Consider the following 57,671-nt stretch of genomic DNA (forward strand, 5'->3'; position numbering starts at 1 on the left):
TGAACTACCAGCCCGAACCAACGACGCAAACCGCGCCACAACAACAGAATCCGGAACCCATTTCGACTCCACACAATCACCTAACCCATGTCAGGTGTTTCCACGACCGCTAGAAATCAAGTTTCAGCATAAAACGAAAGAGACCCCTACCAGCGTTTCCACTGGTAGGGGCCCGGAAGTTGGTAGCGGGGGCAGGATTCGAACCTACGACCTCTGGGTTATGAGCCCAGCGAGCTACCGAGCTGCTCCACCCCGCGTCGAGATGACTTCCATCATCTGCGCTTGAACAGTACGTTAACACTAAGTGTATTCGCTCTGTCCTGGCGACTCATGTAACTATACATAGGGAAAGGCACCTACCCAAATCCGCTGGGCAGGTGCCTTAATCGCTGCTTTTAAAGAGTGAAAGAACTACTTTTCCGTCTTCTGATAAGACTCAACTGCCTTATCGAGTTCATCCAGGGCGCGGCCGTATTCCTCGAAGGAACCATCGCGAGCATCCTCTAGGCCCTTCAAAGCCTTGTTGATGTCATCGATGGCGCCTGCCTGGTCGGAAGAGGAAGGAGCGGAGGCTGGGGCCGACTGCTTATCTTCCTTGGCATCCTTCTTATTCTTGTCGTCCTTGGTGTCGGTCTTTTCGCCAGAATCGCCGTCGACTTCCTCAATATTCTGAGCAGCCTTGGCATCGATTCCAACTTGTTCAAGGGCATCACCGATAGTGGGGGCGTAGCCTACGCGGCCCTTATAGGACACGAGTACGCGCAGCAGCTTCGGGAAGGCAGAGGCCTGGTCCTTGCGCTGCGAGTAAATCGGCTCAAGGTACAGGATTTCGCCATCACCTACTGGCAGGGCCAGCAGGTTACCGTTGTGCAAGTCGTTAGTGCCTTCCCACAGGGTGCGGTCTCGGGCGACCTGGTCAGAAGACATCATCGCATCCTGCGCCTGCTTCGGGCCCTGAGTCTGCGTATTGGTCGGCAGCACCCGCACGGTGATATCGCCATAAGTTTCCGGATCGGAGGAGACAGCCATGTGTGCGGACAGGAACTCGCGGTTCAAGCCGCGATAAGAGGTCGTCAGCTGGAAGCTGGGCTTGCCGGTCTCTGGATCTGCGGCCATCACGTAGTAAGGCGGCTGGTTGAGCTGGCGAGATTCCTCCGCAGTGGGGTCATTCGGCACGGACCAGAAGGCATCGTTGTTGAAGAATACATTCGGGTCATCCACGTGGTAGCGCGCCAGCAGGTCACGCTGCACCTTGAACATATCTTCCGGATAGCGGAAGTGCTGGCGTAGCTCGTCAGAGATTTCTGCCTCTGGCTTGACGACGTCCGGGAAGACTCCCTCCCAAGCCTTGAGCACTGGGTCATTCTTATCGAACTCGTAGAGATCCACGCTGCCGTCATAGGCATCGACGGTGGCCTTTACCGAGTTACGGATATAGCCCACTTTGTCATTGACAAGGCGTTGGGTCGTGCCATCAGGATTGAGGGTGTCCTGGGTGGCGTCGGAAAGCGAAGCGCGCTGGGAATAAGGCAAGGACTCCAAAGTGGTATAGCCATCGACGATCCACTTCAGGCGGCCATCCACTACGGCCGGGTAGGTAGCAGAATCGGTGGTCAGCCACGGAGCAACCTTTTCCACGCGCTCGCGCGGGTCGCGGTCGTAGAGGAGCTTTGACTCGCTGCCGACGCGGTCAGAAAGCAAGAAGTTCAGCTCGCGGTACTTGGCGGCGTACATAGTGCGGTCGAAGATATTGCCAATGCCGACGCCACCCTTGCCGTCATAGGTATAGGTGGAGCTATCGGTGTCATATTCCACCGGGTTATCGCCAGTCTTGCCGGTAATGGCGTAATCCATGCCATCGGCAGCGCCAGCAATAACCGGGCCATAGTAGATGCGCGGCTGGTCTACCTTGATGCCCAGAGACTTCTCGGCGTCTTGGGTTTCGCCTTCGCCCTCCGACTCACCGGCCTGGGTCTGCAGATCAGAAACGGTAAAGATGGGGAAGCCTCCGCGGGCAGAGCCCGCATCGCGGGCTACCTCATCGACCTTATTGGCCTGCGCTGCCACAAAGCCATTGCCGTGGGTGTAGACGGTATGACGGTTAATCCAGTCGGACTGATTCTCCCGCAACTCATTTGGATCCAGCTCGCGCGCAGCAACGACGAAGTCACGCTTCTTACCATCGATCTCATAGCGGTCCATCGATAGCGTCTCTGGGAAGCCGTAGAAATTCTTCAGCTGCTGCATCTGGGTGAAGGTAGGAGAAAGAATCTCCGGATCCAGCAGGCGGAGGTTATTGATGGTGGCGTTATCAGAAGCCACCTTGTCATCAGAGACCTCGTCCCCACCCCAGTTGTCTTCATAGGTGACGTGGTCATCGGTAAGCCCATAGGCATAGCGCGTGGCCTCAATATTGCGGGCGATGGATTCTTCTTCCTTTGCCTGACGGTTTGGCTGCACGGAAAAACGTTCCATCAGCAGCGGCCATGCCTGGCCGATAACCAGCGAGGACAGCAACATCAACACCACGGCCAGACCCGGGATGCGCAGGTCCTTAATGACGATGGCCATAAACAACGCCACCGCCACAAAGACGCCAATGATCATCAAGATGATTTTCGCCGGCAGGTAGGCATGAATATCGGTATAGGAACCACCGGTAAAGAGATCGTGCTGGGCATATAGGAGCTCGTAGCGCTCCAACCAGTAGCCGATGACCTGAACAACCATCCACAGGCCGGCAGTAATCGCCAGCTGCAGGCGAGCCGAGTGGGAAATGGAGCCGCGAACTCCTGCGGCCTTATTGCCAATGCGGATGCCACCCAGCACATAGTGACCGAAAAGCGCGATGAGGAACGCCAAAATCAACAGGATAGATAGGGTGCTGACCACCATCTTCAAAACCGGCAACGTGAAGGCATAGAAGCCTAGGTCGTGGTGGAACTGGGCGTCCTGTTGGCCGAATTCCTGGCCGTTTAAAAATAGCAGGACCGTGCGCCAATTAGCCTGGCCGATGAAACCGGCAATGATGCCCACGATGGCGGGGATGACCTTGAAGAAGACGCCCATAGACTTTTCAATGGACTTGCGGTACTGATACACCGGCGAGTTCAAGTCCCCAAGGTCGAGCGAATCCGGACGCCCGCGCCAGGCAAAGAAGCCCGCGGCCCACACCACGGCAGCGGCGATGAAGCCGAAGATGATAAAGAGCACTATCCGCGCAATAATCGCGGTGGTGAAGACGTTCCGGTATTCAATCGCACCAAACCACCTCCAATCCGTGTACAGGCCCACAAACATGGGGCCGATGAACAAAAGGAGGGCAATGATGGCCGCAATGATTGTCGCGACCCGCGGGGGCCGCTTCAACGGGGCGGCTGGTGTGGATGACCCTAAGGACAACGCCAGCTCCAATCAAATAGTGCGAATTTAAAACCTGTAGACTTCTTCCAGCTTAAGGAAGCAATACACAGATAACGAATAAGGATGTTTATGAGTTCCCCCGAATTATCACAGCCAGCTTTAAACCGCGCGATGACCGAAGCCGTGGAATTCGTCCATGCAGAGGGCTGGGACGCCCGCCCCACTATCTTCGCGCTCGTTCCTACCCACTTGGTAGCAGACCAGCTTGCCGCCCTCGATGAGGAAGATGCGGCGCCGCTTACCCTTATCGTGCAGGATAATGTGCCTGAAAACATTGAGCCCGGTTCTGAGCAGTTGGCCGACTATGTCTCCCGCTTGGCTTGGCCGCGGGAGGTGGCCGGCGTCATCCTGGCCCAAGAGATTAGGTTCCGCGATACCTCCAGCGAGGACCCCTCCCCTCGCCCGGCGCGCCTGTTTTCCGGTGCGCTGCGTGAGGAAGGGATTGAAACCACATTGCTGCAGCTGCGCCCCACCGAAGAGGAGTTGGAAGCAGCCGGGCCATTCGCGGAGGATGACATCCAGCTGCGCGGCGGCCCCCAGGTAGCACCCGGGATTATCGCGGCCCTGCGCTATGGGCTGAGCCAGGACCCGGATGAACTAGATTAGACTGGAAAGACAATTCTCGCTTGCGACTAAGGAGCAGTTTCCTACCGTGCGACGCTTTACTCTCACTCGCCTGACCGCTACCCGCGCTACCGCAGCAGCACTCCTGCTGGGGGTAGGCGTGAGCGCTGCCGGCTGTTCCTCGGATGATGCCGCGCCTGCCGACGTCCCCGTAGATACCACCACTGCCAGCGCCGAGTCCGCTCCCACTGCGGCGGATGCCACTGAGGAAACCAGCACCGCATCCAGCTCCAAGTCCGCCGCTGAATCCAGCGTCGAGTCGAGTGCGGCGGCGAGCTCGGAGGCGGCGTCGGAAAGCACAGAGCCTGGGAGCGAAAAAATGGAAAAGTCTGTGTCCAAGGCCTATGACATCTTCGCGCCCGTGGCACCGCAAGAGCTTTTCGCGCACTTCGATCGCTGCGATTCCACGGGCGGGGATGACTCGTATAACTGCTCTGGGCCGAAGGTAGGTCAGTTCCAGTTCTTCCGCTCACACTCCAAGGCAAAGCAGACCACGCAGGTGCTTACTGAGCTGCGCAGCTCGCAGGTCATTGAGGATAGCGGCGACCGCGTTGTGGGCTGGTCCACGCTGGGCACCACGGCGGTTATTACCGTGGTGGACAATAAAGAAGGCATGGTCATGCAGCAGATGATCTCCTCAGACCAGGAAGATCCGGAAGAGAAGATCAAGGAACTGGGCCTAGCTAAGTAGGCCGCTTATTGGCAGGTTTTAATTTCCTTGCCGTCCGCGAAGTCTTTCATCGTGGATACCGCTTCATCCAGGTTGGACACTTCCGCGATGGGCATGTCCCCGTGGTCGCTCGCCGCGGCTTCGGAGCAATTATCTTGTGGCGCCAGGAAGAGTTCCGCGCCGGCTGCGTGGGCGGCGGCGATTTTATGTTGGATGCCGCCGATGGGGCCCACCTTGCCATCTTCTTGAATGGTGCCGGTACCGGCCACAAATTTGCCGCCCGTGAGGTCTTCTTCGCTGAGCTTATCGATGACCGCCAGGGTAAACATCATGCCAGCGGATGGACCACCGATATCCTGCAGGTTGTATGTGACCTCTATATCGTCTTTAGGGACCGAGAGCATGGCGATGCCCAGCATCGCCTGCCCCTTCTGGTGGGGGTTTTCCCCTAGCTCTATTTCTTCTTCGTGCTTTTTGCCGCCACGCTCCACGGTCATCGTGACCTTATCGCCGGGGCTCTTTTCCTTGATGATGTCTTGAACCTCACCCGGCTCCGAGACTTCCTTGCCCGCCACGGCGGTAATGACATCATCTTTTTTCAGTTTGCCCTGCGCAGCACCCTTATCCAGCACCTCTGCGATGGAGATCTTTACCGGCAAATGCAGGTAGTCCATGGCTGCCAGAGTCGCTGCGGACTCGGACTGAGTAAAGGCCTGCTTATTGGACTCTTCTACTTCTTTATCGCTCATGTTCTGTGGGATGACGGTATCGATGGGCACGATGGTGTCATCGGTCATCATCCAGCGTCCCAGCGCCTGGGCCAAGGTCATATTGGTACGCACGGAGACCGTAGTCATGTTGAGGTGACCATCCGTGTCATAGGTTTTCGGGGCTTGAACGTCAACGACCTGGGTGCCGTCTACCTCCCCCAATGTGTCTACCGTGGGGCCTGGGCCTTCGGCAGCATAGGGGACGGTCAAAGACACATCGGTGCCGGGAATATGGTCAAGCGATACCAACGCACCGGTTAAGACGACGGGGATAGCACCCCAGGCGATGGTGCGGACGCGACGGCTAGCAGGAGAATTCACGAATCACTACCCTACAACCTTTGCCGTCGTGTTCGCTGTCAGCGTAGCAGGGATCATGGAAACTAGCCGGATGGTGTCGGTAGATTAGGACGCATGAGCAACGGATTCGGTTTTTCTTTCCCCAATAATGATGACGACGATAATGACGGACGTCGTGACCAGAACCCGTTCGGCGCATTCGGCGGCGCTAATGGTGGCGGCCTCGGTGACATGCTGAACCAGTTCGGTCAGATGCTGTCCGGCATGGGCTCTTCTATGAACTCGCCGGAAAATTCCGGCCCTGTTAACTACGACATGGCCAAGCGCATCGCCCTGCAGCAAATCTCCCAGTCAAAGGGTGTGAGCGCGGACGATACCAAGGCAGTGGAGGAATCCGTCCGCCTAGCGGAGCTGTGGCTCGATGACGCCACCTACCTGCCCACCGCCTCCGGCACGGCCAAGGCGTGGGATTCCAAGCAGTGGTTGGAAGAAACCATGCCGGCCTGGCAGCGCATGGTCACTCCGGTGGCGGAGCATATGAATGATGCCCAGATGGAATCGATGCCGGAAGAAGCCCGCGAGATGATGGGCCCGATGACCAAGATGATGAGTCAGATGTCTGGCATGAACTTTGGCATGCAGCTCGGTCACGCCTTGGGTGATTTGGCTGCGCAGGCGTTGACCGGCTCTGATTTCGGTCTTCCCATCTCCCCGGCCAATACTGTGGCACTGTTGCCACAGACCATTCAGAAGGTCGCCCGGGAGCTCAATATTCCTGGCCAAGAGGTGCTGGTCTATATTGCAGCGCGCGAGGCCGCACGGCAGCGCCTGTTCAAGCACGTGCCGTGGTTGGTAGAGCGTATCGTCTCCTCTGTGGAGGAATATGCCATCGGTCTGGTCATTGACACCTCCCACTTGGAGGAAGTCACCCGCGAGCTCAACCTAGAGTCCGGCGATCCCCAGGCAATCCAGGATGCGATGAGCAAGCTGCAAGGCATGGACCTTTCCCCACGCATCACGTCCAAGAACACTGCGGCAGCCTCTCGCCTAGAAACCCTACTGGCATTGGTGGAAGGCTGGGCCGAGCACGTCGTCACAGAGGCACTGGGCGAGCGCATCCCATCCACCTCGAAGCTAACCCAGGCATGGGCGCACCGCCGTAGCACTGGTGGTTCTGCCGAAAACGCCTTCAGCAAGGTCGTTGGTATCGAGCTCAACGCCCCCAAGGTTTCTGAGGCCGCTGAGTTGTGGCGCCGCGCTACCGTTGCCGTGGGTGCGGAAAAACGCGATAAGGCGTGGGACCACCCGGACTTCCTGCCAACTGCAGAGCACCTAGATAACCCTGCCGCCTTTATCGACTCCCTATTGGATGACGGCCCTGATGAGGGCTTTGAGGAAGAGTTTGCCAAGCTGGAGGAAATGCTCAAAAACGGTGAGGATTCCTCTGCTACTCAGGGCGATGAGACCGGGGAAGCCGATGGTCAAGACGAGCAGAAAGAAAAGGGCAACGAGGACGACGAAAACTAGCAGCCCCAGCGCTGGTAGGCCTCAAGATAGCCCTTCGCCCGCTCAGCGTGGGGCGCCCTGTCCGCCCACTGCCAAAAATCCCGCCCGTGGCGCGGGATGAAGGTGTGGGTGAGCTCGTGAATGATTACCGAATCCAGCACATAGTCCGGCACGTGTTGTAGCCGGTCGCTCAGCCGAATATCCGCGGTGGAGGTAGTACAGCTACCCCACCGCGTATTTTGATTGCTTACCCAACGAATAGAGCCGATGGTAGCGCGGCTGTCTAAGAAAGCCGCGTTAAGCCGCCGAGCACGCTCTTCTAATTGCGCGTCCGAGCGACGGCTACTGCCCTGTTTCTTTTCTACCCGCGCCAACATATCCGCCACTGCCTCGCGTTCATCGCGAGCGGACATCCAGGCGGGGATGCGTACCTCGAGTACCCCGGAGACCATGCGAGCCTGCACGGTTTTCTTCCGCTTGGCGGAACGAATGACTTTGACCTCTGGGGTTTGTGGTGCGGGGGGCTGCGTGCTCGACATGACAGGTGATTGTACCTGTGGTGCAATGGAATCCACATGCATCGGGGAAAGGGGTATAGGCGTGGGGGCTTGTGTCACCCAGGTAGTTTTGGCGCCGGGCAGCGCAGTGTTTTGCCGCGAGGAAACGGTGGTTCAATTTGGCATGGATGCCACCCGCGTTGGAGTGGCAGAAACGGGCAGCGCGCTTTCCGTCGCGGCGGCCTTCAATACCGCTCGCGAGCCAGTGAGGCCAGAAGATTTGTCTGGGAGACTATGCGCCGCAGGTCTAGATGAGGCCGCAGCGCTTAGCCTTATCGAGGACGCACTAGACTATGGCATCCTTTGGCCTTATAAAGAGGCCGTAGAGAAATCGGACACTCTTGTCTTAATGGGAGAATCCGCACTGGCGCAAGGCTTACGCGCACGCCTGGAGGCAGATGGATTCCAAGTTCGCATCCCGTTAGAGGACGACAATATCTTTTCCTATATCCACGACCTCGACGGCATGTATCCGGTCCTGGCCGTAGACCAGCTGCACTGCCCGCTGGATTGCGCCAATGCACTGGCGGGGACGGACACCACGTGGCTTCCGGTGTCTTTATTGGACAATCGTGGCATCATTGGGCCGGTACGCGTGCAGGGCCGAGGCCCATGCCCACTGTGTGCGCACCTGTCCCGCGTGGATACGGACCCGCGCTGGAATATCATCAGCACCCAATTACCCCGCGTGCGCCGCACGCCAGAAGCTGTGGTGCTCGATGCGGTCGCGGCGCATACGCAGGTGATCATTCGCCGGCTTATGGGGCGGCCACTGCCGCCGGGAGCGCCGACCGCGAAGCCGCGCCCTGGACAGCAGTGGGAAGTCGATGTCTACGGTCACCACCAGCAGCGCACCATCATTGCGCATCCGCGATGCCCAGTATGTTTTGGCGGAAAAACCAACTTGGCTAGCTGCGCACCGAACGAATGACCTCTAGTACTTGGGCGCCATAGCGCTCCAGCTTGCTGGGGCCTACACCAGAGATGGACAGCATTTCTGCCTCATCGGCAGGAAGCTCCTCCGACATGGACTGCAGGGTGGCATCGGAAAAAATAACATAGGCCGGCACCTTTTCCTCGCGCGCAACCTGGGAACGCCACGAGCGCAAGGCAGAAAAGACCTCTTCATCTCCGCCTCCCTCGCAGTCTTCGTGGCGGCCGATAACTTTTTCGGCCGGTGTTCCCAGCAGACCTGAACATACGCGGCAGCGTTTCGGGCGGCGCGAGCGAGTCCCCTTGCCAGAGGCGTCTTCGGCCGCCGGTACGATTCCATCGAGGAAGCGGGTACGCTCGCGCGAGGCTCGCGAACCAGTGGTCTTCGCCAACGCCCACGACAGTGCGAGGTGCTCGCGGGCGCGGGTAATGCCGACATAGAACAAACGACGTTCTTCCTCAATCTGCTCATCGCCCGCCTTGATAGCGTGGTTGATAGGCATGAGCTTTTCTGTCAGCCCCACGAGGAACACCGCATCCCATTCCAAGCCCTTGGCAGCGTGCACGGTAGCTAGCGTGACGCCTTCCATGGCTGGGGCCTGTTTATCGGTGGAGCGCCGGCGCAGTTCTCCCAACACCCCGTTGAGATCTATGCCAGGAGCCGATTCCACAATCTTCTCGATGAGCCCTACCAATGCGTTGAGGGATTGCCAGCGCTCGCGGGCCTGCGCGCCCTGCGGCTCGGTGGCGCTTAGCCCCAACTCGACAAAGGCTGCGCGAGCAATTGCCACCGGATCATCCGGCAAGTCCTCACGACGGGTCGCGGCGATGAGAACGCGAATGGCCTCAAGGATCTCCGGGCGGCGGAAGAAGCCCTCGCCGCCACGGACTTGGTAGACCACTCCGGCGTCAGCAAGCGCCTGCTCAAACTGCTCCGACTGAGCGTTAATGCGGTAGAGGATGGCAATCTCAGAGGCCGGCACGCCCTGATCCAGCAGTGTGAGAACCTGGCCAGCAACCTCCTGGGCCTCAGTCTCTTCAGACTCATAGGCCTTAAAGGTGGGCTCCGGACCAGGCTCGCGCATGCCCTGCAGCTCCAAGCGTGTGCCAGCCGCACGCCCTGTGGCCTTGCCAATGACCCGATTGGCCAAGTCCGTTACCTGCGGCGTCGAGCGGTAGTCACGCTGCAACTTGACCACGGTGCCATCCGGGTACGTGCGGGAGAAATTGAGCAGGTAGTCCGGGGAGGCGCCGTTGAAGGAATAGATGGTCTGATTTGCATCACCCACCACGGTGAGATCGTCACGCTCGCCCAACCAGGCATTGAGCACCCGCTGCTGCAGCGGGGTTACGTCCTGATACTCGTCTACCACAAAGGTGCGATACTGCTCCCGGAAGGTTTCTGCAATCGCCGGCACATTTTCAATGGCACCCGCGATGTGCATGAGCAGGTCATCGAAATCCAGGTGCATCATGTCCGGTGTGGCCTTGGACTGTTCGTAGCGGCGAAAGGCCTCTGCCACCTTGGCGGGATCAGCCGGAGCGCTGCGGTCCGTAGTGGCGATCACAGACTCATAATCCTCGGCGCTCACCAGCGCGGACTTAGCCCACTCGATCTCCGCTAGGACGTCACGGATCATATCCTTGGAATTATCCAACCCCACCGAACGCACCGCGCGAGCGACCAGCGGGAATTTATTATCCAGCAGCTGCCACGGAAGGTCCCCCGCTACCTGGGGCCAGAAATACTTCAGCTGGCGACGCGCCGCGGCGTGGAAGGTCTGCGCTTGTACGCCGGCCACACCCATTGTGCGCAGACGATCGCGCATCTCTCCGGCTGCCCGCGCCGTGAAGGTCACCGCGAGCACGCGTTGCGGGCTCACAAACCCTTGGTCTACCAGGTTGGCGATGCGATAGGTAATAGTGCGGGTCTTGCCCGTACCCGCGCCAGCCAAGATGCACACGGGCCCGCGCGGTGCCGTGGCCGCGCGCAGCTGATCTTCATCCAGCAGGGACAAATCCGGCTTAGTCACCGTGATACCACTCCATAATCATCGTGTGTGCAATTGAACCCGGACGAGGAAGCGAAAGCTCAGGCAGCTCGGAGCGCTCCACCCACCGGATCTCTTCCAGTTCCCCATCAGTATGGCAGGTGGGGTGGACATCAGCCGTTTGTGCACAAAAGCCCAGCATAAGCGAGCCGCTCGGTGGCCACGCCTGCGATCCCCAATAACGAATATGGTCCACCCTACGCCCGGTTTCTTCGAGCGCTTCGCGTGCAAAGGCTGCCTCCGCAGTCTCGCCGGGTTCAACGTAACCAGCGATCAAAGAGAAGAAGCTATTGCGGCGGCGATTACGCGCCAGCAAAATCCGGTCTGTACCGCTGAGGCGAATGAGCCCAATGACGGCGGGATCCAAGCGCGGGAAGACCAGCCGTTTCTCGTCGTGCGGATCGCGCCCAACGATTCCCGGCGCCGGGTAGTCCAGCTGGCGTCCGGTCCGGGGATCAAAGCGCTGTTCGCGTCGGTTGCGGATAAGCGCGATGGCTTGCAGGATAACCGGCTGGTCTGCAAAGAAGGTTGCACTTTCTAAACGGCCTAACTTCCCGGCGCTATCCTCCGAGACCAAGCATGCCTGCAAGGTGCCTAGGTCCACCACGACCTGCTTGCCGACGCCCCCGGGAACCTCTTTCACCAGCACCGGCTCCCCCACCCCCGTAACCGGTACGAGGCCACTAGGAGTTACTGGGAGGAACATTTAGTCCTCGTCATCATCGTCCATGACCTCAATGGGCTGTTCCATCTCGTGCTTGATATACAGCAATCGGTCTCCCGGCTTCAACGCGGAGGCGTCCGCGGTATCCACTCGGTGCAGTTCGTTATTGCGCAAGACTGCAAGCACGATATCTGCCAGGTGGCGTGGGTTAGAACCAACCTCAAACTCGCGCACGGCACGCTCGGCCACGGAGAATCCCTCATTAGGTGAAAGCAGGTCTTCCATCATCTCCACCACCGTCGGGGTCACGGTAGCTAGGCCCAGTAGTCGGCCGGCAGTCTCAGCGGAGGTGACCACAGAATCCGCACCAGATTGCAGCAGCAGGTGGCGGTTCTCAGACTCGCGAACCGACGCCACAATCTTGGCCTTGGGTGCAAGCTCTCGCACGGATAGACAGCACAGCACCGCTGTATCGTCCGTAGATGGGGTTACAACAATAGAGCTTGCGTGCTCTACCCCAGCGATCTTCAATACGTCTTGCTTTGTGCCGGAACCAAAAATGGTGACTAGTCCGTGGTGCTCTGCGTGAGCTAGGGAGGCACGGTTGGTATCAATGACCACGATCTGGGAGGACGGAACATCATCGGCCAGCAGCGCGGCTACCGCTCCGGCTCCCTTGGTGCCATACCCGATAACGACGGTGTGGTTACGCAATTGCTTTCTCCAGTTCTGGATTTGGAAAGTACGTCGGGCCTTATCCGTTAGCACGGACAAGGTCGCGCCAACCAATAAAACAAGGAAGATCAGGCGGGCAGGTGTAATAAGCGTTAAGTTAATGAACCTGGCCTGCGGGGACACAGGAACGATATCGCCGTAGCCCACTGTAGTTAGCGACACCGCAGCATAGTAGGCGGAATCCAAAAGCGACATGTCCTCGCTATATCCACCGCCGTCCAAATAGACCACGACTGTCACGAAGACAACAATGCCTAAAGCCCACAGCACACGCTTGCCCAACTGACGCCACGGGCTGGAATTTTCATCCCTCGGCACCGTAATGACGTCAATGAGCGCGTGATCCGGCTGTGAAGACAGCTCGACCTGCGGCAAGAAGCGACTTTTAAAGCGCGACTTCATTGCCTGCGCACGTTTTTTGGCCACTAGCCCTGCCTTCTTTTCTAGTCTCGAATGATTGCTCAAGGGATTGCGCGGTACGCAACCGCCCACATACCTTAGCCCTTTTGGTGCTCAACTGACGATTCAAGGAGTTTCTTTAGCTCTTCCCCACGGGGAAGGCGGGCGGGTTCGAAGGTATATCCATCGTGCACGTAGTAGAAAGCAGCGCGAATCTTCTCTCCGCCATGAATGCGCCGCCACGCCTCTGCATAAACCGCAAGCTGTATCTTGGCGGCGTCCATAGCCTCCCCTTGGGGTGGGCGGCCTGTCTTCCAGTCCACCACCATCCACGTGCCGTCGTCCATGCGGAATACCGCATCCATGCGCCCGCGCACCACGGCCTCACCGATGGTGATTTCAAAGGGCGCTTCTACGTATTCCGGTTGACGTTGCGCCCACTCCGAGCTCAAGAAAGCCTTTTTCAGCTCTTCCAAATCATAGTCCGCCGCCTCATCAGTACCCGGCAGCTCTTCCTCGCTCAATAGTGCAGGGCTGCCAAAGCGGTCCTCCAACCACGCGTGGAAGGCGGTACCGCGCTTGGCATAAGCATTCGGCTTAAACGGCACTGGACGGCGTTGCCTGCGTGCGAACTGGAGTGGATCTGCCCGCAGCGCAACCATGTCAGAAGCAGTCAGCTCGCTGGGTAGCTCAACGTCTACCACCGGCTGTTGCAGAGCCCTGTATTCTTCAATAAGAGCGCCAGCTTCCTGCTCCCACAACTCAAAGGTTTCACCGTGGCTGAGGTCTGGAAGTTCATCCATCGCCTCAAGCACCGCATCGGCACCGGCAACTGCCTCCGGGTTAGCCATCAGCGCTGGGAACTGTGCGCTCTCACCAAAGTCCTCCTCAGACGGTTCATCTGGCACGGACCACTCCACCACGTACTGCGGGAACTTCTCCTTCAAATGCTCTAGGTATTCATAGGGCCCCTTCTTGTTTCTTGAAGAAAGGTTATTAGTCCCCGAACCAGTAACGGTCAGCGTGGATTCGGTACGGGTCAATGCAACATAAAAAAGGCGCGCAGATTCTTCCGCCTTTAGGGCACTATCTGCTTTCTTAAATTCTTCGCAGGCGTTTTGGAACTGCGAGCGCTTTTCGGCATCCTCTGGGACCTCAATATAGTCGTCCTCCCCCGGGACCTTGTCGATCCTGCTAAGGAAGGTCTCCGCTTGCGCGTTATAGCTAGAAGAATCAGCATGCACCACGCAGACATGCTCCCATTCCAGGCCCTTGGCCTTATGCGCAGTCATAATTTGCACACGGTCCGTTGCGGCAGGCACCTCACCCATGTCCAAACCGTCTTCCTTTTCGAGTGCAAGCGCAAAATAGTCCAAGAGTGCGTACAAGGAATCACCGTGGAAGCTAGCGACGATATCGGCAAATTTATCCAGGTGCGTCGCTCCCCCCGCGCTTCCGCGCGCCAAGACTTCGGTACGGATATTAAACAATGCCTCAATATCAGCGAAGATGTCCACCAGCGGCTTGGATAGCGAATAGGTGCGCAAGTGCCGCAGTTTGGCAGATACCTCTTCCATGCGGGCAAGGCCCTGTGGGGTATAGCGGTTCCTCTCCCCCAAGTCAGCCAGGGCGTCGGCAAGGCCAACGCGCTGATCCGGTTCTTCTGCGGTGACATCTTCCAACTGCGCTCGCAGGTAATCTTCCGGGTCCATTCCTGGTTCCCAACGCAAGCGCTCCTCCCTTGCTCCGGCGAGGTTTCGTTGACGCGAAGCGAGGGCTTGAATATCGCTAATCCCCAAACCGCACATAGGGCCAGCCAGTACCCGCACTGCTGCAGACAGATCTTCTGGGCGTACGAGCATCGTGGCAATCGCCACGAGATCCTGGATTTCTGGCTGCCACAACAAACCACCGAGACCGATGATTTCATTGGGTACGCCCGCCTTGTCTAAGGCCGCAGCGATTGGCGCGGACTGCCTATTTTTCCGCACCAAAACCGCTGCGCTGAAGGTGTCTCCCTCGCGTTTGTCCCACTGCTTTTTCAAATGCTCGGCGATAAATTCGCGCTCGCGATTTTCGCTTTCAAAGTAGGCCAGCTGGATTTCACCCTCGCCTTTATGTGGGGCGGCAGAAAGTTCATCCACGGGACGCTCAACGCCTTCAAATACCCTCTCCGCCACTGAGTTAGCCAAATCCAGCGCACCCGAAGGGTTGCGCCACGAGGTGGTCAATTGGTCCTTCGGAGCAGGTGTGCCCGGCGCGACTGGAAAATCCTCCACGAAGGCGGTGAGGTTTTCAGAGGTCGCGCCGCGCCAGCCGTAGATGGCCTGCATTGGATCGCCTACAGCCGTAACCGACAATTCATCTTTTTCGCCGCCGAAAAGGCTTCGAAGTAGAACGCGCTGGGCATAGGAGGTGTCTTGGTACTCATCCAACATGACAACCTTGTAGCGCTGGGATTGTTGCCTGCCCACCACGGGATAATCACGCGCTACTCGGGCGGCGACAGACATTTGCTCGCCAAAGGTGATGACTTGTCGCTCGGATTGTTCCTTTTTCAGGGCCTCCAGCAGCGGTACGTACTGCACGCGGCGTTCCTGTGTCTGGATATAGCCCAGCAGCTTTTGAGAGTATTCGGGGCCATTCTTCTTCGATTTGTCAAGGTTATCGATATCTGCGCGAAAATCGCGCGCATGCTCAGCGATATGGCTCGTGTCTTTGAGACCGTTATCAATATCCTGGCTGAGGCTCAGCAGGGTCTCGGTGATTGTGGCTAGGGTGCGATCGTCTTCTAGTTGGCCGGTGTAATTGCGCACCACATCGTAGGCTAAGGAATAGCGCTCGGCCTCAGTAATGATGCGCGCGGTGGGCTCAACCGGAACTAATAGGCCGTATTCACGAACGAGTTCTCCGGCGTAGGAGTCATAGGTGGATACCTTCGGCGCAATGTTTTCTAATGCTTCTGCCACATCGCTGCCTGGTGGGATGAGACCGGAATCGCGCAGGTGAATCAGCTGCCTGCGAATGCGTTGCTCCAGCTGTTGCGCGGCTTTGCGGGTAAAGGTCAGGCCAAGAACCTGTTCAGGTCGCACATAACCATTGGCCACCAAATACACCACGCGCGAGGCCATGGTTTCTGTCTTGCCAGCACCAGCGCCGGCAACCACGAGTTTAGGGCTAAATGGGCCTTCAATGACATGGGCTTGTTCGTCGGTAGGCGGGAAATCCTTGCCCAAGGCCGCAGCGATTTGCTGTGGGGAAAAGTTGCTCTTAGGCATCGGTGGTCATCCTTCCTTCTTCCTGCACGGGGCAGATGGAGCGAATTGGGCATTTGTCGCAGTCTTTATTGGTACGCGCAGTAATGCGCGGACCACGCATTTCCTCCACCAGCGGGGGCAGAAGTGCGGCGAATTCTTCGAGTGCTTCCGGAGATTTATCGCTTTGCCAAATCTCGCCAATCTTCTTAGTGGTTGCGCCTGGGTAAACCAGCACCCCTCCCTGGCGCGGCATTCCTTCACCGTCGTGGACCTGATGGCCGTCGAATGCACCGTGGGCAAGCGCGAGCTGATAGGTCATTAACTGCACATGGTCTTCGGCTTCTTTCTTGGCCGGTTGGTTTTTCCCGGTCTTGAGGTCCACGACCAAGTAGTTTCCTTCTTCATCGCGAAGGAGACGGTCCATATAGCCGCCGATGCGCACGCCTTCACCGACATGTACGCCCACAGGAATTTCCACGCCCACTAGTTCTTGATTGACCTCAGATTGGCGCGCCCATTCGCGGGCGCGGTCCAATAGCGCGGAAAACTCATCGAGTTTGAATCGCAATTGCCACTGCGGGACGTCCTGGATGCGCTCGAAAGCCTCCATCACCAAAAGCTTGGCCTTTTCCGCATCCATACCGCGGCCAATGGCTTCAAAGAAGGCGTGGGCCAACGTACCGCGGAGCAGGTGTTCCTCGGTACTTGGATCCTCAGCCACATTGCCCAGCACAGCCTTGAGCGGGCAGTTGAGCAACGCTTCTACGCGAGAGGGCGATAAACTGCCGCTAGTATGCAACGGCAGTTCAGCCGCAACGGAACGCGCCGACCACCACTGCTCCGGGTGGGCGCCGGGGATTTCGGCCGCCGCTAATCGCGCGAGCTGGCGGGCAGCTTGCTTGCGTTCAACCTCACCGGATTCCGGATTGCTAACTACCCGGCGCAGCTGCGCGACGAAGGCCGGCACGGACAGCACCGCAACATCGAGTGGATCAATCTCCAGACCATCGCGCAAAGATACGGGTGCGGGTTCGGGCACATCGAGGCCCAATTCGCGCGGAAGTTGAGCGTGGCGCAGCGCCCGCTTTGCTTGGCGACGCGCAGCTTGACCGGGAACATCGACACCACGTCCGGCGAATTCGTCGATGAACCGAGAAGGCTCGAAGACCGTATCGCCCTCTGGATTCTCCACGGCAGTAATGAGCAGGCGCTTTCGGTGGCGGGTGGTAGCGACGTGGAAGAGACGACGCTCCTCTGCCAAGCGGGAGGCAATGTGGCTGACGGGAGTATCGGGATCAATATCGTGGTCGAGGAGATCGATGAGATCTTCTTGCCCGAAGATGGAGCCAGTCTCTCCTAGCGAAGGCCAGCTGCCTTCCTGGGCGCCGGCCACGATGACGGTATCCCATTCGCGGCCCACTGCACCGTGCGCAGTCAGGATTTCTACGGCCTGCGGGATGGCGGTACGGCGGTCACGCACGCCAGTGGGAAGTTCTTGTTCAGTGATATGGGTCAAAAACGCGCTCAGTGAAGAATCCGGGCGGCGTTCTACGTAGTCTCCAGCAGCGTCAAAAAGCGCCATCATTGCATCTAGGTCGCGGTCGGCCTGCGAGCCCGTTGCACCACCGCGCAAGGCCGAGGCCTGTAGACGGTTGTCCAGCTCGGTAGCACTCCATACGGCCCACAGAATCTCCTCCACCGAAGCGCCGGAAGTGAGCGCTTCCCGGCCGGCACTGAGCACTGCACGAACGCGTTCGAGGATCGAATATTCCCGTTCAGTGAGCTGTCCGTTGAAGTCTGGGAGCTCGCCGTAGAGAAGGCCCCGGAGGCTATCGATGCCCCGAGTGGTGGAATCCCAGCGGCGCAAGCCACGGATCAGTCGGCGCAGGGTGACAGGATCGGCGCCACCCACAGGTCCGGTGAGTAGTTCTTCCAACTCAGAGTTAGATAGTTCCTCCTCCAAGGCGCGCAGTGCAAGCAGCACAGCGGAGACCAAACGCTGTTCGGCCAAGACAACGTCGGTGGGATTGATATGTACGGGCACACCGGCGGCTAGGAGGGTGCGGCGCATTTGGCCAATGTCACTAGTAGAGCGCACAATGACAGCGATGTCGCGCCAGGGCACGGCATCTTCCAAGTGGCGGCGGCGCACGGTATTAGCTACGACGTCGCGCAGCCGACCGTCCGAATCCACGATAGAGATGCACGCCGGTGTGGGCCTGCGGTAGGACTCGGTGAGCTCAATGTCATGCTCGGCTGGAAAGTCCTGCAAAAAGCGCGAGCTAGCACCACGAAAGGCAAAGACAGATTGGGCTGTATCTCCACCCACAACTACGAGGTTGGCCTGCGCAGCTAGCCCAAGAATGAGCTTTCCTGCGGTGGGGTCGAGCAGTTGAGCATCATCGACGACAATGGTGTGGAAGGGATGATCGCGCAGTAATTCAGGGCGTTGGAGAACCGCGGTAACCAACTCTGCAGCAGAGTATGAATGGGAACGGGAGAGGAGCTGCACGCGCTCATACTCGCGCAGAAATTCGCCCGCGGCGGACCACATAGGGCGGCCATATTCGTGGCCTAGGCGCTCCAGGTCTCCTGGGCCCAGACCTCGTTCAATGGAGCGCAAAAGGAAATCGCGCAACTGCCGCGCAAAGCCCACATATTCCAGCGCGGGGCGCATCTCTTCTGGCCAGGAACCGTGGCCGTCCTCTGCTTGACCGATAAGTAGCTCCCGAATGACGGCATCTTGTTCCGCACCGGTAATGAGCCGTAACTCCTCCTCGGCCGCCGTGCGCAGTAACGCAAAAGCCAAGGAGTGCACAGACCGCACCATTGAGGTCTGTGCGGCGTAATTCTCGAGGCGTTCAGAAAGTTCGCGGCGCAATCGGGCACCGGATTCCTTCGAGGGCGCAATAACGAGAATGCCGGAGGGATCCGCGCCAGTTTCCTGGGCTCTGTCCAGGGCATGAATGACGGTATCGATAAGGAAGCTCGACACGCCACTGCCTGCCGCACCGGTTACTTTCCAGGAACCGGATTCGGGCAGGTCAACCCGCCAGCTGCGGGCCGTGGCGGACGGGGTACGGGGAACGAGGCGCACTTGCGGGGACGGTGGGAGGACCACTCCCGCACGCGCGGTGGAATGGGGGTCGTAACTCACCGCTCCAGTATGGCAGATGCCCGCGACACCAGATATTGCTCCACCCGTTCAATGTGCGAACGCGCGTTTGAACGCGAAGCAGGATGCAGATCGTTGATATGACGACGATACGACACTGCACGCAAGAGCAGCTCCTGCATGCCCGGCACGTGGCTAAAGCGTTGGCAGATCTCATCATCAACCGCCTGAGCAATAAGCCCGTCGACGATGACTAGGGCGGCGCTCCAACCGGCTGGGCGCGGAAATTCGCTCGGCACAATGTCCACGATTCCCGGCGGGTTGGCGCCGTGATAGACCGTGGTGGTGAGAAGAGCGGTGTGGGCGGGGATAAGAGGGACGTCGGCAAGCAGAGCTGGGCGATAGGCCTCCCCCGTTTCTCCCCACGCGGCGCGCTCCGCGCGAGCAAAGACATCGTCACGCTGCCCGGTGGGAAGTGCCACCTCGGCCATAGCCGTATCAAGGCGCAGCGCCATCTGTGCGGTTTCATCAATGCGCCCCCGGACCTGCCCCGGAATAAACTGCGTGGCCTTCCAGCCAGCGGCCGTATGACGGCCATCGCTAGATAAAATTGGCCGGGAAACCCGGGCGCCTTGCACACTTAGGCGCTCGCGCGTCTTGGCGGACCATGCAGCAAAAGGACTGGCCTGCGAATAGACCACGTCCCCCACCTTGATGCCGTTATCCCACACCGGGCCTAATTGATCGCCCTGAGCGCGGCGAGTACCGGTAGCACCAGTTTCCGCGTGAAAGGCGCTTAAAACATGCTCTGGGGGAAGCGGCATCCTTAACTCCTATTCGGGTTGGTGGGGATCCTTATTATCCGGGTTGGGGAAAGGCCACGGGTTAGCTGCACAGGTCACGTCCTCATCAGGATAGACCTCGCTGGGCTTGCGATCGTGCAATGCCTTGTTATTGAGATCCAAGGTCTGCTGCATCATGATCGGAGCTAACTTGCCCTGCCCACCACACGGCTGGTGGGCCGCATAGCCAATGGCGTGGCCCAGCTCGTGGTTAATAACGTACTGGCGGTAGTTACCCATATCGCCTTCAAACGGCGTCGCACCGCGCACCCAGCGAGCCTCATTAATAACCGTGGTGGACTCGCCAGTAATGGTGGTATGGCAGGAGGTTTCCGTTTCAATTTTCTCCCCGCACCGCTCCGCGGCGGTACCCAAGGAGGTCAGCTGGATACGGGTATCTGGATCCGCATCAGAGGCCACGTGCTCGAACTCGAAGTCCTTGTGCGCGGTCCAGCCGCGCGGATCAGAAAGGGTGGCCTCCACCATGGCTGCAAAAGAATCATCGCCGCCATACGGTGCGGTATTGAGGCCATCTTCCACCTCGATGGAATAGCGCACCTTCTGCGCGCCACCCTTACCGGCTACGGCGCCGGGCTCGCCCACCTCATGGAAAGTGCCCTTTCCCTGCTTGGTAAACGCCCCACCGGGCGGCATCTCACTAATTTCCCGTTTGACCGCTTCCGCATCAGCCGGATCAGGCCCGATTTTCTCGGCACTCGTCGGGGCAGCTGTGGTAGTTTCTTCCGCCCCTTCTTCAGAGGAGGAAGCGGTGGCGATATCGACAATGAACCAGATGGTCAAGGCGATCATCAAAGGGATAGCCACCACGCGCCACCAGCCATATTGACGCGCAAACCGGACCACCGCATTAGGGTGGTCCGGCGAATGGCCCTGGCTCCGGTGAGCGTGGCGAGTCTCCCTGTCTTCCATGGGGCCTTAGGTTACCCGTTTATTTTTAAAAATCTGAATCAGCAGACCGGTGCGCTCGTCTTTAGGCGCCGGCGAATCCCACGGCGTGCTTCTTCGCAATGCCCACCTCAACGTAGACCACGCGGTCAGTGCGCACGAGGTACTTGCGGCCCTTGTCATCTTCCAGTTCCAAGGTGGAGTTATCCGCCAGGGCGCTATTGATCTTCTGCGTCAGGTCAGCCTGGTCACCTGCAGCGCTAATGACCAGCTCGCGAGCGGTGTCTGCGAAGCCAAACTTGATATCCATGAGGGTTCCTCCTCTAACTAGAGTTTTATTGTCAATGGCCCCACTATAACCATCCCGGCTACTATCAAGGTGTGTCTGACATAAAATCCCAGCCACCGAGCTTCGCGGAACTCGGCGTTGCGGCCGAAATCTGCGATGGACTCGCCACCCGTGGCATCACGCGTACTTTTGCAATCCAGGAATTAACCCTGCCCATCGCTTTGTCCGGTCAGGATTTGATTGGCCAAGCGCGCACCGGCATGGGCAAAACCTACGGCTTTGGCGTGCCGCTTTTGGATCGTGTCTTTGATGATGCCGATATCGAAGAGCTCGATGGCACCCCGCGCGCCCTCGTGGTGGTCCCCACCCGTGAGCTTGCCCAGCAGGTCACCAAAGACCTGCAGGTAGCCGCCGCTGACATACCGGTGCGTTTGGTTTCCATCTACGGAGGCCGGCCCTACGAGGAACAGATCACAAAGCTCAATAAGGGCGCCGATGTCATCATCGGTACACCTGGCCGCCTGATCGATCTCCACGAGCGCGGCAATCTGCAACTAGACCGCGTGGCCATCTTGGTACTCGATGAAGCCGACGAGATGCTAGATTTGGGCTTTTTACCCTCGGTGGAGGCCATCCTGCAGGCTCTGGATGGCAATGCGCACCAGACCATGCTCTTTTCCGCTACGATGCCGGGCGCGATTTTAACGCTGGCCCGCCGTTTTATGGATAAGCCCATCCATATCCGCGCCGAATCGGGCGAGCAGGATTTCACTCATTCCTCCACCCGCAAGGTCACCTTCCAAGCTCACCGCATGGATAAGGTTGCCATCGTCGCGCACGCCCTGCAGGCTGCCGACCGCGGGCGCACCATCATCTTCGCCCGTACCAAGCGAGCGGCCGCCCATTTGGCCGATGATCTCGCCCGGCGCGGCTTCCGCGTGGGAGCCGTCCACGGCGACCTTGGGCAAAAGTCCCGCGAGAAATCCCTGCAGGCCTTCCGCTCCGGCCAGGTAGACATCCTGGTCGCCACCGATATTGCTGCCCGCGGTATCGACGTCGATGATGTCACTCACGTCATCAACTACCAGGTACCAGATGATCCAATGACCTTTGTCCACCGTATTGGTCGCACGGGTCGCGCCGGGCATACCGGTACCGCCATCACCTTGGTGGGCTACGATGAGCTGGGCAAATGGCAAGTCATTAACGATGAGCTGGATTTGGGAGAGCCGGAGCCGCCACAATGGTTTTCTACTTCCCCAGAGCTGGCCCAAGCGCTAGACATCCCCGCGGATGCTGAGGAGACCGTAGGCCCCGAGACCAAGGTTGTAGGCCAGGTTTCAGTCCGCGAGAAATCCCCCACCCGTACCACTGCGCGCCGCGGCAGCTCCCGGCGCCGACGAGGAGGCCGCCGATGACTAAGGCTCCCATTTTGCGTTCCACGCTCTCTGATTGGAAGGCCACCGGCATCATTGCCGTGGTCTGCGCCATCGCGGTAGGCGGTGCAGCCGTCACTGCCAATATCAATCAGGCACATTTGAGCCAGGCGGCCGTTCCTGGGGAAAAGGATGCACCCGCACTTTCCACAGTTCCGACTAACCTCCACGAGTCCTTCAGCCTCCCCAATGAACCGGTGCCTGGCCAATACCGGGCGGTTTCGGCGCACGGCCTGACCATCACGCATGCGGATCACACGCTCACGGCTACCAATCCGGACGGTTCCGAAGCATGGACCTATGAGCGCACTGACGCCGAACTGTGCTCACTGTCTGCTGCATGGGGCAAGATAGTAGCTACTTATAAGACCGGTGTGGGCTGCGGAGATACCGTGGCGATTGATGCCGCGACTGGTGAGTATGACAGCACCCGTAGTGCCATAAATTCGGACGAGGTAGTACCCATATCCTCCAATGACCGGGTAGGAACGGCCTCCACCGACCGCATCGATCTGTGGCGCTCGGATATGGTGCGTACCGTGGAATACGGTGACGTGGAGGCAAAACAAGAACCGGACAAGCAACCGCATGAGGATTGCACGCTCAGCTCGGCCCTTACCCGTACCGAGAACTTAGCCCTGACCGAGTCCTGCCCCGATAAGCCGAATACCACCTGGTTGCGCTTCCAAGACACCACCCCCGATGATTCCCGTCAACCGGACATCGCCGCCGATGTGGACATTGCTACCGATGGCGCCCGCCTTGTCGCCGTAGGCCAAAAGGCCGCCGCCGTATACCGGCCAGGACCACACCCCTCCATCGAGTCATATAACAATGAAGGTAAAAAGCTCGACTCTTCCCCAGCAGAGCCTTCTCCGGCTATAGACACCGGCGACTCCCCCTTCGCGCCGGCAACTGCGGACTTGCCGCACCATATGACCTGGTTTGATGGCTCCCGGCTTTACCTCTTTAAGCCGAGCGACCTCTCGGTTGATCGCATCGTGGAAGAGGCCATCGGCACCCCCATCGCTGTCAACGAGCAGATGCTGGTGCCTACCAAAGAAGGAATTGCAGTCATGGACTGGTCCACTGGCAAGACCCTGCGAACCATCCCGGTTGACCGCGGCGCCTACCACGGTGCCGTTTATCTCACTTTAGCGGGCGAGACCATTGTGGAAGCCCGCGGCGATAAGGTAGTGGGCCTTAGCGCCGATTAGTACCCCACCATCGCATAAAAAGGCCGCGCATTCCGGGTTTTCCCGGGCGCGGCCTTTTTACACGTGAAGATGACTTTAGAAGTTTGCTGCCGCCCACTCAGTGGAGGCGCGTACGAACATCAGCAAGAAGATGACCACTGCGGCGCTCAGCAATGTCACCGCGCCCAGTAGCGGCGATCCACCGCTAAACATTTGGAAGGAGCTAGCCGCCAAGATTAGCTCCACCAAAATAATGGCTCCCCTACCCCAGCGCTTTCCCTTGACCATGGCCCAAGCGCCAATGATGACAAAACCAAACACGATAAAGATAAAGAGTGCGGTGCCTAGCCCCACAAAGCTTCCAGAGCCCGAATCCGACACCATGGAGCCGTTTTCCGCACCGGTCAATTCGCGCACGATCAGGAAGATGCCAAAACAGATTACGGCGATGGACTGAATCACGGCGAGTGCTGCGGCCACGAGGACTGGTTGCGGCGCCCCGTGCTGGGTCTTTTTTTCCCCACTAATCGACCGCGTGGAGGCAGCATTTTGCTCTGTGTTTACCTTCTTGTTTTGTTTGGACACAAGCCCACAGTCTACTCACGGGCAACGCCATTTTCTTGTGCGCCACTCAGGTTTCGCGGGGGCAAGGGCTAACCGGACAGATTTGACGCTTCTCCAGTCACCACACTCAAGTAGTTTCAGTCAATGCGCCAGTTCAGCGCGTTTCTCACAGGCTTCTTTCAACTCCAGCGTCTATCTAAATGACCCCCACATCACTTTCCATTCAGTGATGTTTACCACATTTTCGCCTCTACCCCTAGCGGAGCCTGAGTAAACATGTCATGATTCTTGGGTAGCAAAAAGAAAGAGGACGTAAACCTCTTCTTAACTTGAAGGAAACTTCAAGTAACCACAATGTGGACCATTGGCGGCGGCGACGCTGGCCCGACCTCGAGACCGGGCCCCACTGCGCGCAGACCAGTTCACACAACCACCCACCCATGGCATTGGTTGCTTTTCATTTATGAAAAGTGCTTGTGCTTTCTGCTGTCGAATTTTTGTTAGGAGATATCAATCATGGATTGGCGCCACGAAGCTGTTTGCCGCGACGAAGACCCCGAGCTGTTCTTCCCAGTAGGCAATTCTGGTCCTGCACTTACCCAAATCGCTAAGGCCAAGTTGGTCTGCAACCGTTGTCCCGTTGCCTCTTCCTGCCTGAAGTGGGCACTGGAGTCCGGCTTGGACGCCGGCGTCTGGGGCGGTCTATCTGAAGAGGAGCGCCGCGCCCTCAAGCGCCGCCGTAACCGCGGCCGTGGACGCGCCCGCGTTTCCGCTTAATCATCGGCCCCCAATTTTCGTTTCGGCGCCCTTAGCCGCTAAAGTTGAATAAAGTTCAGTTACCCTCAACGAAGGAGTGCGCAATGAGCAAGCGTGGTCGCAAGCGCAAGGATCGCCGCAAGAAGTCCGCTAATCACGGCAAGCGTCCTGGCGCATAACGCACAGCACATAAGCCCGGCCCTCGGTCATCACAGACCGTAGGAGCCGGGCTTTTGCTTTGCCGAATCGGCGCAGGCCGCTTAGCAGCCCGTGCCGTATGTCCGCACTACCAGGTGGTCTCGATGCGGGTGATTTCAACCGAGATGCGGCGGCGTAACGCCTGCGGCGCCTTGGCCTGTCCGTTACAACAGTTGCGCACCAGCGAACGAATAATCTCCTCGCTCTCGAGGCGCTTTTGACAAAAATCACACTGGGCGATGTGCTCGCGGATGGCGAGCGCGCGGGCATAGGTGGTGGATTCATCGAGAAGCTCGCACAGGAGGGCCTGTACCTCTGGGGAGCTACACGCACCACAGTTGTGTTCCGTTGCGCGTTCCATTACTTCTCCTCCATGTCTGGGTGTTCTAATCCAATACCTTGTTCTCGTGCCACGTCTTTCAACGCTTTTCGGAGTAGTTTTCTTCCCCGGTGCAACCGAGACATCACTGTGCCCAAAGGAGTGTCCATGATTTCCGCAATTTCTTTATATGCCAAGCCCTCCACATCCGCGTAGTAAACCACCATGCGGTAATCATCGGGCAGGTCATTCATGGCCTCTGAAATGGTGGAATCCGGCATGTCCTTGAGCGCGGCTACCTCGGCGGATTCCAGACCGGTGGAATCATGTCCGGCGGTGGTATAGAGCTGAAAATCACTCAAGTCATCAGCCGAGGACTCCGTTGGCCGGCGCTTCGCCTTGCGGTAGGAGTTGATGTAGTTATTGGTCATGATGCGATAAAGCCATGCCTTGAGATTCGTGCCCGGAGTAAAGGAATGGAAGGACTTATAGGCCTTGAGGTAGGTCTCCTGCACTAGGTCTTCAGCGTCTTGGGGATTGCGCGTCATGCGCAAGGCACCACCGTAGAGCTGATCTAGCAGGGGCAGCGCTTCCGCTTCAAAGCGGCGCTGCAGCTCCTTTTCGCTGATTGTTTCTTTAGCCACAATTTCCATACTAACGCCTAGCGTTAGAATCCCAGTCATGTCTAAAAAGTCCCCGCATGCAGCCACCCCAGCGCTCAAAGTTGTAGAAGACGCCGGTATCGAGCACCACGTATACACCTTTGAGGCGGGCACCGATCACTTCGGTGATCACGCCGCCGCAGCTCTAGACGTAGAGCCGGAGCGCGTACTCAAAACCCTGGTCATCGATTTAACGGCGGGCAAGGGACCCAGGCGAAAATTAGCGGTGTGCGTTATCCCTACTACCCACCACCTGAGCTTGAAAAAAGCCGCAGTCGCACACAATGTTTCCAAGGCCGCTATGGCGGACCCGCACGATGCGACCAAGTCTTCCGGTTATATTCCCGGCGGCATCTCTCCCCTAGGACAGAAGAATCCACTGCCCACCATTATCGAGGAAACCGCCATCCTTTTCGATACCGTCTTCATCTCTGGCGGGCGCCGCGGGCTAGATATCGAACTCAATGCGGAGGACCTCGCGCAGCTGTGTGACGCCAGCTTTGCCGATCTACTCGCCGAGTAGCTCTGGATAGTCGTTGGATACAGTGCCCACGGCCTTGTCGGCGGGGTGGGTGCGGAAGCCCCGCAGGGGCGTCGGCAAGAGCAGCTCGGCGGCCTCCTCGGGGCTGCCCTCTAGCCAGGTGCGCATTTCCTCGGCCGCCAAAAAGCGCGGCAGGCGGTGGTGCAGCCACTCCATTTCTTCCGTGGCTGCAGTGGTAATGATCGTGGCGGACAGGCGGTCTAAGCCGGTGTCCCAGAGGCCTGCGGCCCACAACAGGCCTTCCTCCGCGCGCACGAAGTAGGGCTGTTTGCCGCCCTCTTCCTGGCGCCACTCGTAGTAACCATTCATCGGGATGAGGCAGCGCTGTCCCTTAAAAGCGTGCCGGAAAGAAGGCTTGGAGGCCACGGTCTCCGCCCGCGCATTAAACAGCGGCGGGCCCTCAAGATCTTTCTTCCAGTGCGGCAATAGCGCCCACCGCGCAGGATCGACTTGAGCAAGGCTTTCGCGCACGCGCACGATGGCCACCGGCTGGGTAGGCGCAATATTGTAGCGGGGCCCTGGGGTTCCTTGCGGGGCATGTACCTCGGTGACTCCGGGCAGCTCTCCCACCTCATCAAGGAGGGACTCGGTAAAAAGAACGAATCTTCCGCACATGCCCTCTATTATGGACGATATGTCTCAACCATGGTCCGCCCCGCAAGCGGCAGGCCCCATTACGTGGGCCCAGCACGTGCCGGGCTCGAAGTCTATTACCAACCGCGCCTTCATCTTGGCCGCGTTGGCCGATGGCCCCTCTACCCTGCGCGCTCCGCTGGTCTCGCGGGATTCGCAGCTGATGGAAAAGGCGTTGGAGTCTATGGGCGTGCGCTTCGAGCACGACGGCGAGGACATCCACGTCACCCCAGGCCCGCTCAAGGGCGCAACGGTAGATTGCGGCCTAGCAGGCACGGTGATGCGCTTTATCCCGCCGGTTGCGGCCTTGGCTGATGGTGCCGTGCTTGTCGACGGCGACGAGCAGGCCTACGCCCGGCCCATGTCCACCACCCTCGATGCGCTGCGCCAGCTTGGCGTAGAGGTGGACGGCGATAGCCTGCCCTTTACCGTGCGCTCGCACGGGGTGCCAGAAGGCGGCGAGGTCACCATCGATGCCTCTGGGTCATCGCAGTTCGTCTCCGGACTGCTGCTAGCCGGCGCACGTTTTAATGAGGGCATCACCCTAACCCATGAGGGCGCTCCGTTGCCCTCTTTGCCGCACGTGGAAATGACCGTGGGCATGCTACGGCAAGCCGGCGTGCGCGTAGATTCCGGCGAGAATACGTGGACCGTGCACCCTGGCCCGATCGCCGGCCGGGAGTGGGCCATCGAGCCGGATTTGTCCAATGCCACGCCTTTCCTTGCCGCCGCTGCTGTCACCGGCGGCCGCGTGACCATTAAGCGCTGGCCCGCCAATACCACCCAGCCGGGTGACGCTATTCGCCATATCTTGGTGGATATGGGTGTTATGGTCACCCAAGAGCCGGGCTTCGTCACCGCAAAGGGCGCCAAGGGCGGCGCGCTGCAGGGCATCGAGCGCAACATGGGTGACATTGGTGAGCTCACCCCTACCGTCGCGGCGCTGTGTGCCCTGGCAGAAACCCCCTCCACGCTCACCGGCATTGCCCACCTGCGCGGCCACGAGACCGACCGCCTCAAGGCGCTGGCAACCAATATCAACGCCCTGGGTGGCAAGGTCACCGAGCTTGCCGACGGCCTGCGCATCGACCCCGCCCCTCTCCACGGCGGCGAGTGGCCGTGCTATGCGGACCACCGCATGGCCACCGCTGGTGCCATCCTCGGTCTGAAGGTGCCGGGCATAGAGATCGAAGATATTTCTACCACGGCGAAGACCCTTCCCGGCTTCGACCGCATGTGGGAGACGATGCTGGACCCCGAACAACAGGAGAGCAATGGCTAGGCGTTTCGGTTCCTTTGATGAATCCGACGTGCGCGTGCGCCCTGGCAAGGGTTCGCGGCCGCGCACCAAGGATCGTCCCAAACATAAAAATGCCAAGTTCGGCATGGTCATCACCAAAGACCGTGGGCGCTGGGGCGTCGCGCTAGATGACGGCCCACGGGTCACCGCCATGCGCGCCCGCGAACTCGGCCGCACCGCCATCGAGGTGGGCGACCGCGTAGGTGTCGTGGGCGATACTTCCGGCAAGAAGGACACCTTAGCGCGCATAGTGAAGCTGGAAGAGCGCACCTCCGTCCTTCGGCGCACCGCCGATGACACCGACCCCTATGAGCGCATCGTGGTGGCGAATGCGGACCAGATGCTCATCGTCACCGCCGTGGCCGATCCACCACCGCGTTCCGGGTTTGTCGAGCGGGCCCTCATCGCCGCCTTCGTGGGCAATATCCACCCGATCTTGTGCCTGACTAAAACAGATCTCACGGATCCTGAGCCGTTCGCGGCCGAGTTTGCTGATCTTGATGTCACGGTGGTGAAAGCCGGCGTCGAAGACGGCCTCGAGTCCGTGCGCCAGCACATCGATGGCCACGTCACCGCGCTCATCGGCCACTCCGGCGTGGGCAAATCCACCCTGGTCAACCGCCTGGTTCCGGATGCGGATAGGGAGACGGGGGAAGTATCGGGCGTAGGCAAAGGCAGGCATACCTCTACCCAATCGGTAGCGCTTCCCCTCCCCGCCGATGATGCATACTCTGCCGGCTGGATTATCGATACCCCCGGCATTCGTTCCTTCGGCCTCGCACACGTGGATGCTGATGACGTGCTCGGTGTCTTTGAAGATCTTGCGGCCGCCGTCGAGGATTGCCCCCGTGGTTGTACGCATATGGGCCCGCCTGCGGACCCAGAATGCGGGCTGGATGACCCTGCGCTTATCCCCCCGGATACCGCCAGTGCGCGGCGGCGCGACGCGGTGCGCGGCCTGCTCGAGGCCCTGCGCACCAACGTGGACTGGGAAAATTAAAGGTGGAAGCCAGTATCGGCCATCACGCCTAGCAGGACATCTACGATGCCAAAGACCACATCCAGGATCTGGCCCCAAGTGCCCTGGGACGAGGTCTCTAGCAGCGCTAGCCACGGGGTGGTGGGCACGGCATCGGCAGCGGCATCTGCGGCCGGGGTGGTATCGGCCGCCAGAGCGGCTGGCGCGGAAATGAGGGCTACGCCTGCGGTAACGGTAGCTGCAGCCAGGTTCTTGAAACGCTGAGTCATGTTTTCTCCTTCAGTTTTAGAGCAATTCTACGAGGAAAGGCAGTTCGCTGGGGTGATAAAAGGCCATAAACTTATCCAGCGCATCTCCCACGGCCAGCTCCGCGTCCTCATCGCCAAGGTCCGCGGTGTCAATAGCCTCGATGGCCTTCGCGGTGGTTTCTTCGGATTCCGCAATATCCACGTGGATGGCCGCTAGATCGTCTTTGCTGAATTGCGCCGGCTGGAGTTCTACCACCGGCTCGCCCATATCCGGTCGCGGGGTGATGACAGAATCATCCAAGTCCACGGAGATGACCACGCGGCGATGCGGGAACTTTTCTTCATCGCCGATGGCCAGAAGGCGCATAGAGGCCATAGATGCCTCGAGGAATGCCGAGTAGGCAATCTCTTCTTCATCGCCCTCGGTATAGAAATCCTGCAGCGCTGGTGTCACCATGAAACCCCAGCCGGAGCGCGCAGAAAGGGAACCGGTTTCTTCCAATTCCGCCAGCATGGCGTAGGTTGCGGGAATGTAGACGCGGGCTTTAGCCACTAAAACTCACCTTCAATATCGAAGACAGCCTGGATTTCTACGGAAACGCGATCAAAGCTGGTGTACAAAAAGCCCACCATGCCGGTTTCCACGGCGGCGCGGACGTTGAGAATAGAATCATCAACCATGACGCAATCATTGAGCGGAAGCTCTAGGGCATCTGCGGCCGCCTGAAATGCAGCGACCTCTGGCTTTTCCGCCCCAACCTCACCAGAGAGAATAACTGCATCTACGTTTCCGCGGTACTCCCACTCGCGAATGTGCTCCGCGCCTGGACCGCCCGGGTCATTGGAGAGGATGGCGGTTGCCGCGCCATTTGCCTTGGCGGCGGCCAGCAGCGCCTTCCAGCGACGGTTATCTTCTTCGGTGCCGTCGAGGACGCCGACATAGTCAACGATCAGACCACGCATGTACTTAAATCCTTTGGTTACGATTTTCTCTTTAACTCCCCGAGAGTATAGCGAACCGCGCGCGCATTCGCGGCCACCCCTTTCAGGAAACCCTCAGAAATGGCGGCCGCGAGCCGGGCATGAGACAATTATCACGCGTCCGCCTCCTGCCCTTATTCAGGAGCACTACTTCCCCATCATGTACGAGCCCATCCCTGGCTACTCACACCTCAAACTCTTCCTCGCGCCTCATCGCGTGCGCTACGGCCGCTTGCCGACGTCCGCGGAGGTCGCCGCCCAACACCGCATCCAAGGCTGGGTAATCTTCGCACTCGAGGTTGCTGCCGGCTATCGGCCGCTAGCTCACCTCAATTCCGCGCGCTATTCGGACGCAATCCGGCTGCATATTGGCTCGTGGGTGCGCCAACGCTCCAGCCCCTACACCACGGACAGATTGCAATTGACAAGCCTGCACGCGCGCTCAAACGGAGAGTATTTCGGCTCTGTTTATATAGGTCAACAGCAGCATGCTTTTACAGGATCAGCCAGTCACACGGGATTAACCTCGTTCCGCTTGCTCTAAGCTATGCGAACGGACCTCACCGCCTAGGAAATGAACTGGCCGAGTTGAGAAAGAATATCGGACCAGTTCAGTGCGGACCATCCAATTCCGGCAGCGCTTGCTAGCGCCGCAATACCGGTAGTCAGCAGACCACCTTCCAGGACGGATAGCCCGGAATTATCATCAGCAGTGCCATCCGCGAGTACGGTATTCACACCACGGTGGGTTGCTGCGGCCTTTTCCAAGGGAGCATTGACCTGCTTGGTGATAGTGACGATATCGCGCAGCGCTGACGCGCAATCCGAGAACTCATCCGGGAAGGCGGAGCCTGTATCCCCGGTGGCGGGCCTCTGTGGCCGCGGAGAAGACTCTGCATTGCCTGCAGTGGACTGCGGCAGATCCTTAGTGAATTCACCCAGCTCGGCGCGAATCACCGCCTGGGCATAGTTGGCACCCAGCACGTCAAGGTAATCCAGCACGGCAGCTTCGGTGAACTGCTTGCCTTCCCGCGATTGTGGACGCGCTTCGGGCTCCCACGGGAAATCGAGCGGTGTGGCATAGATATTGCCATCGGCGCGCGCAGTATTGAGCCGGGATGCGCCAAAATAATGGTCAAAGGCAGCATCCGCTTTCTCCTGCGACAAAATTCCATCTGCCACCAACGCTTCCTTACGCTGGGTAGCGATAGCCAAAATGGCCGCTGCCGCGTTGTCCTGTTCTAGTTTTTCGCCCGAGTCCAAGATGATGCGCAGAGAAGACGCAGAGTCGCGCTGCATCTCATACGCCACGGCTGGGGTGGCGCCACCAAGCAAGGTAGCAGACAGAAGCGTCGTAATTCCTAGACGCAAAGAACGGCGACGCATCGTCAGTGGAGTTCCTCACAGGAAAAAAGCAGATTGGACAAGATTCTTATATTCTACTCATTTTTCCCTAAAAAGAAACCCGCCCCGCTCTCACTTTTAAGAGTGGGTGCGGGGCGGAGTTTGAGAAAGAACACCGGGTTTTAGGCCTCTACGGTATCCCCACCGTTGTTGTTCGCAGCGGTCGAAGACTCACCGGCCTGTTCCTCTTCCTGCTGCTTGAACTGCTTGCGCAGCATAAAGAGCTGGCGGACGGTCTCTTCCTTGACGCCTTCGTTCATCGCATTGAACATCTCGCCGCCCTCCTTCTGGTACTCCACCAGCGGATCGCGCTGCGCCATCGCGCGCAGGCCAATGCCCTCCTTGAGGTAGTCCATCTCATAGAGGTGCTCACGCCACTTTTGGTCAATAATCGGCAGGATGACCATGCGCTCGGTATTGCGCATCTGCTGCTCGCCGCCAATTGCGGTTACAGATTCCTCGAGCTTGTCATATTCGTTATTGGCGTCTTCTACCAAAGCGTCGCGAAGCTGCTCAGCGGAAAGCTCGCCTGGGGAACCATACTCGGAGCCTTCGACCAGTTCCTCGTGGGGAATGGTGGGACCGTACAGGGAATCCAATGCGTTCCACAGCGCATCTAGGTCCCAATCCTCCACGTAGCCGGTGGCGGTAGCGCCGGCGACATAAGCGGAAACGGTGTCATCAATCATGCCGCGGATATTGTCCTGAATATCGCCGGCATCGAGGATATCGTGGCGGGTAGCGTAGACCACCTTGCGCTGCTCGTTAAGCACCTCGTCGTACTTGAGAACGTTCTTACGCATCTCAAAGTTCTGGTTCTCCACCTGCGCCTGGGCGCCCTTAATGGAGTTGGAGACCATCTTGGCTTCGATTGGAACATCGTCCGGCACATTGAGGCGATTCATCATGTTCTCCATGGACTGTCCCACGAAGCGCACCATCAACTCATCGCGCATGGACAGGTAGAAGCGAGTCTCACCCGGGTCACCCTGGCGGCCAGTACGACCACGCAGCTGGTTATCAATGCGGCGCGACTCGTGGCGCTCAGTACCCAGCACGTAGAGTCCACCGGCCTCGCGGACCTGGTCACCCAACTTCTTGGAGTGTTCCTTTTCGGCATCGATCTCTGCCTCCCAGGCCTCCTGGTACTTTTCCTCATCCTCGAATGGATCTAGGCCGCGCTCACGCAGCTTCTCATCGAGGATGACCTCGGGGTTACCACCAAGCACGATATCCGTACCACGGCCGGCCATGTTGGTAGCCACGGTTACGGTGCCAGGACGGCCGGCACGGGCGATGATCTGGCCCTCTTCCTCGTGGTGCTTAGCGTTGAGCACGTTGTGCTTGATTCCCCGCTTGGATAGCAGCTGGGACAGGTACTCGGAGCGCTCCACAGAGGTGGTACCTACCAGTACTGGCTGACCGGCCTCGACGTGCTCAGCAATATCGTCCACCACGGCGGCGAACTTGGCTTCCTGCGTCTTGTAAATGCGGTCAGAGTGGTCCGCACGCTGATTTGGCTTATTGGTAGGAATCGGCACTACGTCCAGGCCATAGATGGAATGCAGCTCGGCGGCTTCGGTCTCTGCCGTACCGGTCATGCCGGAGATCTTCTCATAGAGGCGGAAGTAGTTTTGCAGGGTAACGGTAGCCAGCGTCTGGTTCTCGTTCTTGATCTCTACCTGCTCCTTGGCCTCGATGGCCTGGTGCATGCCTTCGTTGTAGCGGCGGCCGGCCAGCACGCGGCCGGTGAAGCTGTCGACGATCATGACTTCACCATTGCGGACGATATAGTCCTTATCGCGGGTGAAAAGCTCCTTGGCCTTCAAGGCGTTGTTCAGGTAGGACACCAGCTGGGAGTGCTCCGGGGCGTAGAGGTTATCGATGCCGAGCTGATCCTCTACGTATTCCACGCCCTCTTCCAGCACACCGATGGTGCGCTTTTTGTGGTCTACCTCGTAGTGGATGCCTTCGCGCATGCGCGGTGTCAGCTGGGCGAAGACACTGTAGAACTGGGAGGAACCGTCTACTGGGCCGGAGATGATAAGCGGGGTTCGGGCTTCATCGATAAGAATCGAGTCAACCTCATCCACGATGCAGAAGTTGTGACCGCGCTGCACCACTTCATTGAGGGAGCGCACCATGTTATCGCGCAGGTAGTCAAAACCTAGCTCGTTATTGGTGCCGTAAGTAATGTCGCAATCGTAGGCAGCCTTGCGCTCTGGTGGGCGCATCTCAGACAGGATGACGCCTACGGACAGGCCGAGCCAGCGGTGGACACGGCCCATCATCTCCGCGTCGCGCTTTGCCAAGTAATCATTGACGGTCACGATGTGGACGCCCTTGCCCTCAAGCGCATTAAGGTAGGCAGGCAGGAGTGAGGTCAGGGTCTTGCCCTCACCGGTGCGCATCTCGGCAACGTTGCCGAAGTGCAGGGCCGCGCCACCCATGATCTGCACGCGGTAGTGCTTTTGATCGAGGACGCGCCAGGCAGCCTCGCGGACGGTGGCAAATGCCTCGAGCAAGATGTCATTCATCTCTTCGCCGTCTTTAAGACGAGTTTTGAACTCATCGGTCTTTGCCTTAAGTTCTTCGTCCGAAAGCTCCGCGTACTTATCCTCAAGGGCAATTACGTCGTCTGCCATTTTGCCCAGGCGCTTGACCGTACGGCCCTCGCCCGCGCGCAGCAGCTTGGAAAGTCCAAACACGGTTAGTTAGTCCTTCTAGTCGCGACAATAAAGTTAACTCGTCGCTATTGTACTCACTCGCATTCACAAAGCACCTTCCGCCTAGCGCATAGGGCATGCGCGCAACCTTCATCTGGCATATCTAAGCCTTTAAAGCCGCTTGCCGACGTCGAACCTCCCCCCCACCAAGACACCATTTCCCTTGATACGAATTCGACCCCGCTGCAGTTATGCAGCGGGGTCATTACCTCAGGAAAGTGCGAGCGCTTTAGGCCTCCGCGTCTTCAGCCAGGGAGATAAGGCCATAGTCGAAGGCGTGGCGGCGATAAACCACGGAGGGCTTATTATTCTCCTCGTTAACGAAGAGGAAGAAGTCGTGGCCAACCAGCTCCATCTCGCTCAAGGCATCATCCACGCTCATCGGGGTAGCCGGGTGCTCCTTGGTGCGCACAATCTGGCCGGGACGAACATCCTCGACGGTCTCAGCATAAGGGTCAACGTAGCGCTCTTCCTTGGCGCGCTGTGCCTCAGCCTGTGCCACCATCTCAGCGGCAATCTCTCCGGTGCCCTTTTGCGCGCGGTGACCGCTCTTGACGTTTTCGCGGCGCACCTTCACCTTGCGCAGGGAGCGCTCCATCTTGCCCAAGGCGGTCTCGAGCGCAGCGTAGAAAGAATCTTCCTTTGCTTCGGCACGGGCGATGTGTCCCTTACCCGTAGCGGTGATCTGGATGCGATCCGCTTCAGAATCGCGGCGCGGGTTCGGCTCGTGCTGCAGCTCCACGTGGAAGAAGGTCAGGGTGGGGTCAAGGCGTTCAATCTTGGCCAGCTTGTCATTGACTCGCTCTTGAAAGTGATCAGGGACCTCGACATTACGGCCCGTAATCGTTACCTGAGCTTTGTTTGGCTGGGACATTGAAATGCCTCCCTTGAGTAGTGGGGACTGGATTCAATCACAGTAGCTATCTCTCTGTGACACTCCTCATGGTATCACTGGTTATGACCTGACAGGGCGAAATTTTTTCCCGCTCCCCTACCTCGAGGGTAGATACCGCCTTTATCTAGGCATCCGCAAAGACCAATGCTCCACATACTTCTACGCCCGCGGCCTGCAGGGCAGCAATGCTCGCGGCTAGGGTGGCGCCGGTGGTAACGACGTCGTCGGCAAGCAGCGCAGGGGCGCGAGCAATGGGAGCATGAACGCGGACTCGCCCCTGCAGGTTAGCCCACCTATCCTGCGCGTTAAGCTCGGACTGATCCGCGGTGGACTGCCCCATGGAAAGAGCCGCGCACACGCCCACGCGCTGCAGCTGCGCCGCTGTATGGCACACAGCGGCCACAGGGTCTCCCCCGCGCGCCCGCGCCGAGCGCGGACGGGTAGGCGCAGGAACAAGGGTGAACTCGCGCGGGATATCACCACGGGCACTCAGATAGGCCAGCCCAGCTGCAAAGACGGCCCCGACATACTCGCGAACCGGCTGGTTGCCGCGCTCCTTCATGCCAATGATGATGCGGCGGCGAATATCGGAATAAGAGCCAAGGGCATACACGGGCGCCCCCAGCAGCCGGGGCCGTGCTACCAAGTAGGGCGGGTGCCGCAAGTGCTCGCGGCAGTGTTCACACAACACCTCGCCCGGCGCGCCGCATCCAGCACACGCGCGCGGAAAAATAAGCTCCCCCAAGCTCATCGTGTTGCCTCCCCCCTAGCCGCACAAGCCTTCCGACGGCTAGTTAGAAACGATAGGGGAAGAACGCCGGCCCTGCAGCCCAGAGACCTCACGCCAGTTGGTCTCATCCATCACGGTGGAAGGTAGCTCAAGCATGGCGTGAGAATCAGTGATGAAAAGCTTGGTGGGCGAGGAAGCTACAGCCACCACGGGGGCGGTGATATTACCGGTAGGCATGGTCGAAGCCGAGGAACCATCCTGCTCGATGCGCCAGACGGGTGACTGGCTCGAGGAGGTACCAACGATGAGCGAGCCATCCATATTCCAGTCCAACGATAGCGCCGAACCGGAAACTTCTGGGCCGACCTCGCGGGCGTTGACGATGCGCTTATCCCCACTGCTGGATTGGGCAACCGCCGCGATATACACGTGCCCATCGATAACCATGGCCACGCGGGCACCGCTATGGGACAAGCGGATGACGGAGATTTCGCCCTCAATATCGTCAATGCTGCGGGCATCCACCTCGGATTTGGAGATGCGGCCCGTGGTCTTGGAGCGCACCACGCGCACGATGCGATCTCCGTCAACCACAGTCCACGCGGCTTGCCCGTTGTATTCAAAGGTCGGCCGTGCCAGCGTGGGACCATCCACCGCATCCTGCAGCTGGCCATCGAGCTCGCCTATCTGCAGGGAGAAATCATTATTGGATTTGCGGCGCACGGCCGCAACGAGGCCGCTATCGGCCACACCCACGGACTGCACGTCTCCGCTACTGCCCAAGGTGGATTGAACGGGCTCGGCCACGCCATCGTCTACCTCCAGCAGGTTGCCCTCATTAAGGGCGTAGAGCTTAGACAACGCGGTGCTGCTTTCTTCCGGGTTATAGTCCGCAAAGTCATCCACGCTCAAGCTATCCATACCTTCCACCAGGTCACCGCCATCGGCCTTGACCTTAAAGGGACCGGTATGGCCGGCTTTGCTAAGCGTCCACACCAGTTGGGCGGCAAAGAGAGTGCGGTCGTGGGCGTCCAAGTCCACTAGGCCTTCGAATTGGTAGCCTTGCTCGCGGTCATAGCCGGCATAGGTAACATTCTCCCCCGCCGCACGGCGGGTGGCAGGGGCAATGCTGGCCGAAGGCCCCTCCATCAACAACGTGATAAGCGTCGACTCCGATTCTTCGCCCCCCTTATACAACCAGCGACGATCCGGAACCAGCACATCGTTACTCTGCTTATAGAAGTACAGCGATTGCGGGGCGTAGTGGTTGCGCATTTCATTGCGCTCCATCACCACTCCGGCCGGCAGGCCATCGACGCGCCACCTATCGTCTTGCATCTTCATGTAGATGACTGCCTCATAGCCCTCATTTTCCGGGACATACGCGCCACCGGATTTCAGGCGGCCGATAATAGTGCCACGTACTGTAAAGGCGCGTTCATTATCTTTCGAGCTTTGTTTATTGGCGGGCGCAGTAACGATATCCAGGCTATCGACCACCATCACATCGCCGCTGGCGTCCCATGCACCACGGGCAGTATCCGTAAGAAAACCACGGGCGACTTCGTGATCATTTCCGGGCACGGCCGAAGCCTGATAGAAATCTCGCAACGTCAGATCCGGGTCATCGCCCGGTTGCGGTGCAATAACTTCCCCAGGACTGTCTTCCTGTCGCTGGTAGGTCCCTACCACCTGCGGCCCGGTGTCACTCGGCAGAGTGGAACAACCGCTGACAAAAAGCACGACCGCTGCGGTACTAAAGACCGCGGTTTTGCAATAGTTGCTGCTGAACACGCTCACTTCCTCCTCCCCTCAAAGTCCGGGGCCTTATAGGCGCGCCTATCTGGGGCGGCCGCACCACGGTTGAGCTCTCGTTCCGAGGGCCATAGGATGCCATCCCCCTCCGCCTGGCCAGTGGTAGTCTTATCGCTCTTTTCGACGCGCGGTGAGCTCATCCCGGATGCAATGGCAGGCGTAGCAGAGGCGGGTTCGACACCCGGATTATCGGTGCTAGAGTCCTGCGCTTCTGGAAGTTCAACTCCGGCATCTGGGGTCGATTCCGGCAACGAGCCGCCTTCCGCAGGGTTGTTTACGGGTGCGCCAGGGATCTCCACAGAGATGGGTTCTTCTCCCACCTCGGCATTCGGGGTGCGCGGGATAATGAGGCGGAAGCGCGAGCCAAAGCCCTCGTAGCCGGTGGCATCCAGCGTGCCGCCGTGCAGGACGGCGTCCTCGCGGGCGATAGCCAGCCCCAGGCCGGTGCCACCGGAGTGGCGCTTGCGGGAGGAATCCGCGCGCCAAAAGCGGTTAAATACCAGCTCTTCCTGGCCCGGTTTCAAGCCCACGCCATGGTCTGTAACGGTAACGCCCACCGCGGTTTCCGTGGTGGCGACATCCACCGCTACCGGATTGCCTTCCGAATGGTCGATGGCATTGGCCAAAAGATTGCGCAAGATGCGCTCAAGGCGGCGTGAATCGGCTTCGACGGCGATGCGCTCATCCGGCAGGTTGAGCTGGACCTCTACGTTGAGCTCGCGAGCCAAATGTTCGACTTGCTCATAGGCGGACTCCACGCAGGAGCGCAGATCAATGGCGGCGGTAGACAGGTCCGCCACGCCGGCATCGTGGCGAGAAATCTCTAGCAGGTCCGCGAGCAATTCCTCGAAACGATCGAGCTCGCTTGACATCAGGCGGGAAGCTCGCTGGGCGCCGTGCGGCAAGCTATCGCTTTCGGCCTCAATCATGTCCGCGGCCATGCGCACGGTGGTCAATGGGGTACGCAGCTCATGGGAGACGTCGGAAGTAAACTGCCGCTGCAAATCGCCGTATTCCTCCAGCTGCGCAATCTGGGAAGAAAGCTTATCGGCCATGTTATTGAAGGACGCGGCCAGGCGGCCCATCTCATCGTCACTATCGACGGCCATGCGTTCCTTCAAATGACCAGCCGCCAAGCGCTGTGCAATGCGCGAAGCCGAACGAATCGGCGTAATAACCTGCTGGGTGGCCAGCCAGGCAATGCCCACCAACAGCACCACGACGACCACACCGGCCGCCGAAAGCAGGCCTCGCATCAATGCCATGGTGGATTCTTCCGACTCCATGGACAGTGCCAAGTAGACCTGAGTATGCGGGATATCGGTATCGGTAGGTGTTCCTACCAGCAGGGCGTTGTAATACTCACCGTTTTCCCGCGGAGCCGGGAAATACTGCTGCGCAATCTGACCTTGATCCACCATCTCCCGCAACTGATCCGGCACGGGGAAACCTTCTGGCGAGGTAATAACCGAGCCATCCTGGTTTTCCACCACGATGACCGGTTCATAAACCGCCTGGGCATCGCCCTGCTGGGCAGAGAGCTGGCCCAGTGCCGCACGTGCAGAATTGATGCGTACCTGCACCGAATTGGCGGAACTGGTGGCATCAATCTGCTGTTCCACGGCCGTGCGGGCACGCTCCAGCTCCTGCTGCGCCACGTCTTCCTTTTGGCTAACCAAGCGCTGAGTCAGCACAGAAACCAACGCGTAGGCCAAGATGATCATGACCACCGAGGAGGCGACCAAAATCATGCCAATGACGCGCGCCTGCAAAGAGGTACGCCACGTTGTAATGAAGGCGTCTCGAATACGCCTTAAACGTTCAATGATGCCGATGGTTCTTACTCCCCGGCGCCGGGCTTACCGGTCTTATACCCCACGCCACGCACGGTCAGCACAATCTGCGGATCCTCCGGATCATGCTCGATCTTGGCGCGTAGGCGCTGCACGTGGACATTAACCAAGCGCGTATCAGAGGCATTGCGGTAGCCCCATACGGACTCCAGCAGCGACTCACGCGTATGCACCTGGCCAGGGCGGCGCGCCATCTCCAGCAGCAGATCAAATTCCAAAGGAGTCAAGTTCAGTTCGGTACCATCCGTGCGGCGCACGGTATGCTCCGGCACGTCAATGATGAGGTCCGCTACTTCCAAAATTTCAGACTCCGCGGAATCGGTGCGGCGCAAGCGCGCGCGAATGCGGGCGATGAGTTCCTTGGGTTTAAATGGCTTGGTGATGTAATCATCCGCGCCGGATTCAAGGCCTAGCACCACATCGACCGTATCCGTCTTGGCGGTCAGCATAACGATGGGTACGGAGGATTCACGGCGAATGGCGCGGCAGATATCCACGCCGTTCATGCCCGGCAGCATAAGGTCCAGCAGAATGAGGTCCGGCTCGTGTTGCTCAAAGGCGGGCACGGCGTCATTGCCGTCCATGACCGGAATGGGCTTAAGTCCCTCAGACTCGAGCACAATGGTCAGCATCTCCGAGATAGCCGGATCGTCATCGACTACCAAAATCTTGGGCGCCACGTTTTATTCTCCTACAAGGTCTTTTATCGCTGAAATTATAGTATCCGCATCGGCGGTGACAATCCAGCGTCCACCCCAGCCCGCATCTGCTAGGCGCTGGTAGGCCGCGGCGGTGCGTTCCTGCAATCCGCCATCGCGCTCGTAGCGGTCACGCTCCCGGTTGGCATCTGCTTGGGCTCTTGCCTGCGCTCTTTCCGACGCCACTTCTACCGCAGTATCCAGATAAACCTGCAGATCCGCTTGCGGCAGGCCTAAAGTGCCAAATTCCAGATCATGCACCCAGTCCATGACGGCATCGTCTTCGAGTCGCGCCGCCGAATATGCCGCATTGGAAGCCACATACCGATCCAATAGCACCACGGCGTCCGTACCCTTAGCTCGCTGCAATTGGTCTTTTACGCCGTAACGATCCAAGGCAAAAAGAGTTGCCATGGCATATGCCGAATCTGTCAGGTCACCCATTTTTCCGTAGAGCGCCTTTTGGGCGAGCTGGGCGTGAATCGATTCTGCATAGCGCGGGAAGGCGATGACCTCCACGGGTCGATCCAACGACTCCCTGATTGTGGAGACCAGCGTATTCTTACCGGCACCGTCGATGCCTTCGATGCTGATAAGCATAGGTGTGGGGTACCTTCCCTTCTATTTTGTCTGGCATGAGGCCACTGCTGCGGGCAGTAGGTATGGCTTAGGACAGGGCCTCTATAAACGCTTCGAGGTCATATTCTTCCTCGACATTTTCTAGTACCTCGAGGGCATTTTCCGTCAAGGTTTCGCTGCCAGACCCCACCAGCTCCCTAATATAGGGGTAGTCTTCAACAACCTCGCCCGCACTGAAGGGCGCGCCAGCCCAAATGGCAGCGATGGTGGCTGCTGCTTGCGCGTTCTGTTCCTCTTCTTCACTGAGCTGCGGCTTGCTATGTGCTACTTCGCAGGCATCCTCAACGGCGCGAATTACCCCTTCTTCATCGAGGTTTGCCATTTCTTCCAAGAAATCGACGTTGAGGTCCGTGCTGAAAATATCTTCGTCCCAAGTACTCACTTTTTGACTCCTTCGGTGCTTTCAGCGCCATTTATACACGCTTTCCCAGCTAAAGAAAGCACGCAATGAAAAGGTTTGCAGGGCATCCTACATCCGCGAACTGGCGTTTTGTTGGCATATCACAGAATCACAACGCCGTAGCAATGTTTCCTAAACATGATAGTCTCGTTACCAACTTGTTACCGGGGTGCTATACCGCCACCTCCTATGGGGTTAAATCAGCCCACCTCACAGAAAGGACAGCCACGATGAAGCCAGATTCGCGCCGCGTCTACGTGTTCATTGTGGCCGGACTGATAGCCGCGGCCGTCGTCGGATTCACAGTCTGGCGCATGAGCTCGCCGAGCGCTAACTATTCCAATGCCGCGGATCAGTCCGGGACCACCTCCGTCTCCCCGACGCACACTGCGGCCGAGGAGACCACCACTTCTCCCACGGACCATTCGCCTTCAAACAAGCGCTCTGCACATGCGACAAGCTCTACAGCTTCGTCCGGCGATTCGAAGCACCACCAGCCGCATAACAGTGATCCGTATCTAGCCCCCAATGCGGTCATGCACCCGCAGGCGGCTACCCAGCCCACCAAGGTTTATCGTCCGGAGAATATTTCCCCACAAGGAGCCTCCTCGCAGGGTATGGGCAGCATCCAGGGTGAACAAGACACCGGCCAAGGCGTTCTGCGCCCGACGCCTGATTACCCAAGCAATCAAAACGGCTCGCAGGCTACCGGTTCCCCACAGGGCAACCAGGGCAACAACGGCGGCAATGGCGGCACCGCTCCGCAAACCACCACTGCCCCGTCCGCTCCGCAGCCTTCCCCGACGCAGCCTTCGGAGCAAAATGGGACGGGCACAACCACTGGTGAGAACAAGCCCAACCCGGACCGGGGACAACTAACCGAAAACAAGCAGCAAGAGGTCGCAGAGGCAGAAGTACCACGCGACGATCAAGCCGCCGCAGAGCAGCCTTCTGCCGAGCAGAACCAAGAGCCGACCGATTTCGTGCCGACCAAGCAGGCGCCGCGCAAGGCAGCCCCTTCACGCTAATCCACAGCCCACTGCTCTATTAGCTGAATACAAAAAGCACGTTTCCTCGATTCTGAACGCGAATTTCGAGGAAACGTGCTTTTGTATACGCCGGACCATTAGAGCTGTAAAAGAAACAGCCATGTGAGGCACTCGCGCAGCGACGAAAGCTGCGGCAGCGCGCCTGAAATGAAGCTCCACGCCTCGCCTGAGCCCCGGCGGAGAGGGGTTCGGCAAAGCGCGCTGGTGCGCAGGCGAGCCAAGCGCAGGCGGGCTAAGCGCGGGCGACGAAGAGGTCGGCGGCGTCGGATGCCGCAGTGGCGGTGACTCGCCCCTCAGAGGCAGGCAACCAGACGGCTTGGCCGGGGGTCACGGTGAGGGTCTTGCCGGCGGCATCAGTAAAGGTAACGGAGCCTGCGGTACACAGGGCGATGGTCGGGCCATCGTAATCAAAATCCACAGAAGATGCTCCGCTAAGCTCTACACGGTCTAGCAGGAATTCTTCAATCGGGACCGGGTAAGACCATGCGGCGGCGTCGTGCACATTATTCTGAGCGGACTTATCCTGCTGTTGAACACGCGGTTCATCGGCAGCCGCGTAGGTGAGAACCTTGACTAGTTCGGGAACGTCAACGAACTTGGGGGTAAGGCCGCCGCGCAAAACGTTATCGGAGTTGGCCATAATCTCTACGCCAAGGCCGGAGACATAGGCGTGCAGCTGGCCCGCATCTAGGTAGACGGCCTCGCCGGGAGAAAGTTCGATGTGGTTAAGCAACAGTGCACCCAATACACCGATATCGCCCGGGTAACGCTGGTTGAGTTCCAGCACCGTGGACATTACACGGGACTTCCAATCGGCCGGGTCCGCGGCAATAAGGCGCTCACCAGCGGAGACTATGGCGGCGATGAGTTCCTTGCGCTTGGCGGACGGGATGGTAATCCACGTGGTAAAGAGAACGCGAAGGTTGGCGGACTCGGTGGTTACCGAGGGGTCCTCGTCCAGCATGGCAACGTAATGATCCAGCTCGGGGCACTCCAAGGCAGCAAAAAGCTCGCGAGTGCGCGCCAGCGGGCGGAAGCCAGCCATGGCATAGAAATCCGTGAGCGCAACGATAAGCTCGGGCTTGTGGTTATCGTCCTTGTAGTTGCGGTTGGGTGCGGTGAGTTCAATCCCAGCGGCATTCTCGCGGGCAAAACCTTCCTCTGCCTGCTCCTTCGACGGGTGCGCCTGTAGGGATAGCGGCTCCTCGGCCGCTAGCACCTTGAGGAGGAAAGGCAGGCGCTCACCGTACTCGGCGGAAACGCGGCTGCCTAGCTGCCCTGCTGGATCCTCCGCAATGACCTCATTGAGAAGGCGGTCATCCACCGTAGACGGGTCTCCGGGGTGGGCGCCGAACCACAGCTCTGCGACGGGCTTTTCTGAATCGGGCTGACCCTGCAGGTGTGGGATGAGGGTACGCGAGCCCCAGGAATAGTTGCGGGTGGCGCTGTGCAACAGCTGCATGTGTTTCTATCCTTTAGAAATCTCGTAGGCGGTCGCGGAGAAACTCCGCGTAATAAGCTGCAGTGAGCGGGCAAGATGCCCGAGGCCCGGTTCCGGGTCAATGCTGCGGACTGCAAGCGAGTTGGGCAGGTTCGCCTCTTCCTGCCCCCAGAAAATCACCTTCAAGGGTACCAAAGCATCCGTAGTGCCATCGCCATCAATGAAGGGGTCAAAGAAGAGATCATTTGCTCGGGAGCTATCGGAATCTCGGTCGAGTGCGCGTCGCAATTCCGCAGGGTCCACGAAAGCGCTCGGCAGGCCATGCACCGCCCAGATGGTCGCAGCCATACGAGCGACGAGGGCGTCGATCTGCACGTGCTCACGCCGCTCAGAAAAGGAATAAGGGTCGAGCACGCAGGAGTGGATGATGCGGGCGCCTTCGATAAATTCGCGCAGTTGGCGGCCCGGATTGGTAGTGGCATCGCGCTCAGGGGAAAGCTGCGCGAGTTCGCGGTCCACGGCTGCAGCAAGATCCTCCAGGATCTCTTTCACCGCGGTCGGGTCCTGGTAGAGCAGGCAGCACAGAGCATGCAGTGCGGCGATGTTGCGGGCAGGCGAACTGCCCTCTGCCGTAGGTAGGCAGGGGGCGATGAGGGTATCGTCCGGGCAGTCCTCCACGAGCGGGCCCTTGGCCGGGCCAATCAAAACGGTGGTGGCGCCGCGCTGGCTGGCGGCAATTAATGCGCGCGAAGCCCAATCGCATTCGCCGGTCTCGCCTACGACAACAACCACGTCCAATGCTCCCACGTAACGCGGGAGCGATTCGGTGACGACGAGCGGGATTCGCAGCGGCTCTGCAAGGCCGACACCCAAGTGGGCGGCTTCCCTGGCAATCGCATCGGTGGGGATTATGACCAGCGAGCGAGGATTAAGCCCGCGGAGCGCCTCGCTCCAAAGCTCCACTTCTCCGGCCAATAGGCGGATTTGAGCGCCTTCGTGCGCGACATCAAAAAAGCGCACGGTTTCGGCATCATAATTACCGGTATCCATGTGGCTTAAGCATAGTCGGGCACCCACTAAGATGGAGTCCCATGACTTCCGCACAGATCCATCCCGTGACCCTCATTGGCGGCGGCCCCGGCGCGTGGGACCTCATTACTGTACGCGGCATGCGCGCCTTGCAGGATGCAGAGGTTATTCTCGCCGATCACCTGGGACCTACAGCGCAGCTCGATAGGCTGTGTGATATTTCTTCCAAAGAGCTCATTGACGTCTCTAAACTCCCCTATAAGAAGTCAATCTCGCAGGAAAAGATCAACGAGTTACTCATCACTCATGCCCGCTCTGGCCGCAAGGTAGCCCGCCTTAAGGGAGGCGATCCCTTCGTCTTTGGGCGCGGATTTGAGGAAGTTCAAGCGCTGGCGGAAGCTTCGATTCCCACCACGGTCATACCGGGCGTAACTTCAGCTATTTCCGTTCCCGCAGCCGTTGGCGTTCCGGTAACTCAGCGCGGCATCGTCCACGGCTTCACGGTGGTTTCCGGGCATCTACCACCCGGCCACGAGAAATCCTTGGTGGACTGGGAAGCTCTCGCCCGTTCTGGCGCCACGCTGGCGGTCATTATGGGGGTTAAGAATGCACCGGCGATTGCTAGCACGCTTATTGCAGCCTCCCTCTCCCCTTCCACCCCCTGCGCCATCATCCAAGAAGGCACGCTTTCTACCGAGCGCGCTTACCGCTGCACCTTGGCCACACTGGCGCAGACGATAACAGAGCACGATATCTCCTCGCCGGCGGTCTATGTCATCGGCGAGGTGGCCGGCCTCTAGCGGGTTCAGGGTAGCAAGACTCGCATAAGCCCTAACCCCACTTTCGGCCGCGTTCCGCCTACTGCAGCCAAACCTTGGTCTATTGCCTGGCCAAAGGCCGCAGTCGATGCGCTACATTCGGTCCGAGGCGGGGCTTTCGGGCGCCTTATCCTGCACGATGGTGACACCTGACCTGCGCGAACCGTGGAAGTGATGGGCGGCGGCGACACGCTCTGGGTAATCCGGGGCATGAAAGTCCGCGTGGGCGGCTTCCTCAGCGTTTTCTGCTTCCAATTCCGCTGCACGGGCACGCGTAGTGCGCAGCGTGCCACGAACTGTTGCGGCCGCACCAGCAGCGACCACGACGGCGATGACTATCGAGGTAACTGCTGATGGCACTGACCAGCCAAAGTAGGTCTCGGCGCCACCGATAACCTTGCTGATATTAAGCCCTACGATGGCCGTGCCCACCAATCCACCAAGCAGGACTGGGTTGATACGGGAGATGAGCCACGCAGCGATCGGAGCAGTGATGGCGCCGCCGATGAGAAGCGCGATAACGGCGGCAAGGTTGCCGACGATGTCGTGCCAGAGGCCGACGATAAAGCCCGCGGTGGCACCCAAGGTCACGAGGAATTCGGCGGCGTTGACCGTGCCCACAATGCGGCGCGGCTGCTCCCGACCAATGGCCATAAGCGTGGAGGTCGACACGGGACCCCAGCCACCGCCACCGGTAGAATCGACAAATCCGCCCACCAGGCCAAGGCCGGCGAGAAACGGAGTGGAATGCGAGCGCTTGTAGGCGGAACCGCGGCGGCGCGGTTGGGAGAACCGCCAGATGAGGTTAGCACCAATGCCTACCAGGATGAGTGCGGTCACCGGTGCAGCAGCGGCAGTGGAAATATTCGAAAGCAACGTGGCCCCCACAAACGCGGCAATACCGCCGGGGACGCCAAGGCGGACCACCGTCTTCCAGTCCACGTTGCCGAAGCGTGCGTGGCTCAAACCGGAAATGGCAGTGGTGCCAAGCTCAGCGGTGTGCACGACGGCAGAGGCCTGCGCGGGACCTAGGCCGGCAAGGAGCAGCATCGTGGTAGACGTGACGCCGAACCCCATGCCGATGCCACCGTCCACGAGGTTGGCGGCCGCACCGGCGAGGGCGATGAGAATGAGAGTTAGCATGGCGCGAATACCTCCTTTGCACCGCGGCGTGCATGATGAAAACGGTCTGCGACGAGGCCTGAAATATCAGTGCCGAGCGGGTGCTCAACGGTCGCGGGAACACCCGCCAAGCGGTCTAGGAGCAGCCCCTCGGTGACAAAGAGCGGTATGACGCGCACCCGCTTAGGGTCCGCATGCTCGCGGCACAGGCGCACGATCCCCTCGCGGCCACCGCGGGTAGCAAATTCCACCGTCACGGGTACGCCGGTGAGCGCGAAGGTGCGGTGGGCGAGCTCACGGATGGCATCATTCGCCGCTGAATCGGAGGAACCAACGGAATAGATGACCACGTGGGCGTCGCCAGGCCGGGTACGTGAGGCGAGCACATGGGCGAGGTCCTCGCCAGTGCCGAGGCCTGCGGCGAGGTAGAGGGACAAGTGTGAGGCCTGGGAGGCTGCGGCAAGCGCGCGCGGAACATCAACGCGCTGGTGATACCCCTGGGTGAAAAGCAGGGGAACCACAATTGCCTCGGTTTCCCCCACCTGGGCAAGCTCGAGCGCGGCCGCGGTGAGGTCAGGCTCGTTGAATTCCAGGTGCGCCGCGCGAGCTGGACGCAGGCCCGTGGCCTGGGTCAAACGCTCAATTCCGGCCGCAGCACCCGGATGCCGTGAACCGTGAGACAGGGTAATGAGTGCGGGCATGGGGCATCCTTAAGCCTTTAGCGCCGTGGTATGGCCGCGGCGGGCAAGCGAGCGCTTCAGTGCTTCGTTGGAGGACACGGCCGGTGCAGGGACTACCGGGGCATCGTCCTGGCCGTGGAAACGCACGGAGAAAATCCGCAAGCATTCCTGGCATTTCCAGGCAAAGTCGTCTTCCTCATCCGGAAAGAGGTCGGTTCCGGCGCAATATGGGCAGAAGCTGGGATGGTTGCGGTTGGGATTGGGCTGGCGGCGAAAATTCACTGCAAGTCCTCCTCAGCTGCGCGCAAAACCCAGTGGCGGAACTGCTCACCTTCCTCGCGCTGCTCCTTGTATTTGTTGACCAAGCGGATGACGTACTCGGGCACCTCATCGGCCACGACCTTGTGGCCACGCAGCTTGCGGCCCCAGTCCGGAGACAGGCCAAGGGCGCCGCCTAGATGGACCTGGAAACCCTCGACGCGGTTGCCCTCGGAATCAGTGACGATCTGCCCCTTCAGGCCAATGTCTGCTACCTGTGAACGCGCACAGGCGTTGGGGCAGCCGTTAAGCGCGATGGAAATCGGCACATCCAGATCACCCAGGGTGTCTTCCAGGATGTCCACCAACTCGATGGCGCGGGCCTTGGTGGTCACGTGCGCGAGCTTGCAAAACTCCAGCCCGGTGCAGGAAATGACGCCACGGCGAAACTCGGATGGCTGGGAATACAGTCCGGTCTCGTCGAGCGCACGGGATAGGCTCGGGATGTCCTCTTCATCGACGTCGAGGAAAAGCAGCTCTTTCATCGGGGTAGTGCGAATACGGCTAATCCCAAATTTCTCAGCCACGTCTGCGATAGCGATGAGCTGTTCGCCGGTGGCATGGCCCACGGTAGGCTTCACGCCCACGTAGAACTTGCCGTCCTTTTGGCGGTGCACGCCAAGATGATCGCGAGAGCCGGGCTCGACTTCCAACGGGACGCCATCCAGCAGCGGCTCATCTAGGTATTCCTCTTCCAACACCTGGCGGAACTTTTCAATGCCCCACTTAGCCACCAAGAACTTCAGGCGGGCTCGGTTTCGATTACGGCGGAAGCCGTAGTCACGGAAGATGCCGACCACACCGGCCCACACCTCAGGCACGCGTTCTAGGGGAACCCAGGCGCCGAGGGACTGCGAGAGCATCGGGTTAGTAGAAAGGCCTCCGCCAACAAAGCAATCGAATCCAGGGCCGTACTCTGGATGGTTCACGCCTACGAAGGCGACGTCTTGTATCTCGTGTGTGACGTCCTGACGGGAGTTGCCAGAGATGGCGGTTTTGAATTTGCGCGGTAGGTTATGGAACTCCTCACGCGGCAGATAGTTATTTTTGATCTCTTCAATGGCCGGGGTGGCGTCAATAATTTCATCTTCTGCCACGCCCGCGACAGGCGAGCCCAGGATAACGCGGGGCACGTCGCCGCACCCCATAAGCGTGCTCAGCCCCACCGACTCAAGCTTGTCCCAGATGGTGGGCACATCCTCGATACGAATCCAATGCAGCTGGATATTTTGGCGGTCCGTGAAGTCCGCGGTAGAGCGGGCATAATCACGCGAGATCTCACCCACAGCGCGCAGCTTGGCGGGATCGGCGCGGCCACCATCGAAGCGCACGCGCATCATGAAGTACTCATCCTGCAGCTCAGCGTTAGAAAGCTTAGCGGTCATCTCACCGCCCAAGTTTTGGTTGCGCTGGGTATAAAGGCCCAACCACTTGAACCGAGGAGCTAGGTCATCAGAAGGGATCGAGGAAAATCCTTGCTTGGAATAGATATCGATGACGCGCTGCTTGGCAGAAAGCCCACCATCCTCCTGCTTAATTACCTCATCGTTATTGAGGGGCTTGGTACCGTCAATCTTCCATTGGCCTTCGGGCTTCTTGGCGCGGGGAGTGCGCTTGGTATTAGTCGCGGTGGTCATGGTGTAGATCTCAACCTGCCTTTCCTAAGTATTGAAAGACAACCTACCCGTCTAAATCAGACAGACAAAGCGGTCTTTTTTATTTTCAAGTAAAAAATCGCCATAACCTGTGCAAAAGTCAGAATAATTTTAGAAACTAATTCTTAGCCTTGCCGCAATCTAGACCAGACGGTTCAATTGCCAGAAAGATAAAGCTAAGAAAATGAACCCAGCGGTCTAGCCCCGCGAGAAAGAGAAAGGCCTTCGCACAACATGAATCAGCCCTTAAAAGTAGCCGTGATCGGTGCCGGTCCAGCCGGCATCTATGCCTCCGACATCTTGGTAAAAAAGACCGGTGGTGAGGTACAGATTGACCTCATTGAGCAGATGCCCGCCCCCTTTGGCCTCATCCGTTACGGCGTAGCACCGGACCATCCGCGCATTAAAGGCATCATTAAATCCCTCCACCGCGTACTCGATACGGAGCAGATTCGCCTGCTGACCAACGTGCACATCGGCCGGGATATCACCGTCGATGAGCTGCAGCAGCATTATGATGCCGTGGTCTTTGCCACCGGCGCCGTGGGCGACCGCCACCGCGATATCCCCGGCGCGGACCTCGACGGCGTGCATGGTGCCGGCGAGTTCGTGGGCTTCTACGATGGCAACCCGCGCTTCGAGCGCAATTGGGATCTTTCCGCCACAGAGGTCGCAGTCATCGGCGTGGGTAACGTGGGCCTTGATGTCTCCCGCATCCTGGCCAAGACTGGTGACGAGCTCAAGGTGACCGAAATCCCCGATAATGTCTACGATTCCCTGGCCCAGAACCAGGCCGAGACCGTGCGCGTCTTCGGCCGCCGCGGCCCGGCGCAGGCCAAGTTCACCCCGCAGGAGCTCAAGGAGCTGGACCATTCCGAGTCCATTAATGTCGTGGTTTCCCCGGAGGACATTGACTATGACGAGGCTTCGCTGGCCGCGCGCCAAGAAAGCAAGTCCACTGACTTGGTGTGCCAGGTGCTCGAGCAGTACGCCATTCGAGATCCGAAAAAGGCACCGCACACCCTGCAGATTCACCTTTTTGAGCAGCCGGTGGAGATCATGGGTAAGGACGGCAAAGTCAGCGGGATTAAGACCGAGCGCACCGCCCTTAATGGGGATGGCAGCGTGCACGGTACCGGGAAGTTCACCGAATGGCCGGCACAGGCGGTCTATTTCGCCACCGGCTACCGCTCCGATGCGGTCGATGGCGTGCCCTTCAACCAGGACAAAAACGTCATCAATAACGATGGCGGCCATGTCATCGATGCGGCCGGCAAGGTAGTTCCGGGCCTGTACACCACCGGATGGATTAAGCGCGGGCCAGTGGGGCTCATTGGCAATACCAAATCCGATGCCACGGAAACAATTGGCATGCTGCTTGCCGACGCCGCCTCCGGCACCCTCCCCTCCCCTTCCAGCGACGCAGATATCACCGAGGTCCTTAGCGAGCGGGGAATCGAATACTTGACGTGGCAAGACTGGCAGCGTTTAGACGCGGCCGAGCGCGCACTGGGCGAACGCGAGGGCCGCGAACGCAAGAAGTTCGTGGAGTGGGAGGACATGGTCTCCCACTCGCGCGCCGAGGGTTAACGGCGGATGATGGCGAGGACTTCGTCGACGATGGCCTGAACTTCGTCGGCGGTCTTTGCCTCTACGTTGAGGCGTAGCAGCGGTTCCGTATTGGAGGCACGTACGTTAAACCATGCCTCGGTTCCCTTGAGCTCGACGGTCACACCATCCAGCTCATCGACGGACTCAATTTTATCCGCCAGCTCATCCAGCACTGCCTGGGTAGCGGCTTTCTGATCCTCCACGGTGGAATTGATCTCACCAGAGGCTTCATAGCGGGAGTATTCTGCCATGAGCTCGCTTAGCGGCTTATCGGACTGTCCGAGCGCTGCCAGCACGTGCATAGCGGCAAGCATGCCGGAATCAGCATTCCAGAACTCCTGGAAGTAATAGTGCGCGGAGTGCTCACCGCCGAAGGCGGCCTTGTGCTCAGCCATCTGCGCCTTAATGAAGGAGTGACCCACGCGGGTGCGCACTGGGGTGCCGCCCTTTTCCTTGATGAGCTCCGGCACGGTCTTAGAGGTAATCAAGTTGTGGATGATGGTAGCGCCGGGGAACTTATCCAAGTAGCGTCCTGCCACCAACGCGCAAATGGCAGACGGGGAAACAGGCTGGCCTTTTTCATCCACGACGAAGCAGCGGTCCGCATCACCATCAAAAGCCAAGCCAATATCAGCTTTCTGCTCCACGGTGAACTTCTGCAGATCCACCAGGTTCTTCGGGTCCAGCGGATTAGCCTCGTGGTTCGGGAAGGTACCGTCAAGTTCGAAGTACAAATCACGAACCTCGAAAGGCAGGCCATCGAAGACAGCCGGCACGGTGTGGCCACCCATACCATTGGCGGCATCTACAGCCACGACGAGAGGCTTGGAATCCTCCAACGGCACCAGCTTGCGTAGGAAGTCCGCATAGCCAGCCAGAATCTCCTGCTCTGCAATCGCACCTTCAGTGCCGGTGTACTCCGGGGTGCCTTCAATAAGCATCTGCTTAATCTGCCCCAAACCAGTCTCCTGGCCCACAGGCACTGCGCCGGCACGACAGAGCTTAATTCCGTTGTACTTGGCTGGGTTGTGGGAGGCGGTAAACATAGCGCCCGCGCACTCCAGGGAACCAGCGGCGTAGTAAAGCTCGTCGGTAGAGGTCAGCCCCAACAGGGTCACATTGAGGCCCTGCGAGGTCACACCCTCAGCGAAGGCGCGCGCCAAAGACGGTGAGGAGGGACGCATATCGTGGCCGACGGCCACGGTATTTTCGCCTTCCTCACGCAAGATGGCGGCAAACGCAGCGCCCGTATCGCGCACGAAGTTTTCATCGATGTCTTCGCCCACCACGCCACGGACGTCATAGGCCTTAATTACTGCATCAAGCTGCTCACGAGTTCGCATACCCAGCAATAGTACTCTCGCCCGCAGGGAAACTACTGCACTGCGGGGTCCGTGTCAGTCCAGTTCCGATTCCGCCGGCGTTATTTCATCGGGTACAACCGAAAGGTGGGCACGGCGGGCCTTTTTGGCATAAGCCACGCGACGGGTACGAAAGACCGGGTGATTCGAATTAGCTGGGTCAGCGCCATCAAAGGTCGCGGAATAGTCGATAGGGTCTGCCCCCGAACCGGCGCTACCGTCATCGACCAAGCCGGTGGTCACGCGGCCGTCTTCCTTGACCGCTTCTGCCAGGGCCATCAGATCGTCTTCCTCATCCAGCTCGATGCGATCGACGCGCACCAGCTCCCAGCCCACCGGAGCCGAGATGCGATCGCGGTGCGTGGCGCACAGGTCCCAACTGTGCGGGTTCTCTTCTTCCGCCAGCGGGCCGACCACGGCCGTCTGGTCCGCGTACGCATAGGTCAATGTCGCCACGGCGGGGCGGCCGCAGCCTGGGCGGGAGCAATGGCGAGAAATAATCACAGCGCATAAGTCTAAACCCTTAGTTGAGATTTAGATAGTCTTCGCCCCGGCGTGGCTCCGCTAAATCCAGACCACCTGCGCCTTAGAATCAGGGCATGACCGCCGCTCGCCCGCACATCCGCCCCGCCCGCGACCGACACGGCCACGGCATGCGCGGACCCCTCCTCCCCCAGCAGACTCCGCGCTACCGCAGCGCGCGCGAGCACTTCGACATGGCCGTCTTGGAGGCCTATGCCCCCATCCAAAACTCCTTCGCCCCGCAATTGCGTGGCCTCGACCTAGCCGTAGACACCATTCCGCGCATGCGACTCTCACCCGATATGACCGTGCTCCCGGATGAGATTATCGCCGATGGGCCGGTCCCCCTCGGGCGCGTGGTTCCTGCCGGCGTAGACTCCGCCGGCCACCCCACGCGCGCCCGGTTGGTCATTTTCCGCATGCCCATCGAGCAGCGCGCTTCCACCCCGTCCGAGCGTTCCGAGCTTCTAGGTACGGTTATTACCGCGCTCGTGGCGAATTATCTCAACTTGGACCCGGAGGAAGTGGATCCACGCTATAGCTGGTAGCCACCTTCACGATATGACCCAGCAGAAAGGCCCCGAGCCGCACGTCATGTGCTTGCCCGGGGCCTTTCTGGACACCTTAATTATCCAATCTCGCGCTTGAGGCGGCGGCGCTCACGGTCCGATAGCCCGCCCCAAATACCGAAGCGCTCGTCGTGCTCCAACGCGTACTCCAAGCATTCATCACGCACCGCGCAGGCCTGGCAAATGCGCTTAGCCTCACGGGTAGAACCTCCCTTTTCAGGGAAGAATGCTTCAGGGTCCGTCTGCGCGCACAGCGCTTGGTCCTGCCACTCCTGCTCGACGGCACCGAAGAGTTCATCGAGTGACATCTCTGCAGCAGCACCGCCACGGAGAATGGCGTTGTTATTAGCCATTTTGTCCACGCCTTTTCCTTTCTCCGAGGTTGGGTAATTCTAATCAGTGCAACCGACCGTACACCACATTCCCTTTGGGTAACCCCGCTGGGCCGGTGTGGAAGTAACGGCGTCGGCCGCTGTTTCTTTCACTGATGTAATTTCACACCGGATCACTAAATATCGTCAACCCGAATTAGCGGCTTCTTTGCACTTTTCGGCAAAAACGCAGCACACGATCCCCACGCGTCACATCTGTAACAACTACTCCCCACCGGGGGTATAGGTAGGGGGTACTACATGTAGTGGCACCTCGTTTTTCTGTCAACAATTTTCAGAAAATTCCGGCGTGTCGCGCGCACAATCTCTCAAAGAAGGGATCTACGTACTCACCAACGCTGCACAGATTTCGCATTATGGTGGCAGCTTTAGAAGGACAGGCTGAGTAATTCCGCATGGAAAAGGCCGAACCAAGGACTCATTTTCCTCAGTTCGGCCTATCCCAGTCGGACTTATCGCATGGCCCAGCCCACGGCAGGAGCGTTAAGCATCGGAGCTAAAACGCACTCCAGCGTCCGGGATGGAAACGCCGGGGAAGACACGCATGCCGTCGAGAAGCTCGCAGCGCGCTCCAATGTGGGCGCCCTCGCCAATGACGCAGTTTTCAATGACCGCGTTGGCGCCAATATGTGCGCCGGAGGCAATAATGGAGTTATGAATGATGGCACCTGGCTCAATGCGTACGCCATCGAAGACGACGGTGCCCTCGAGGCGAGATCCGGCGCCTACCTCGGAACCACGGCCCACGGCAGTACCGGACAGCAGCAGCACGCCACCAGCGATGCCGGCCGAAGGATCCACCAAGGACTCGCCGGTCTTGCCTTCAATCAGCGGGGAAGGCGCAATGCCGCGCACCAAGTCCGACGATCCGCGAGTGAAGTCATCTGGGCGGCCCATGTCGCGCCAGTAGGAGTTGTCCACGTGACCGACAACGAGGCGACCCTCTGCCAGCAGTCCCGGGAAAGTCTCGCGCTCGACAGAGACGACACGATCGGCCGGAATAGACTCGATGACCGAACGCTTGAATACGTAGCAGCCGGCGTTGATCTGGTTGGTCGGCGGGTCCTCAGTCTTTTCCAAGAAGGCGGTTACCCGACCATTGGAATCGGTAGGCACGCAGCCGAAGGCACGAGGATCAGCCACGTTGAGCAGATGCATGGTGACATCGGCGTCCTTGTCATGGTGCGTGGTGAGGATTCCCTCCAGGTCCATGCCGGACAGCACATCGCCGTTGAAGACCATGACGGTGTCATTGCGCAGCTTGTCGTAGACATTGCGGATACCGCCGCCGGTACCGAGTGCGGTCTCTTCCACCACGTACTCGATCTCCAGGCCTAGGTCCGAACCGTCGCCGAAGTACTCCTCAAAGACCTCAGCCTTATATGAGGTAGACATGACCACGTGCTCGATGCCGGCGGCCTTGATGCGGGCGAGAAGATGCTGCAGGAACGGATAGTTGGCCGTCGGCAGCATCGGCTTCGGTGTACCGATGGTTAGTGGACGCAGGCGGGTACCGCGACCGCCAACGAGAATCACTGCATCCGTGCTGGCACCGTGGGTGGTGACTGCTTCAGTCATAGTCTTCCTTATGTATGCAGACAGTTTTATTCGGTGATTTTCTGAGGGACAGTGTAGAGCTTAAAAGCGCAATCTAGGTCAACGGCACGCGCACCGCGGCCTAAGAACCTGCCGATGCCGAGGCAATTAACCCACGCACCCGCAGCCCCAGCCACAGTGCACCACGCAATGGGGCCTGCCACCAGGCGGGGTGGCGGTCTGCTTGGAAGCGGTAGGCGGAGTCATGGTGCGCGCGTAGCATGGCGCCGGCGTGTGCTTGTGTGGAATGCCCCTTGGCGTGACTGATGACTGCTTCTGGGCAGAAAATGTTTTGGTAGCCGGCACGCGCGAAGCGATCGCCTAGATCTACATCTTCGAGGTACATGAAGTAACGCTCATCAAATCCGCCGATGGCTTCAAAAGCCTCCCAACGCACAAGAAGGCAGGAACCAGATAACCAACCAGCCGGCCGCTGCGTAGTCATATCGGTTTCATTGCGATAAGCGCGCGACCACGGATTAGAGGGCCAGATCGAGGAAAAGAGGGCGTGCCCAATGCCGGTGGCGACGGTAGGCACGGCACGGGCAGAGGGGTAATTGGTGCCGTCCGGCTCTACTATGCGCGGGCCCACGGCCGCAGCGTCCGGCCATTTGCGGGCACACTCGATGAGCCGATCGATAGATCCCGGCCTAAAGGCAACGTCCGGGTTGGAAATCAGGAAAAATTCCTCATCTACTCCGCCGCGCTCGCGGGCGACGCGGGCACCGGCGTTCATGCCAGCGCCATAGCCGATATTCCCGCCGGTATCGAGGAAATCTACCCCGGCGCGCTCGCGGGCGGCAGCCTCGGGAACACCGTCGGTAGAGCCATTATCCGCAAGCACCACCTTGGTGCCGCGGGCGTACGCACTCGGCAAGGAGTCTAAAAAACTACCGAGGTATTGTCCGGGACTATAAGTCACGGTGATCACGGCCAGTGGGAGTTGAGTTGGAGTAGTCACAATGGCCACGAGCTTAGTCACAAGCACTCCTCGCGCTGGGCAGGGACACTGCCCGAACACGCGAAATCGGACGCGGATCACTAATTTTTTAACGTTCTGCCCTAAACTGTCTCCAGATCCCCACCAATCTAGAAAGCCTCCACTTGTGACTTCTGAGAACACTCGCCGGGCGCGCACCATTCAGCCGGCGCCCTCTGCCGCTAGTGCGGTAAAGCAAAAAGGTTCCACGGCCATAAAGACGATCGTAGCCCTGCTATCCGCCCTGATCCTGGTGGTATCTGGCGTGGGTTATGCCACCGTCGGCCGGCTTGATAATGGTATGTCTTCTGCCAAGGACTTGTCCTTAGGCGGCAAGGGACTTTCCGGTAACTCGCTCGATGGCGCGGTGGATATCTTGCTGGTGGGCAAGGATTCGCGCACCGATGCTAAGGGCGATCCCCTCTCCGATAAGGAACTAGCAGACCTGCACGCCGGCGTGGCCGATGGTGAGGAAAATACCGACACCATGATGCTCATCCGCGTTCCGGAGGATG

At 59.1% G+C, this 57,671-nt stretch carries 54 protein-coding genes and 1 tRNA gene (1 of these 55 running past the window's edge); 16 read left to right on the forward strand and 39 right to left on the reverse strand.

All coding sequences use genetic code 11. From position 1 onward, the window contains the following. Positions 1–180 precede the first annotated feature (180 nt). Positions 181–257 (reverse strand) — tRNA-Met (locus tag MHK04_RS09060). 154 nt (positions 258–411) lie between these two features. Continuing rightward, entirely contained in the window at positions 412–3,402 is a 2,991-nt protein-coding gene (locus MHK04_RS09065) for a UPF0182 family protein (RefSeq protein ID WP_200288036.1), read from the reverse strand. 90 nt (positions 3,403–3,492) lie between these two features. On the opposite strand from MHK04_RS09065, the gene MHK04_RS09070 reads away from it, so the two are divergent. Both MHK04_RS09070 and MHK04_RS09075 read left to right on the forward strand, forming a co-directional pair. Next, positions 3,493–4,029, forward strand: a complete 537-nt coding sequence (locus MHK04_RS09070) for a PPA1309 family protein (RefSeq protein ID WP_023020808.1) — start codon at positions 3,493–3,495, stop codon at positions 4,027–4,029. 46 nt (positions 4,030–4,075) lie between these two features. Further along, positions 4,076–4,738, forward strand: a complete 663-nt coding sequence (locus MHK04_RS09075; protein WP_239208533.1) for a beta-N-acetylglucosaminidase — start codon at positions 4,076–4,078, stop codon at positions 4,736–4,738. A 5-nt stretch (positions 4,739–4,743) separates the two neighbouring features. On the opposite strand, the gene MHK04_RS09080 is transcribed toward MHK04_RS09075, so the two are convergent. Next, positions 4,744–5,808 (reverse strand): YlbL family protein, encoded by a 1,065-nt coding sequence (locus MHK04_RS09080; RefSeq protein ID WP_023020806.1) that lies wholly within the window; start codon positions 5,806–5,808, stop codon positions 4,744–4,746. Positions 5,809–5,901: 93 nt separating this feature from the next. Between MHK04_RS09080 and MHK04_RS09085 the strand changes: the two genes are divergently transcribed. Further along, a complete protein-coding gene (locus MHK04_RS09085; RefSeq protein ID WP_239208531.1) occupies positions 5,902–7,314 on the forward strand; it encodes a zinc-dependent metalloprotease in 1,413 nt (470 codons plus the stop codon). Here the strand turns inward: MHK04_RS09085 and MHK04_RS09090 are convergent. Continuing rightward, the gene (locus MHK04_RS09090) at positions 7,311–7,832 is read right to left on the reverse strand and encodes a M48 metallopeptidase family protein (protein ID WP_239208529.1); all 522 of its coding nucleotides are present in this window, start codon (positions 7,830–7,832) and stop codon (positions 7,311–7,313) included. The genes MHK04_RS09085 and MHK04_RS09090 overlap by 4 nt on opposite strands. A gap of 61 nt (positions 7,833–7,893) precedes the next feature. Here MHK04_RS09090 and MHK04_RS09095 point away from each other — a divergent pair, with 61 nt between their 5' ends. After that, positions 7,894–8,781 carry a bacteriocin biosynthesis cyclodehydratase domain-containing protein gene (locus MHK04_RS09095; protein WP_239208527.1) on the forward strand — a complete coding sequence of 296 codons (888 nt, stop codon included), beginning with the start codon at positions 7,894–7,896 and terminating at the stop codon, positions 8,779–8,781. On the opposite strand, the gene MHK04_RS09100 is transcribed toward MHK04_RS09095, so the two are convergent. From MHK04_RS09100 to MHK04_RS09135, 8 genes are all read right to left on the reverse strand, one after another. Beyond that, positions 8,759–10,816, reverse strand: a complete 2,058-nt coding sequence (locus tag MHK04_RS09100; RefSeq protein ID WP_239208525.1) for an ATP-dependent DNA helicase UvrD2 — start codon at positions 10,814–10,816, stop codon at positions 8,759–8,761. The genes MHK04_RS09095 and MHK04_RS09100 overlap by 23 nt on opposite strands. Then, positions 10,809–11,540 (reverse strand): NAD(+) diphosphatase, encoded by a 732-nt coding sequence (locus MHK04_RS09105; RefSeq protein WP_239208523.1) that lies wholly within the window; start codon positions 11,538–11,540, stop codon positions 10,809–10,811. Before MHK04_RS09105 ends, MHK04_RS09100 begins: the two co-directional genes overlap by 8 nt. After that, positions 11,541–12,659 carry a potassium channel family protein gene (locus tag MHK04_RS09110; protein WP_408919123.1) on the reverse strand — a complete coding sequence of 373 codons (1,119 nt, stop codon included), beginning with the start codon at positions 12,657–12,659 and terminating at the stop codon, positions 11,541–11,543. Positions 12,660–12,730: 71 nt separating this feature from the next. Then, entirely contained in the window at positions 12,731–15,910 is a 3,180-nt protein-coding gene (locus MHK04_RS09115) for an ATP-dependent helicase (RefSeq protein ID WP_239208521.1), read from the reverse strand. Next, positions 15,903–19,010: an ATP-dependent helicase gene (locus MHK04_RS09120; protein WP_239208535.1), complete on the reverse strand. Its 3,108-nt coding sequence runs from the start codon at positions 19,008–19,010 to the stop codon at positions 15,903–15,905. The genes MHK04_RS09115 and MHK04_RS09120 overlap by 8 nt, the downstream gene beginning before the upstream one ends. A 32-nt stretch (positions 19,011–19,042) precedes the next feature. Next, complete coding sequence (locus MHK04_RS09125) at positions 19,043–19,828, reverse strand: hypothetical protein (RefSeq protein ID WP_023020797.1); 786 nt, start codon at positions 19,826–19,828, stop codon at positions 19,043–19,045. A gap of 9 nt (positions 19,829–19,837) precedes the next feature. Beyond that, positions 19,838–20,776: a DUF3152 domain-containing protein gene (locus MHK04_RS09130; protein WP_023020796.1), complete on the reverse strand. Its 939-nt coding sequence runs from the start codon at positions 20,774–20,776 to the stop codon at positions 19,838–19,840. A gap of 61 nt (positions 20,777–20,837) precedes the next feature. Beyond that, positions 20,838–21,062 carry a DUF3107 domain-containing protein gene (locus MHK04_RS09135; protein ID WP_023020795.1) on the reverse strand — a complete coding sequence of 75 codons (225 nt, stop codon included), beginning with the start codon at positions 21,060–21,062 and terminating at the stop codon, positions 20,838–20,840. 71 nt (positions 21,063–21,133) lie between these two features. On the opposite strand from MHK04_RS09135, the gene MHK04_RS09140 reads away from it, so the two are divergent. Further along, positions 21,134–22,459, forward strand: a complete 1,326-nt coding sequence (locus MHK04_RS09140) for a DEAD/DEAH box helicase (RefSeq protein WP_023020794.1) — start codon at positions 21,134–21,136, stop codon at positions 22,457–22,459. Continuing rightward, positions 22,456–23,694 (forward strand): Rv3212 family protein, encoded by a 1,239-nt coding sequence (locus MHK04_RS09145; RefSeq protein WP_200288054.1) that lies wholly within the window; start codon positions 22,456–22,458, stop codon positions 23,692–23,694. Before MHK04_RS09140 ends, MHK04_RS09145 begins: the two co-directional genes overlap by 4 nt. 75 nt (positions 23,695–23,769) lie before the next feature. Here the strand turns inward: MHK04_RS09145 and MHK04_RS09150 are convergent, their stop codons facing one another. Continuing rightward, positions 23,770–24,258, reverse strand: a complete 489-nt coding sequence (locus MHK04_RS09150) for a hypothetical protein (RefSeq protein ID WP_239208519.1) — start codon at positions 24,256–24,258, stop codon at positions 23,770–23,772. A 495-nt stretch (positions 24,259–24,753) separates the two neighbouring features. Between MHK04_RS09150 and MHK04_RS09155 the strand changes: the two genes are divergently transcribed. After that, complete coding sequence (locus MHK04_RS09155) at positions 24,754–25,014, forward strand: WhiB family transcriptional regulator (RefSeq protein WP_005322377.1); 261 nt, start codon at positions 24,754–24,756, stop codon at positions 25,012–25,014. 83 nt (positions 25,015–25,097) lie between these two features. Beyond that, positions 25,098–25,172, forward strand: a complete 75-nt coding sequence (locus MHK04_RS12360) for a 50S ribosomal protein bL37 (RefSeq protein ID WP_100067784.1) — start codon at positions 25,098–25,100, stop codon at positions 25,170–25,172. 107 nt (positions 25,173–25,279) lie between these two features. Here the strand turns inward: MHK04_RS12360 and MHK04_RS09160 are convergent, their stop codons facing one another. Together MHK04_RS09160 and MHK04_RS09165 are read right to left on the reverse strand one after the other, a co-directional pair. Further along, positions 25,280–25,552 (reverse strand): mycothiol system anti-sigma-R factor, encoded by a 273-nt coding sequence (locus tag MHK04_RS09160; protein WP_023020791.1) that lies wholly within the window; start codon positions 25,550–25,552, stop codon positions 25,280–25,282. Next, on the reverse strand, positions 25,552–26,163 hold the full coding sequence (locus MHK04_RS09165) for a sigma-70 family RNA polymerase sigma factor (protein ID WP_023020790.1): 612 nt from the start codon (positions 26,161–26,163) through the stop codon (positions 25,552–25,554). The genes MHK04_RS09160 and MHK04_RS09165 overlap by 1 nt, the downstream gene beginning before the upstream one ends. Before the next feature lie 28 nt (positions 26,164–26,191). Here MHK04_RS09165 and ybaK point away from each other — a divergent pair, with 28 nt between their 5' ends. Beyond that, on the forward strand, positions 26,192–26,695 hold the full coding sequence (gene ybaK, locus MHK04_RS09170) for a Cys-tRNA(Pro) deacylase (RefSeq protein WP_239208517.1): 504 nt from the start codon (positions 26,192–26,194) through the stop codon (positions 26,693–26,695). Here the strand turns inward: ybaK and MHK04_RS09175 are convergent. Continuing rightward, positions 26,681–27,328, reverse strand: coding sequence for an SOS response-associated peptidase (locus tag MHK04_RS09175; protein WP_239208515.1), 648 nt, complete (start codon positions 27,326–27,328; stop codon positions 26,681–26,683). The two genes, ybaK and MHK04_RS09175, sit on opposite strands and share 15 nt — an antisense overlap. On the opposite strand from MHK04_RS09175, the gene aroA reads away from it, so the two are divergent. Beyond that, on the forward strand, positions 27,327–28,628 hold the full coding sequence (aroA, locus tag MHK04_RS09180; RefSeq protein ID WP_239208513.1) for a 3-phosphoshikimate 1-carboxyvinyltransferase: 1,302 nt from the start codon (positions 27,327–27,329) through the stop codon (positions 28,626–28,628). The two genes, MHK04_RS09175 and aroA, sit on opposite strands and share 2 nt — an antisense overlap. Beyond that, the gene (gene rsgA / locus MHK04_RS09185) at positions 28,621–29,646 is read left to right on the forward strand and encodes a ribosome small subunit-dependent GTPase A (protein ID WP_023020786.1); all 1,026 of its coding nucleotides are present in this window, start codon (positions 28,621–28,623) and stop codon (positions 29,644–29,646) included. Before aroA ends, rsgA begins: the two co-directional genes overlap by 8 nt. Here rsgA and MHK04_RS09190 read toward each other — a convergent pair. The 12 genes from MHK04_RS09190 to MHK04_RS09245 form a co-directional block, all read right to left on the reverse strand. Further along, positions 29,643–29,894, reverse strand: a complete 252-nt coding sequence (locus MHK04_RS09190) for a hypothetical protein (RefSeq protein ID WP_023020785.1) — start codon at positions 29,892–29,894, stop codon at positions 29,643–29,645. The genes rsgA and MHK04_RS09190 overlap by 4 nt on opposite strands. 16 nt (positions 29,895–29,910) lie before the next feature. Further along, positions 29,911–30,426: a DUF6912 family protein gene (locus MHK04_RS09195; protein ID WP_023020784.1), complete on the reverse strand. Its 516-nt coding sequence runs from the start codon at positions 30,424–30,426 to the stop codon at positions 29,911–29,913. After that, positions 30,426–30,836 (reverse strand): HAD-IA family hydrolase, encoded by a 411-nt coding sequence (locus tag MHK04_RS09200; RefSeq protein ID WP_023020783.1) that lies wholly within the window; start codon positions 30,834–30,836, stop codon positions 30,426–30,428. Before MHK04_RS09200 ends, MHK04_RS09195 begins: the two co-directional genes overlap by 1 nt. Before the next feature lie 585 nt (positions 30,837–31,421). Then, the gene (locus tag MHK04_RS09205) at positions 31,422–32,240 is read right to left on the reverse strand and encodes a hypothetical protein (RefSeq protein WP_239208511.1); all 819 of its coding nucleotides are present in this window, start codon (positions 32,238–32,240) and stop codon (positions 31,422–31,424) included. Between the two features lie 140 nt (positions 32,241–32,380). Beyond that, positions 32,381–34,966 (reverse strand): preprotein translocase subunit SecA, encoded by a 2,586-nt coding sequence (gene secA / locus MHK04_RS09210; protein ID WP_200288067.1) that lies wholly within the window; start codon positions 34,964–34,966, stop codon positions 32,381–32,383. A gap of 247 nt (positions 34,967–35,213) precedes the next feature. Continuing rightward, positions 35,214–35,858 (reverse strand): ribosome hibernation-promoting factor, HPF/YfiA family, encoded by a 645-nt coding sequence (gene hpf / locus MHK04_RS09215; RefSeq protein ID WP_023020779.1) that lies wholly within the window; start codon positions 35,856–35,858, stop codon positions 35,214–35,216. Between the two features lie 145 nt (positions 35,859–36,003). After that, positions 36,004–36,492, reverse strand: a complete 489-nt coding sequence (locus MHK04_RS09220) for a ComF family protein (RefSeq protein WP_232212580.1) — start codon at positions 36,490–36,492, stop codon at positions 36,004–36,006. A gap of 177 nt (positions 36,493–36,669) precedes the next feature. Beyond that, the gene (lpqB, locus tag MHK04_RS09225) at positions 36,670–38,403 is read right to left on the reverse strand and encodes an MtrAB system accessory lipoprotein LpqB (RefSeq protein WP_239208509.1); all 1,734 of its coding nucleotides are present in this window, start codon (positions 38,401–38,403) and stop codon (positions 36,670–36,672) included. A gap of 2 nt (positions 38,404–38,405) precedes the next feature. Further along, entirely contained in the window at positions 38,406–40,196 is a 1,791-nt protein-coding gene (mtrB, locus tag MHK04_RS09230) for an MtrAB system histidine kinase MtrB (RefSeq protein WP_275434412.1), read from the reverse strand. Positions 40,197–40,264: 68 nt separating this feature from the next. Then, positions 40,265–40,957 (reverse strand): MtrAB system response regulator MtrA, encoded by a 693-nt coding sequence (gene mtrA / locus MHK04_RS09235; RefSeq protein ID WP_023027822.1) that lies wholly within the window; start codon positions 40,955–40,957, stop codon positions 40,265–40,267. A 3-nt stretch (positions 40,958–40,960) separates the two neighbouring features. Beyond that, positions 40,961–41,575: a dTMP kinase gene (locus tag MHK04_RS09240; RefSeq protein ID WP_023020774.1), complete on the reverse strand. Its 615-nt coding sequence runs from the start codon at positions 41,573–41,575 to the stop codon at positions 40,961–40,963. 67 nt (positions 41,576–41,642) lie between these two features. Further along, positions 41,643–41,996, reverse strand: a complete 354-nt coding sequence (locus tag MHK04_RS09245) for a DUF4259 domain-containing protein (RefSeq protein WP_023020773.1) — start codon at positions 41,994–41,996, stop codon at positions 41,643–41,645. A 248-nt stretch (positions 41,997–42,244) separates the two neighbouring features. Here MHK04_RS09245 and MHK04_RS09250 point away from each other — a divergent pair, with 248 nt between their 5' ends. Then, positions 42,245–43,042: a hypothetical protein gene (locus MHK04_RS09250; protein WP_200288073.1), complete on the forward strand. Its 798-nt coding sequence runs from the start codon at positions 42,245–42,247 to the stop codon at positions 43,040–43,042. Positions 43,043–43,295: 253 nt separating this feature from the next. On the opposite strand, the gene manA is transcribed toward MHK04_RS09250, so the two are convergent. After that, a complete protein-coding gene (gene manA / locus MHK04_RS09255; RefSeq protein ID WP_023020771.1) occupies positions 43,296–44,525 on the reverse strand; it encodes a mannose-6-phosphate isomerase, class I in 1,230 nt (409 codons plus the stop codon). Positions 44,526–44,531: 6 nt separating this feature from the next. After that, positions 44,532–45,554, reverse strand: a complete 1,023-nt coding sequence (locus MHK04_RS09260) for an exopolyphosphatase (protein WP_239205936.1) — start codon at positions 45,552–45,554, stop codon at positions 44,532–44,534. A gap of 41 nt (positions 45,555–45,595) precedes the next feature. Here MHK04_RS09260 and cobA point away from each other — a divergent pair, with 41 nt between their 5' ends. Beyond that, positions 45,596–46,333, forward strand: coding sequence for a uroporphyrinogen-III C-methyltransferase (cobA, locus tag MHK04_RS09265; protein ID WP_023020769.1), 738 nt, complete (start codon positions 45,596–45,598; stop codon positions 46,331–46,333). A 111-nt stretch (positions 46,334–46,444) separates the two neighbouring features. Here cobA and MHK04_RS09270 read toward each other — a convergent pair whose 3' ends face one another. Genes MHK04_RS09270 through MHK04_RS09285 form a run of 4 tightly spaced genes read right to left on the reverse strand, consistent with a single transcriptional unit; the run spans position 46,445 to position 50,108 of the window. After that, the gene (locus MHK04_RS09270; protein WP_023020768.1) at positions 46,445–47,494 is read right to left on the reverse strand and encodes a sulfite exporter TauE/SafE family protein; all 1,050 of its coding nucleotides are present in this window, start codon (positions 47,492–47,494) and stop codon (positions 46,445–46,447) included. Then, on the reverse strand, positions 47,488–48,174 hold the full coding sequence (locus MHK04_RS09275) for a sirohydrochlorin chelatase (RefSeq protein ID WP_200288079.1): 687 nt from the start codon (positions 48,172–48,174) through the stop codon (positions 47,488–47,490). The genes MHK04_RS09270 and MHK04_RS09275 overlap by 7 nt, the downstream gene beginning before the upstream one ends. A gap of 9 nt (positions 48,175–48,183) precedes the next feature. Further along, entirely contained in the window at positions 48,184–48,435 is a 252-nt protein-coding gene (locus MHK04_RS09280; protein WP_200288081.1) for a hypothetical protein, read from the reverse strand. After that, on the reverse strand, positions 48,432–50,108 hold the full coding sequence (locus MHK04_RS09285; RefSeq protein WP_200288083.1) for a nitrite/sulfite reductase: 1,677 nt from the start codon (positions 50,106–50,108) through the stop codon (positions 48,432–48,434). Before MHK04_RS09285 ends, MHK04_RS09280 begins: the two co-directional genes overlap by 4 nt. A gap of 252 nt (positions 50,109–50,360) precedes the next feature. Between MHK04_RS09285 and MHK04_RS09290 the strand changes: the two genes are divergently transcribed. Next, the gene (locus MHK04_RS09290; protein WP_239208507.1) at positions 50,361–51,716 is read left to right on the forward strand and encodes an FAD-dependent oxidoreductase; all 1,356 of its coding nucleotides are present in this window, start codon (positions 50,361–50,363) and stop codon (positions 51,714–51,716) included. Here MHK04_RS09290 and MHK04_RS09295 read toward each other — a convergent pair. Continuing rightward, on the reverse strand, positions 51,713–53,080 hold the full coding sequence (locus MHK04_RS09295) for a phosphomannomutase/phosphoglucomutase (protein ID WP_239208505.1): 1,368 nt from the start codon (positions 53,078–53,080) through the stop codon (positions 51,713–51,715). The genes MHK04_RS09290 and MHK04_RS09295 overlap by 4 nt on opposite strands. A 54-nt stretch (positions 53,081–53,134) precedes the next feature. Further along, positions 53,135–53,602 carry a DUF3499 domain-containing protein gene (locus tag MHK04_RS09300; protein WP_324291889.1) on the reverse strand — a complete coding sequence of 156 codons (468 nt, stop codon included), beginning with the start codon at positions 53,600–53,602 and terminating at the stop codon, positions 53,135–53,137. Between the two features lie 95 nt (positions 53,603–53,697). Here MHK04_RS09300 and MHK04_RS09305 point away from each other — a divergent pair, with 95 nt between their 5' ends. Beyond that, positions 53,698–54,168 carry a metallopeptidase family protein gene (locus MHK04_RS09305; RefSeq protein ID WP_023020761.1) on the forward strand — a complete coding sequence of 157 codons (471 nt, stop codon included), beginning with the start codon at positions 53,698–53,700 and terminating at the stop codon, positions 54,166–54,168. Positions 54,169–54,248: 80 nt separating this feature from the next. Here the strand turns inward: MHK04_RS09305 and MHK04_RS09310 are convergent, their stop codons facing one another. From MHK04_RS09310 to MHK04_RS09320, 3 genes are all read right to left on the reverse strand, one after another. Beyond that, the gene (locus tag MHK04_RS09310) at positions 54,249–54,497 is read right to left on the reverse strand and encodes a WhiB family transcriptional regulator (protein WP_005528147.1); all 249 of its coding nucleotides are present in this window, start codon (positions 54,495–54,497) and stop codon (positions 54,249–54,251) included. Positions 54,498–55,064: 567 nt separating this feature from the next. Then, positions 55,065–56,159: a mannose-1-phosphate guanylyltransferase gene (gene manB / locus MHK04_RS09315; protein ID WP_023020760.1), complete on the reverse strand. Its 1,095-nt coding sequence runs from the start codon at positions 56,157–56,159 to the stop codon at positions 55,065–55,067. Between the two features lie 100 nt (positions 56,160–56,259). Further along, positions 56,260–57,159, reverse strand: coding sequence for a glycosyltransferase family 2 protein (locus MHK04_RS09320; RefSeq protein WP_239208503.1), 900 nt, complete (start codon positions 57,157–57,159; stop codon positions 56,260–56,262). 124 nt (positions 57,160–57,283) lie between these two features. On the opposite strand from MHK04_RS09320, the gene MHK04_RS09325 reads away from it, so the two are divergent. Then, positions 57,284–57,671, forward strand: partial view of an LCP family protein gene (locus tag MHK04_RS09325; RefSeq protein ID WP_239208501.1) — the 5' portion only. 1,244 nt of this gene lie beyond the right edge of the window; only the first 388 of its 1,632 coding nucleotides appear in the window; the start codon lies at positions 57,284–57,286; its stop codon lies off the right edge, out of view.

Origin of the sequence: Corynebacterium nasorum (genome assembly GCF_022345765.1) — a bacterium.
Classification (GTDB): Bacteria; Actinomycetota; Actinomycetes; order Mycobacteriales; family Mycobacteriaceae; genus Corynebacterium; species Corynebacterium kefirresidentii.

Coding starts and splice junctions, on each gene's coding strand:
- MHK04_RS09155 (WP_005322377.1), top strand. CDS start 24,754: ATGGATTGGCGCCACGAAGCTGTTTGCCGCGACGAAGACCCCGAGCTG.
- MHK04_RS09290 (WP_239208507.1), top strand. CDS start 50,361: ATGAATCAGCCCTTAAAAGTAGCCGTGATCGGTGCCGGTCCAGCCGGC.
- MHK04_RS09305 (WP_023020761.1), top strand. CDS start 53,698: ATGACCGCCGCTCGCCCGCACATCCGCCCCGCCCGCGACCGACACGGC.
- MHK04_RS09130 (WP_023020796.1), bottom strand. CDS start 20,776: ATGGAAGACAGGGAGACTCGCCACGCTCACCGGAGCCAGGGCCATTCG.
- MHK04_RS09240 (WP_023020774.1), bottom strand. CDS start 41,575: ATGCTTATCAGCATCGAAGGCATCGACGGTGCCGGTAAGAATACGCTG.
- MHK04_RS09295 (WP_239208505.1), bottom strand. CDS start 53,080: ATGCGAACTCGTGAGCAGCTTGATGCAGTAATTAAGGCCTATGACGTC.
- ybaK (WP_239208517.1), top strand. CDS start 26,192: ATGTCTAAAAAGTCCCCGCATGCAGCCACCCCAGCGCTCAAAGTTGTA.
- manB (WP_023020760.1), bottom strand. CDS start 56,159: ATGACTGAAGCAGTCACCACCCACGGTGCCAGCACGGATGCAGTGATT.
- MHK04_RS09105 (WP_239208523.1), bottom strand. CDS start 11,540: ATGTTCCTCCCAGTAACTCCTAGTGGCCTCGTACCGGTTACGGGGGTG.
- MHK04_RS09200 (WP_023020783.1), bottom strand. CDS start 30,836: ATGCGTGGTCTGATCGTTGACTATGTCGGCGTCCTCGACGGCACCGAA.
- hpf (WP_023020779.1), bottom strand. CDS start 35,858: ATGTCCCAGCCAAACAAAGCTCAGGTAACGATTACGGGCCGTAATGTC.
- MHK04_RS09125 (WP_023020797.1), bottom strand. CDS start 19,828: ATGCCGCTTCCCCCAGAGCATGTTTTAAGCGCCTTTCACGCGGAAACT.
- MHK04_RS09070 (WP_023020808.1), top strand. CDS start 3,493: ATGAGTTCCCCCGAATTATCACAGCCAGCTTTAAACCGCGCGATGACC.
- MHK04_RS09165 (WP_023020790.1), bottom strand. CDS start 26,163: ATGGAAATTGTGGCTAAAGAAACAATCAGCGAAAAGGAGCTGCAGCGC.
- MHK04_RS09285 (WP_200288083.1), bottom strand. CDS start 50,108: ATGACCACCGCGACTAATACCAAGCGCACTCCCCGCGCCAAGAAGCCC.
- MHK04_RS09250 (WP_200288073.1), top strand. CDS start 42,245: ATGAAGCCAGATTCGCGCCGCGTCTACGTGTTCATTGTGGCCGGACTG.
- MHK04_RS09090 (WP_239208529.1), bottom strand. CDS start 7,832: ATGTCGAGCACGCAGCCCCCCGCACCACAAACCCCAGAGGTCAAAGTC.
- MHK04_RS09275 (WP_200288079.1), bottom strand. CDS start 48,174: ATGCCCGCACTCATTACCCTGTCTCACGGTTCACGGCATCCGGGTGCT.
- rsgA (WP_023020786.1), top strand. CDS start 28,621: ATGGCTAGGCGTTTCGGTTCCTTTGATGAATCCGACGTGCGCGTGCGC.
- MHK04_RS09085 (WP_239208531.1), top strand. CDS start 5,902: ATGAGCAACGGATTCGGTTTTTCTTTCCCCAATAATGATGACGACGAT.
- MHK04_RS09260 (WP_239205936.1), bottom strand. CDS start 45,554: ATGGATACCGGTAATTATGATGCCGAAACCGTGCGCTTTTTTGATGTC.
- MHK04_RS09135 (WP_023020795.1), bottom strand. CDS start 21,062: ATGGATATCAAGTTTGGCTTCGCAGACACCGCTCGCGAGCTGGTCATT.
- MHK04_RS09115 (WP_239208521.1), bottom strand. CDS start 15,910: ATGCCTAAGAGCAACTTTTCCCCACAGCAAATCGCTGCGGCCTTGGGC.
- MHK04_RS09190 (WP_023020785.1), bottom strand. CDS start 29,894: ATGACTCAGCGTTTCAAGAACCTGGCTGCAGCTACCGTTACCGCAGGC.
- MHK04_RS09175 (WP_239208515.1), bottom strand. CDS start 27,328: ATGTGCGGAAGATTCGTTCTTTTTACCGAGTCCCTCCTTGATGAGGTG.
- cobA (WP_023020769.1), top strand. CDS start 45,596: ATGACTTCCGCACAGATCCATCCCGTGACCCTCATTGGCGGCGGCCCC.
- MHK04_RS09145 (WP_200288054.1), top strand. CDS start 22,456: ATGACTAAGGCTCCCATTTTGCGTTCCACGCTCTCTGATTGGAAGGCC.
- MHK04_RS09205 (WP_239208511.1), bottom strand. CDS start 32,240: ATGCGTCGCCGTTCTTTGCGTCTAGGAATTACGACGCTTCTGTCTGCT.
- aroA (WP_239208513.1), top strand. CDS start 27,327: ATGCCCTCTATTATGGACGATATGTCTCAACCATGGTCCGCCCCGCAA.
- MHK04_RS09270 (WP_023020768.1), bottom strand. CDS start 47,494: ATGCTAACTCTCATTCTCATCGCCCTCGCCGGTGCGGCCGCCAACCTC.
- MHK04_RS09160 (WP_023020791.1), bottom strand. CDS start 25,552: ATGGAACGCGCAACGGAACACAACTGTGGTGCGTGTAGCTCCCCAGAG.
- MHK04_RS09310 (WP_005528147.1), bottom strand. CDS start 54,497: ATGTCACTCGATGAACTCTTCGGTGCCGTCGAGCAGGAGTGGCAGGAC.
- manA (WP_023020771.1), bottom strand. CDS start 44,525: ATGCAGCTGTTGCACAGCGCCACCCGCAACTATTCCTGGGGCTCGCGT.